This is a genomic window from Thermoclostridium stercorarium subsp. stercorarium DSM 8532, from assembly GCF_000331995.1.
In the GTDB taxonomy this organism is placed as follows: Bacteria; Bacillota; Clostridia; order DSM-8532; family DSM-8532; genus Thermoclostridium; species Thermoclostridium stercorarium.
The window spans coordinates 230,685-288,355 of the sequence record NC_020134.1 but is presented as its reverse complement, the minus strand read 5'-3'; the positions used below and the strand labels follow the sequence as shown (position 1 = coordinate 288,355).

At 42.5% G+C, this 57,671-nt stretch carries 47 protein-coding genes and 2 pseudogenes (2 of these 49 cut by a window edge); 12 read left to right on the top strand and 37 right to left on the bottom strand.

Going from position 1 to position 57,671, the window contains the following annotated elements; translation table 11 throughout:
- The 3 genes from cysS to CST_RS01220 form a co-directional block, all read right to left on the bottom strand.
- Positions 1–1,295, bottom strand: partial view of a cysteine--tRNA ligase gene (cysS, locus tag CST_RS01230; protein ID WP_015357986.1) — the 5' portion only. Its footprint begins 94 nt before the window's first position; only the first 1,295 of its 1,389 coding nucleotides appear in the window; the start codon lies at positions 1,293–1,295; the stop codon falls past the left edge of the window.
- A gap of 41 nt (positions 1,296–1,336) precedes the next feature.
- Positions 1,337–2,260: a serine O-acetyltransferase EpsC gene (gene epsC / locus CST_RS01225; RefSeq protein WP_015484838.1), complete on the bottom strand. Its 924-nt coding sequence runs from the start codon at positions 2,258–2,260 to the stop codon at positions 1,337–1,339.
- A gap of 291 nt (positions 2,261–2,551) precedes the next feature.
- A complete protein-coding gene (locus tag CST_RS01220) occupies positions 2,552–2,809 on the bottom strand; it encodes an FtsB family cell division protein (protein ID WP_242823568.1) in 258 nt (85 codons plus the stop codon).
- A 248-nt stretch (positions 2,810–3,057) separates the two neighbouring features.
- Between CST_RS01220 and CST_RS01215 the strand changes: the two genes are divergently transcribed.
- Positions 3,058–4,020, top strand: coding sequence for an AEC family transporter (locus tag CST_RS01215; RefSeq protein ID WP_015357982.1), 963 nt, complete (start codon positions 3,058–3,060; stop codon positions 4,018–4,020).
- A gap of 11 nt (positions 4,021–4,031) precedes the next feature.
- On the opposite strand, the gene yabQ is transcribed toward CST_RS01215, so the two are convergent.
- From yabQ to CST_RS01190, 5 genes are all read right to left on the bottom strand, one after another.
- Positions 4,032–4,496 carry a spore cortex biosynthesis protein YabQ gene (yabQ, locus tag CST_RS01210; RefSeq protein ID WP_015357981.1) on the bottom strand — a complete coding sequence of 155 codons (465 nt, stop codon included), beginning with the start codon at positions 4,494–4,496 and terminating at the stop codon, positions 4,032–4,034.
- Positions 4,497–4,508: 12 nt separating this feature from the next.
- On the bottom strand, positions 4,509–4,799 hold the full coding sequence (gene yabP / locus CST_RS01205; RefSeq protein WP_015357980.1) for a sporulation protein YabP: 291 nt from the start codon (positions 4,797–4,799) through the stop codon (positions 4,509–4,511).
- 204 nt (positions 4,800–5,003) lie between these two features.
- On the bottom strand, positions 5,004–5,243 hold the full coding sequence (locus CST_RS01200; protein ID WP_015357979.1) for an RNA-binding S4 domain-containing protein: 240 nt from the start codon (positions 5,241–5,243) through the stop codon (positions 5,004–5,006).
- Positions 5,230–6,045, bottom strand: a complete 816-nt coding sequence (mazG, locus tag CST_RS01195) for a nucleoside triphosphate pyrophosphohydrolase (RefSeq protein WP_015357978.1) — start codon at positions 6,043–6,045, stop codon at positions 5,230–5,232. The genes CST_RS01200 and mazG overlap by 14 nt, the downstream gene beginning before the upstream one ends.
- Before the next feature lie 17 nt (positions 6,046–6,062).
- On the bottom strand, positions 6,063–6,848 hold the full coding sequence (locus CST_RS01190; protein WP_323054203.1) for a DUF6062 family protein: 786 nt from the start codon (positions 6,846–6,848) through the stop codon (positions 6,063–6,065).
- Between the two features lie 192 nt (positions 6,849–7,040).
- Between CST_RS01190 and CST_RS01185 the strand changes: the two genes are divergently transcribed.
- Both CST_RS01185 and CST_RS01180 read left to right on the top strand, forming a co-directional pair.
- Entirely contained in the window at positions 7,041–7,913 is an 873-nt protein-coding gene (locus tag CST_RS01185; protein ID WP_015357976.1) for a DNA-3-methyladenine glycosylase family protein, read from the top strand.
- Between the two features lie 102 nt (positions 7,914–8,015).
- On the top strand, positions 8,016–8,900 hold the full coding sequence (locus tag CST_RS01180; RefSeq protein ID WP_015357975.1) for a diacylglycerol/lipid kinase family protein: 885 nt from the start codon (positions 8,016–8,018) through the stop codon (positions 8,898–8,900).
- Positions 8,901–8,916: 16 nt separating this feature from the next.
- Here CST_RS01180 and cysC read toward each other — a convergent pair whose 3' ends face one another.
- From cysC to CST_RS01160, 4 genes are all read right to left on the bottom strand, one after another.
- On the bottom strand, positions 8,917–9,516 hold the full coding sequence (cysC, locus tag CST_RS01175) for an adenylyl-sulfate kinase (protein WP_015357974.1): 600 nt from the start codon (positions 9,514–9,516) through the stop codon (positions 8,917–8,919).
- The gene (locus CST_RS01170; protein WP_015357973.1) at positions 9,500–10,387 is read right to left on the bottom strand and encodes an AraC family transcriptional regulator; all 888 of its coding nucleotides are present in this window, start codon (positions 10,385–10,387) and stop codon (positions 9,500–9,502) included. The genes cysC and CST_RS01170 overlap by 17 nt, the downstream gene beginning before the upstream one ends.
- A 60-nt stretch (positions 10,388–10,447) precedes the next feature.
- Positions 10,448–12,595, bottom strand: a complete 2,148-nt coding sequence (locus CST_RS01165; protein WP_015357972.1) for a glycoside hydrolase family 3 C-terminal domain-containing protein — start codon at positions 12,593–12,595, stop codon at positions 10,448–10,450.
- A 415-nt stretch (positions 12,596–13,010) separates the two neighbouring features.
- Positions 13,011–14,789 carry an S-layer homology domain-containing protein gene (locus tag CST_RS01160; RefSeq protein ID WP_052326355.1) on the bottom strand — a complete coding sequence of 593 codons (1,779 nt, stop codon included), beginning with the start codon at positions 14,787–14,789 and terminating at the stop codon, positions 13,011–13,013.
- Positions 14,790–14,857: 68 nt separating this feature from the next.
- Here CST_RS01160 and CST_RS01155 point away from each other — a divergent pair, with 68 nt between their 5' ends.
- A complete protein-coding gene (locus tag CST_RS01155) occupies positions 14,858–15,760 on the top strand; it encodes a sensor histidine kinase (protein WP_169315994.1) in 903 nt (300 codons plus the stop codon).
- 13 nt (positions 15,761–15,773) lie between these two features.
- Here the strand turns inward: CST_RS01155 and menA are convergent, their stop codons facing one another.
- On the bottom strand, positions 15,774–16,802 hold the full coding sequence (gene menA, locus CST_RS01150; protein ID WP_015357968.1) for a 1,4-dihydroxy-2-naphthoate polyprenyltransferase: 1,029 nt from the start codon (positions 16,800–16,802) through the stop codon (positions 15,774–15,776).
- 134 nt (positions 16,803–16,936) lie between these two features.
- On the opposite strand from menA, the gene trkA reads away from it, so the two are divergent.
- Both trkA and CST_RS01140 read left to right on the top strand, forming a co-directional pair.
- Entirely contained in the window at positions 16,937–18,310 is a 1,374-nt protein-coding gene (gene trkA / locus CST_RS01145; protein WP_015357967.1) for a Trk system potassium transporter TrkA, read from the top strand.
- Positions 18,307–19,758 carry a TrkH family potassium uptake protein gene (locus tag CST_RS01140; protein WP_015357966.1) on the top strand — a complete coding sequence of 484 codons (1,452 nt, stop codon included), beginning with the start codon at positions 18,307–18,309 and terminating at the stop codon, positions 19,756–19,758. Before trkA ends, CST_RS01140 begins: the two co-directional genes overlap by 4 nt.
- A 62-nt stretch (positions 19,759–19,820) precedes the next feature.
- Here the strand turns inward: CST_RS01140 and CST_RS01135 are convergent, their stop codons facing one another.
- The 6 genes from CST_RS01135 to CST_RS01110 form a co-directional block, all read right to left on the bottom strand.
- The gene (locus tag CST_RS01135; protein WP_015357965.1) at positions 19,821–22,223 is read right to left on the bottom strand and encodes a glycoside hydrolase family 2 TIM barrel-domain containing protein; all 2,403 of its coding nucleotides are present in this window, start codon (positions 22,221–22,223) and stop codon (positions 19,821–19,823) included.
- A gap of 107 nt (positions 22,224–22,330) precedes the next feature.
- Positions 22,331–23,962 (bottom strand): ABC transporter substrate-binding protein, encoded by a 1,632-nt coding sequence (locus CST_RS01130; protein ID WP_015357964.1) that lies wholly within the window; start codon positions 23,960–23,962, stop codon positions 22,331–22,333.
- A 67-nt stretch (positions 23,963–24,029) separates the two neighbouring features.
- Positions 24,030–24,980, bottom strand: coding sequence for a carbohydrate ABC transporter permease (locus CST_RS01125; RefSeq protein ID WP_015357963.1), 951 nt, complete (start codon positions 24,978–24,980; stop codon positions 24,030–24,032).
- An 11-nt stretch (positions 24,981–24,991) separates the two neighbouring features.
- A complete protein-coding gene (locus CST_RS01120) occupies positions 24,992–25,918 on the bottom strand; it encodes an ABC transporter permease (RefSeq protein ID WP_015357962.1) in 927 nt (308 codons plus the stop codon).
- A 177-nt stretch (positions 25,919–26,095) separates the two neighbouring features.
- Positions 26,096–27,145: a LacI family DNA-binding transcriptional regulator gene (locus tag CST_RS01115; RefSeq protein ID WP_015357961.1), complete on the bottom strand. Its 1,050-nt coding sequence runs from the start codon at positions 27,143–27,145 to the stop codon at positions 26,096–26,098.
- Between the two features lie 152 nt (positions 27,146–27,297).
- Positions 27,298–27,678, bottom strand: a complete 381-nt coding sequence (locus tag CST_RS01110; protein ID WP_015357960.1) for a PaaI family thioesterase — start codon at positions 27,676–27,678, stop codon at positions 27,298–27,300.
- Positions 27,679–27,884: 206 nt separating this feature from the next.
- On the opposite strand from CST_RS01110, the gene CST_RS01105 reads away from it, so the two are divergent.
- The gene (locus CST_RS01105) at positions 27,885–28,409 is read left to right on the top strand and encodes a flavin reductase family protein (protein ID WP_015357959.1); all 525 of its coding nucleotides are present in this window, start codon (positions 27,885–27,887) and stop codon (positions 28,407–28,409) included.
- 66 nt (positions 28,410–28,475) lie between these two features.
- On the opposite strand, the gene CST_RS01100 is transcribed toward CST_RS01105, so the two are convergent.
- From CST_RS01100 to CST_RS01075, 6 genes are all read right to left on the bottom strand, one after another.
- A complete protein-coding gene (locus CST_RS01100) occupies positions 28,476–29,348 on the bottom strand; it encodes a glycosyltransferase family 2 protein (protein WP_015357958.1) in 873 nt (290 codons plus the stop codon).
- 126 nt (positions 29,349–29,474) lie between these two features.
- Positions 29,475–29,645 carry a hypothetical protein gene (locus CST_RS13450; RefSeq protein ID WP_015357957.1) on the bottom strand — a complete coding sequence of 57 codons (171 nt, stop codon included), beginning with the start codon at positions 29,643–29,645 and terminating at the stop codon, positions 29,475–29,477.
- On the bottom strand, positions 29,635–30,546 hold the full coding sequence (locus CST_RS01090; RefSeq protein ID WP_015357956.1) for an amidohydrolase family protein: 912 nt from the start codon (positions 30,544–30,546) through the stop codon (positions 29,635–29,637). Before CST_RS01090 ends, CST_RS13450 begins: the two co-directional genes overlap by 11 nt.
- A gap of 50 nt (positions 30,547–30,596) precedes the next feature.
- Positions 30,597–31,445, bottom strand: coding sequence for a carbohydrate ABC transporter permease (locus CST_RS01085; RefSeq protein ID WP_015357955.1), 849 nt, complete (start codon positions 31,443–31,445; stop codon positions 30,597–30,599).
- A 16-nt stretch (positions 31,446–31,461) separates the two neighbouring features.
- Entirely contained in the window at positions 31,462–32,403 is a 942-nt protein-coding gene (locus CST_RS01080; protein WP_015357954.1) for a carbohydrate ABC transporter permease, read from the bottom strand.
- 105 nt (positions 32,404–32,508) lie between these two features.
- Positions 32,509–33,894 carry an ABC transporter substrate-binding protein gene (locus CST_RS01075; protein ID WP_015357953.1) on the bottom strand — a complete coding sequence of 462 codons (1,386 nt, stop codon included), beginning with the start codon at positions 33,892–33,894 and terminating at the stop codon, positions 32,509–32,511.
- Between the two features lie 235 nt (positions 33,895–34,129).
- Between CST_RS01075 and CST_RS13875 the strand changes: the two are divergent.
- Together CST_RS13875 and CST_RS13870 are read left to right on the top strand one after the other, a co-directional pair.
- Positions 34,130–34,807, top strand: a pseudogene (locus CST_RS13875) (AraC family transcriptional regulator); the annotation flags it as partial.
- 71 nt (positions 34,808–34,878) lie between these two features.
- Positions 34,879–34,995: pseudogene (locus CST_RS13870) on the top strand (helix-turn-helix domain-containing protein); the annotation flags it as partial.
- Here the strand turns inward: CST_RS13870 and CST_RS13690 are convergent.
- From CST_RS13690 to CST_RS01015, 9 genes are all read right to left on the bottom strand, one after another.
- Positions 34,988–36,526: a type 2 periplasmic-binding domain-containing protein gene (locus tag CST_RS13690; RefSeq protein ID WP_015357951.1), complete on the bottom strand. Its 1,539-nt coding sequence runs from the start codon at positions 36,524–36,526 to the stop codon at positions 34,988–34,990. The pseudogene CST_RS13870 and the gene CST_RS13690 sit on opposite strands and share 8 nt — an antisense overlap.
- Positions 36,527–36,795: 269 nt before the next feature.
- Positions 36,796–38,334 carry an extracellular solute-binding protein gene (locus CST_RS01055; RefSeq protein WP_015357949.1) on the bottom strand — a complete coding sequence of 513 codons (1,539 nt, stop codon included), beginning with the start codon at positions 38,332–38,334 and terminating at the stop codon, positions 36,796–36,798.
- A 61-nt stretch (positions 38,335–38,395) separates the two neighbouring features.
- Positions 38,396–39,274, bottom strand: a complete 879-nt coding sequence (locus tag CST_RS01050) for a carbohydrate ABC transporter permease (protein ID WP_015357948.1) — start codon at positions 39,272–39,274, stop codon at positions 38,396–38,398.
- 66 nt (positions 39,275–39,340) lie between these two features.
- Positions 39,341–40,291, bottom strand: a complete 951-nt coding sequence (locus CST_RS01045; protein WP_015357947.1) for an ABC transporter permease — start codon at positions 40,289–40,291, stop codon at positions 39,341–39,343.
- 195 nt (positions 40,292–40,486) lie between these two features.
- The gene (locus CST_RS01040) at positions 40,487–42,775 is read right to left on the bottom strand and encodes a helix-turn-helix domain-containing protein (protein WP_015357946.1); all 2,289 of its coding nucleotides are present in this window, start codon (positions 42,773–42,775) and stop codon (positions 40,487–40,489) included.
- 297 nt (positions 42,776–43,072) lie between these two features.
- On the bottom strand, positions 43,073–45,676 hold the full coding sequence (locus CST_RS01030) for an exo-rhamnogalacturonan lyase family protein (RefSeq protein WP_015357944.1): 2,604 nt from the start codon (positions 45,674–45,676) through the stop codon (positions 43,073–43,075).
- A gap of 274 nt (positions 45,677–45,950) precedes the next feature.
- Positions 45,951–46,790 (bottom strand): carbohydrate ABC transporter permease, encoded by an 840-nt coding sequence (locus tag CST_RS01025; RefSeq protein WP_015357943.1) that lies wholly within the window; start codon positions 46,788–46,790, stop codon positions 45,951–45,953.
- Positions 46,791–46,814: 24 nt separating this feature from the next.
- Entirely contained in the window at positions 46,815–47,744 is a 930-nt protein-coding gene (locus CST_RS01020) for a carbohydrate ABC transporter permease (RefSeq protein ID WP_015357942.1), read from the bottom strand.
- A 110-nt stretch (positions 47,745–47,854) separates the two neighbouring features.
- Complete coding sequence (locus tag CST_RS01015) at positions 47,855–49,216, bottom strand: ABC transporter substrate-binding protein (protein WP_015357941.1); 1,362 nt, start codon at positions 49,214–49,216, stop codon at positions 47,855–47,857.
- A gap of 302 nt (positions 49,217–49,518) precedes the next feature.
- Between CST_RS01015 and CST_RS01010 the strand changes: the two genes are divergently transcribed.
- Together CST_RS01010 and CST_RS01005 are read left to right on the top strand one after the other, a co-directional pair.
- Positions 49,519–51,330, top strand: a complete 1,812-nt coding sequence (locus tag CST_RS01010) for a sensor histidine kinase (RefSeq protein ID WP_015357940.1) — start codon at positions 49,519–49,521, stop codon at positions 51,328–51,330.
- A 66-nt stretch (positions 51,331–51,396) separates the two neighbouring features.
- Positions 51,397–53,040: a response regulator transcription factor gene (locus CST_RS01005; protein ID WP_015357939.1), complete on the top strand. Its 1,644-nt coding sequence runs from the start codon at positions 51,397–51,399 to the stop codon at positions 53,038–53,040.
- A gap of 33 nt (positions 53,041–53,073) precedes the next feature.
- Here the strand turns inward: CST_RS01005 and CST_RS01000 are convergent, their stop codons facing one another.
- The gene (locus CST_RS01000; protein ID WP_015357938.1) at positions 53,074–54,816 is read right to left on the bottom strand and encodes an S-layer homology domain-containing protein; all 1,743 of its coding nucleotides are present in this window, start codon (positions 54,814–54,816) and stop codon (positions 53,074–53,076) included.
- Between the two features lie 226 nt (positions 54,817–55,042).
- Here CST_RS01000 and CST_RS00995 point away from each other — a divergent pair, with 226 nt between their 5' ends.
- Positions 55,043–55,723 (top strand): PHP domain-containing protein, encoded by a 681-nt coding sequence (locus tag CST_RS00995; RefSeq protein ID WP_015357937.1) that lies wholly within the window; start codon positions 55,043–55,045, stop codon positions 55,721–55,723.
- Here the strand turns inward: CST_RS00995 and CST_RS00990 are convergent.
- Both CST_RS00990 and CST_RS00985 read right to left on the bottom strand, forming a co-directional pair.
- Positions 55,713–56,852, bottom strand: a complete 1,140-nt coding sequence (locus CST_RS00990) for a helix-turn-helix domain-containing protein (protein ID WP_169315993.1) — start codon at positions 56,850–56,852, stop codon at positions 55,713–55,715. The two genes, CST_RS00995 and CST_RS00990, sit on opposite strands and share 11 nt — an antisense overlap.
- Positions 56,853–56,913: 61 nt before the next feature.
- Positions 56,914–57,671 carry the 3' portion of a cache domain-containing protein gene (locus CST_RS00985; protein ID WP_015357935.1) on the bottom strand. 277 nt of this gene lie beyond the right edge of the window, so the window shows 758 of its 1,035 coding nt (coding positions 278–1,035); its start codon lies off the right edge, out of view; its stop codon occupies positions 56,914–56,916.

Below are 57,671 nucleotides of genomic sequence, written 5' to 3'. Positions count from 1 at the left end.
TTCCTTTCGGCCCGCGCCTTCTGGCGTTCTTCAATCAAAGCCCTGATATTCTCGTCCAAATCGTTCTCATATTCTTTTCTCATTATCCCCAGCACACCGGTAAGTTCGTCAAGCAGATCAAGGGCTTTTGAGATGGTCTTTTTCCCTGCATTGGCGGTAATTCTTGTGTTTATTTCCCTAACCAGTTCAAAAATCGCCGCCAGTGCATCCGCAGTGTTCAAATCATCTTCCATCGCTTCTATGAATCTATCGCGGTAAATGTCAAGATTGCCGTAAATATCCTCTTCAAACGTGTCTTTTTCGGCTTTTGACAGGAAAAATCTGAGATTGTCGCGGCATTCATATATTCTGTTCAAAGCGCTCTTAGCCTGCTCCAGCAGGGCATCACTGAAATTTATCGGGCTTCTGTAATGTGCCGAAAGCAGAAAGAAACGGATTACTTCATAGTCGTAATGTTTTGCAATGTCCCTTACCGTGAAGAAATTCCCCCGCGATTTTGACATCTTTTCATTGTTTATGTTAATAAATCCGTTATGCAGCCAGTACCTTGCAAAAGGTTTTCCGTTGCATGCTTCGCTTTGCGCTATTTCGTTTTCATGGTGCGGAAAAATCAGGTCCTGACCGCCGCTGTGTATATCGATAGTTTCACCGAGATAACGGTTGGCCATTGCCGAACACTCAATATGCCACCCCGGTCTGCCCTTCCCCCACGGACTGTCCCACGCAGGCTCACCCGGTTTTTGGGCCTTCCACAGGGCAAAATCCATCGCGTTCTCTTTTCTTTCGTCCACCTCAATTCTGGCCCCCAGTTCCAAGTCTTCCAGCCTGTGGCCTGAAAGTTTGCCGTACTCCTCGAATTTTGACGTTTTGAAATAAACATCCCCGTCGACCACATAAGCGTAGCCTTTATCAACAAGTGTCTTTATCATGTCAATGATCGCGTCTATGTTTTCGGTTGCCCGCGGTGCATAAGTGGGATCCTTTATCCCCAGCCCGTGAGCATCCACATAGTACTCCCTGATATATTTTTCCGCAATTTCGGCAACGGTTTTTCCTTCCTCATTCGCCCGCCTTATCATTTTGTCATCTATATCGGTAAAATTCTGGACAAATATCACTTTATATCCCCGGTATTCAAGAAAACGCCTCAATACGTCAAATATTATAAACGGGCGGGCATTGCCTATATGGAAATAATCATAAACTGTGGGGCCACAGCTGTACATTTTCACTTCGCCCGGTTTCAGCGGAATAAATTCTTCTTTTCTCTTCGTCAGCGTATTATACAGTTTCATAAAAACCTCTCCTCTTATTTACTTAACATGCTGCTTAAAAATTAATAATTTCCGTTTTTGATTATTGGCGACGGCTGGGCGTTATGTACCCTGCTGTACGGAGGAACCGAACGTGTGAGCCATACATTTCCGCCGATAATTGAATCATGGCCTATTACCGTATCACCGCCCAGTATAGTGGCGCCGGCGTATATAACAACATTGTCTTCAATATTGGGATGTCTTTTTATCCCCTTAACCAGATTTCCCTTCTCATCAACGGGAAAACTTTTCGCGCCAAGGGTTACGCCCTGATAAATCTTTACATTGTTTCCTATTACGCATGTTTCTCCGATAACCACACCTGTGCCATGGTCAATGAAAAAATATTCGCCGATGGTGGCTCCTGGATGTATGTCAATCCCTGTCCTTTTATGCGCATACTCCGACATTATCCTTGGAATTATCGGTACGCCCTCTTTATAAAGGACATGGGCAATCCTGTGTACGCTTAACGCTTCTATCGAAGGATAGCTTAAAAGTATTTCTTCCCTGCTTTTAGCCGCGGGATCACCCCGGTACGCGGCTTCTATATCCTTATGCAGCAGCTCCCTTATTTTTGGAAGCTGTTCAAGAAGATGTATTGTAATCCGGTTGGCTCTTTCCATGCATTTCCTGCAGGTTCCGTGCTCTTTTTCCTCATCATTGCATTCATTAATAAGGCATCTTTCTATAAGGCTTTTTAATTCCAACGCCGCACTCCGTATATTGTTCCCGATAATAATATTTACGTCGGCCTCGTCTATCGGGTATTTTTCATAAACACCGGGGAAAAGCGCCGAACGGAGCTTCCTTAAAACCTGATACACCTGTTCTTTTCCGGCAAAACCAATCGTTTTCTCGTTTATGAAATATTTCTTGTTAAAATCTTCCAGCTGATCTGCTATGTCGGGAAGCTTGTGATTAAGCCACTCATTTAATTCCATGTCTATCTCCTCCGGATTTTCTGTCATCATTTAATTATAATAACGCCTTGTATTTCTTATAATACCCATTTTTCGGCACCATAAAAATTCATTATTCAACGCTCTTTCAATTATAATGGATTTATGCGGACTAAACAATGGTATCAGACAGCGTTTGACAGATTACCGTTTTTCACAAACATCATAAAAAGACCGCCTTATAAGGCACCGCTTTGAAAGGAAAGGCCTACAGACTCGTCACCTTGAAATCCGACAGGCCGGAAAAAACAGCGTTTAACCGCATGGCTTGCTTTATTGATCCATGTCAACGTAAATCCTTTCACCTTCTTTTACCATTCCCAGTTTTTCCCTTGCAATTTTTTCTATGAATTCGTCTGTCTCAATCATATCCTGCTGTTTCAGCAGTTCTTCCTGTGTTTCCTTTTCCTTTTCTATTTTGTACTGAAGGGTTTTCATTTCATTCTGAATCATGTTCATTTCTTCCTGCTGCTTTACAAAGGTGATCACAAAATAAACCAAAAGAGCTGACATTAAAACCAGTAAAATCATGCTTATTTTTCTTTTCTTTTGCATATTACCAGCCCTGTTTCCTTTGTAAAAATTAATAGGCTTTTTGCGGGTATACCACAGTTATATTGTACCATAATACCGAAAAAGTTCAACAAAGCATTTCCTGACACTCATGGGCGGAAACCGGTGTATTTGTGTATTCATCTTGCGTATTACGTAAATAATAAATTATAATATTATAAGCTCGGTTTTTTTACATCATGGTTTAGAAAGACGGCGGGGGAATTATGCGGATTTTTTTATTTATTCTAACAAACAATATTATTCCGATATTTGCGCTGATATGCATGGGCATTTTAATCGACAGAAAGTTTCATCTTGATGTGTCCACTCTTTCCAAAATAAACCTGTACTTTTTCGTGCCAGCATTTGTATTCGTAAACATATACACAACAAAAATACCCCTTGACATGCTGAAGGCATTGGGAGTTGTAATTCTTATCCTTGCAATCAACTGGATTTACGGAACGGTTATAGGCAAATTACGCCGCTTTGATGTAGGCATGACGAATGCTTTTGTAAACTCGATAATGTTTTACAATTCGGGTAATTTCGGTGTTCCGCTTATAACACTTATATATTCCAGCAAACCATTCATTGTCGACGGTGAAACCCCTTACCTGGACTTTGCCCTTACTGTGCAGGTTATTGTCCTTATCGTGCAAAACCTGTCGACAAACAACCTTGGTGTATTTAATGCGAGCAAGGCTTCAGGAGGGGTGAAAGTGGCTTTGAAAAAAGCCTTGACACTGCCGGCCCCGTATTTTGTCATCGCTGCTTTCCTGCTTAAGCTTTTGCCGTATGACCTGACACAGTTTCCTCTGTGGCCGGCATTCAACTATGTCAGGAACGGGCTTGTCGCCGTTGCGCTTTTAACAATGGGCGTTCAGTTGTCCCAGACCAAGTTTCATCTTAAAAATCCTGATGTTTATCTTTCGGTATTTTCACGGCTTATCATGGGCCCGGTTTTTGCATTTATTCTTGTCTTACTTTTTGGTATAAAGGGAATTATGGCACAGGTTTTAATTATATCTTCAGGATGCCCGACCGCCATCAATACCGCATTAATCAGTGTGGAATTCAAAAATCACCCTGATTTTGCATCCCAGGTGGTAATGGTAGCCACCCTTCTGTCGGCGATAACGCTGACCGGTGTCATATACTTTGCCACTCAAATGTTTCCGGTATAGTATATTCTGATTTAAATTTTCCGTACTATATTTCTTAACGACCTGAACCTGCGCCGGACCACGAAACGGCAGTCCTTCATTTTTCTGCCGGCCTTTTGCGAAACCTTTGAAAAAAGCATCTTCAGCCGTTTCACCGGCGGTTTCAGCAAAGCAACCAGTTTTGCAAAAGGCCACAGAACAAGTTTGACCGTAAATACCGTAAACTGAGTAATCAAACTTGAGAAAAGCCAGAAATACAAGCTTATGCCGAGAGCCATTGCCATAAAAAAATATAACCTTATTTCGCCCTGATTACTTATATATGCTGTTATAAAAACCAGTATTGCGGTAAAAATCCAGAACAATACGTCTTCCACACCGACTATGAAGGCACGGGTTTTCAGCGCTTTTCTTTTCATCCTCAAAAGATCATATATAAAGCCGGTGGTGATGCCTGTAATCAACGCACTCAGAAAAACGTTTATTTCCCTCAGCATATTTTACCAAACCTACTTAAAAAGACCTGATAAAAATCCACCCTTTCGCTGCGGTACGGTGCCGTCCAGATACTCAATAAGCCCTATTTCACCTTCAACGTCCAGCGTGGCGCTTTCCACATCCAGCTTGTTTATATGCATATCAAGTCCCCGGATAATAACAAGCCCGAGTTGGGTATCAACCACAATGCTTTCCTCATTGAAGCTTTCAACATTATGTACACCAGTAATCAGCAGTTTTTTCCTGTCCTTAAGAATAATATTCTGATGTTCCCGTTCCAATGACTTTTTTTCTTCAGCCATTGAGCTCACCACCGTTAACGTTCTATTTCCCCGCATCTCGCAAGTCCATGCATTGAAATTATATGAAACTGAAATACACAGTATGCCAGTCCGGACAGACAAAAATAAAATACCGTGCAGACAGGTATTTTATTTTATATTAGCTGAACGGACATGACAGCCGGAAAAGTTATGAAAAAGCCCGGGGTTGAACCGGGCTTTTTATCAGAGAATCTCTATCATTTCGGAAGCTTCTTCTTTTCTGACATGCTCTGAAATTTTTTTCACACGGAACCGGGTCACACTTTCGCCAAACTGTATCTCAACGATGTCGCCCACCTTCACTTCGGAACCCGGCTTTGCAATTTTACCGTTTATTATTACTTTCTGCCGTTCGCAGGCTTCCTGAGCCAGCGTTCTCCTTTTTATCACGCGGCTCAGCTTCAGAAATTTATCTATTCTCATCGTTATCCCCTCTTTTATCCTCCAGTTTTTTTGCCTCATCCCATAAGGCGTCCATTTCCTGAAGGGTCATGTCGGTAAGCTTTTTTCCGTTTTCAGAACTTTTTGTCTCAATATATTCAAACCGCTTGATAAACTTGTTTATTGTCTTTGTAAGGGCCAGCTCGGGCTGAATTTTCAAAAATCTTGACACGTTGACTATCGCAAACAGAAGATCTCCCAATTCCTCTTCGGTCTTGTCCATATCCCCGCTGCGACAGGCTTCATGAAACTCCTCCATCTCTTCTTTAACCTTCTTCCAGGCATCTTCGGCATTGTCCCAGTCAAAGCCCACTTTTGCAGCCTTCTCCTGCACTTTGTAACTTCTCATTAATGCAGGAAGGTTTGCAGGAACGCTCTTCAGAATATCGGTCTGGGTTTTCGTGCCTTTTTCTTCCTTTTTGATTTTATCCCACAGATTCAGAACATCCGCTGCTGTTTCGGCATGTTCCTTTCCGAATACATGCTGGTGCCTGTGAACCATTTTTCTGCTTATTCCGTCGACCACGTCGTAAATTGTAAACTGCCCGTTTTCCTCGGCAATCGTTGCGTGAAAAATCACCTGAAGCAAAACGTCGCCCAGTTCCTCGCAAAGTTTTTCGGGGCTCTTTAAATCTATTGCTTCAAGGACCTCATAGGTCTCCTCAATAAAATATTCCTTCAGTGATTCATGGGTTTGTTCCCTGTCCCACGGACATCCGTCAGGGCTTCTTAATTTTTTCATTATTTCAACCAAATCTTCAAATCCGTATCTTTCCTTTTTCACGTTATCACTCCTCCCGGCTACCGCTTAAGGTCGCATGGCCCGCAAATCTTCTCTATGCTCCGCGGAACGGCGTCCCTTGAATTTTTCCACGAAGCATCCCTGTTCTTATAATCAAACATCTGGGTGAACCAGTTGACCTCTTCTTTTATTCTGTCAAGATGATTTAATTCCAGAGACATCAGATTCATAACAAATTCGCTGCGCTGCCTGTGGTTCAGATATTTCATTGAGCCTTCCAGAAGCATTTTCAAATGCGGCAGGCAGAAACCCTTCTTTGATTCAAAGCGCTCCCTGAATTCGGGTTCTTTAAAATAAAGATATAAAATCACGTCTGTAAATTTATCCATGTTATAATTTATTTTTTCACATATCGTGCAGCTTTTTTCAAGCTCATTGAGTTTATCTATCATCGAGTGAATAAACGTGTCGGTATGATCTTTCTTCTTTTTAATTCCCCGGACCAGTTTTTCCACAGCCCCGATTCCGGCTTCCTTTTGGATCCCCGGCATCGCCTTCTGGTACATGTCCCGCAATATCCCGTTCTGCTCCATAAGGTGGGTGTCTATTATAAGCCCCAGCGGAAGCCGGTTCTCCTGGGTATTGTACAGTTTTGCGAAATGTCGGTTGCAGAAACCTTTTTTGTTTGTTTCTATCCTTGTATCCGGCTCCATCATCGAAGGTCCGAGGGTATATCTTATCGCATCATCCTCCACTCTCTTTTCCAGAATACACATCGGACATTCGGAATCAACCTCGAACGCTTCGTTTACCGGTATTGTATATATACGTTCCTTCAAAACCATACCACCTTTCAATAATGTTTACAAATCCCGGCATGTATGGACTTTTACGCAGCAAACTGCAAATTATATGTTTTATTTTATCATTTGTTTCGGAAAAAAGATATTCCCGCTTACAGATTATTTATTGTACAAGCCCATTACCGGTGTTATACTCGTATATAAAAAGACCAGTCATTGAACAGGGGTAATTTTATGTACCGTATTATTTCAACAGACAATAATAATCTTACGGTTCGGATAGATGATTTTAATCCCTCCCATACTTTTCTGTGCGGACAATGTTTCCGCTGGAATCAGGAAGACGAAGGGACATGGTCCGGCGTTGCCCTCGGCCGTTTCGTTAGGCTTAAATGGGACGGCGAATTATGCACATTTTTTGACATGACCGAAAAGGAATTCATTGAAAAATGGGTGGATTATTTTGATCTTAATACCGATTACGGAGAAATAAAAAAAATTCTCGCCGGCAAGGATGAACATTTAAGGGAAGCGGTATCCTTCGGCTACGGGATACGCCTTCTGCGCCAGGATCTGTGGGAGGTAATGCTGTCATTTATCATATCCCAGAACAACCAAATACCAAGGATAAAAAAAATAATAGAAACACTGAGCGAGCATTACGGGCAGAAAATTTCCGGCGCAGACAACAGGTACACCTTCCCAGACGCTTTTTCCCTTGCCCGTGCAAACATTGAAGACCTTAAGATATGCCGTCCGGGTTACCGCCTGGGGTATATCATGTCTGCGGCAGAAAAGGTGTCGAAATCGCCTTCGCTTCTTGGGGAACTGAAAAGCATTCCCTCCGCTGAAGCGCGGAAAATACTTCTGTCTTTTACAGGAATAGGAGAAAAGGTTGCCGACTGTATTCTTCTTTACAGCGGGCTTGACAGGAACGCCTTCCCGATTGACAGGTGGGTGAAACGGGTAATGGAAACCCTGTACTTTAAAAAGGAAACCGATGTAAAGACAATCCGCGCCTTTTCACGGGATTATTTCGGAGAACTTTCGGGCATTGCGCAGCAGTATCTTTTTTACTACGCCCGCGAGAACAAAATCGGTTTGTGATGCACGGATTTCGAGTAATGTCGTAATTTGTTGAGAAACTTGTTTTTTGTATGTATAATATTAAAGTATTACGCAAAATTCAAGTACGCAAAGGATTATCGCATGGAACATTTACTTATAGTCAATCCGGTCGCCGGAAAAGGAAAAACCGTTAAAATTATACCTGATATAAAGTCAATAATGGAAAAGCATTCCCTTTCCTATCACATGGAAATTACAAAAGCGCCGAAACATGCAACCGAAATAGCAAGGGAATATGTAAAAAAATACAGGAACCTGAGGGTTTACGCCGTCGGCGGAGACGGGACGCTGAACGAGGTTTTGCAAGGAGTCGTCGGAAGTGACGCCTTGCTTGGCAATATACCGTCGGGAACTGGCAATGATTTTTTAAAGAGTTTCACCGACGAAACCGATCCGCTGGCGATACTTTCAAAGATTATCAAAGCCAGACCCGTGCCGGTGGATTTGTGCAAAATGAACGACCTGTATTTTTTGAATATCGCTTCCGCAGGCTTTGACGCCGATGTGGTCGCAAACACCAGATACCTGAAGCGCCTTCCTCTGATTAAAGGTAAAATTGCCTATATAGGCGGCATTCTTCTGTCGCTTATCAGGCTTAACAATTTCAGCGCAACTTTCTACATTGATAACGAGGAAATATACATGCCCCGCGTTCTTTTGTCAGCCTTCGCCAACGGGAAATACTACGGTGGCGGCATGAAAGCCGTTCCGTCAGCCGTTCCCGATGACGGGCTTATTGACGTCTGCCTTATTGAAGGAATTGGCAGACTGAAAATATTCCTTTTCTTTCCCAGATTTATAAAGGGCAAACATGTTAAAATGAAAGAAGTCAGCGTCAGACGATGCATGTCGTTAAGGATGGTCTGTTCTTCTCCTGTGCATGTAAATGCCGATGGTGAGCTTTTCACGCTTAAGGAAATGAATATTGAAATAATAAAAAAGGGGATTAATTTTCTTCTTCCATGAGACATTCCGCTATTTTCTATTCAAGCTTTGACATTTCGAGAATTTTATCAACAAGCATTTTCACGCACTCTTCCGGCGAGTTACTCTGTGTGTCCAACACCAGATCGGGATTCTCCGGCTCCTCATACGGCGCCGAAATGCCGGTGAATTCCTGAATCTCGCCGTTTAGAGCTTTGCAGTACAATCCTTTTGGATCCCTTTTTATGCAGGTTTCCAAATCTGCCTTCACGTAAACCTCAATAAAATTTTCCTTTCCCTTTTCTCTCGCCATCTGCCGCATTTTAGCCAACGGCGATATAAAAGAAGCAATCACAATCAGCCCTGCATCCTGGAATAATGCGCATACTTCCGAAATCCTGCGTATGTTCTCAAACCTGTCCTTTTCTGAGAATCCAAGATCACTGTTCAGTCCAAACCTTATATTGTCGCCGTCAAGGCGGTAGACCGCCTTTCCCATGCCGTTCAGGATTTTTTCCGTCTCAACGGCAATGGTGGATTTTCCCGAACCTGAAAGTCCGGTTAACCACACAATAAGCCCTTTTTGTCCCAAAACCCTGTACCTGTCTTCCTTTGTAACCTTTCCCTGATGATAAATGATATTACCGCTGTTTTTCATCCTGACCACCTTTTCCGTCGTTTTGATGATTCCATTGCATTTTTCTATACTGTAACGGTGTACACCCCTTTATCTCACGGAAAGTCCTGTTAAAAGTTGAAATGCTGTTAAATCCGCAGTTAAAGGCAATATCCGAAATGCTTTCCTTATTCAGAATAATACTTTCGGAGGCGTGCTTAATACGTATTATATTCAGGTACTGCCGGAACGGGACTCCCAAAACCCTTTTGAAAAGCCGTGAAAGATAATGCTCACTGAACCCGAACTTTTCAGCCGTGTCGGACAGGGTTATCTGCTCCATATAGTTATTTTCCATATATTCCACAACCTGTCCTATTCTGTAGAGCAAATCCTTCCTTCCCTCACTTTTAAGCTCCATCGCTCCGTTCGAGCCTTTCACTATTACGGCTAAAATTTCGTATATTTTTGAAAGTATTGAGAACCTTGAACCTAAAACAATATTTGACGCCTCTTTAAGCATTTCCTCTATCAGCCTGTATACCTGTGAGTGAAGTTCGGTGTTGACGTCCTTTTTTATCAGAATGGTTTTTGATATATAGGGATATTCTTCATGAAATATGTTGCCGTTATTCAGCTGGTTAAGGTCGAAAATAATAAATATCCGCTCACTGCCGGGGGACAGGGGATAGCCGTGAATATCCCCGCCTGAAATATAAACTATATCGCCTTCCTCTAACGTATACAGACGGTTATTAATAACAATACCCGAGCTCTTTTTCGCCGCAACGGCGATTTCAATGGCATTATGCCAGTGGGACGGGTATGTGAACTTTTTGTCCCTGTTATATATAACCCTTACCGGAAACGGCTCAGGAAACATATCCATTTCCACAAGATTTTCTATATGCATAAATATCCCCTCTCTCATTCTAAATTAAAAAGAGAGAGGGGACAAGATGTTGCATGGCAATTACTGCACGCGCAGCACGGCTTTCAGCGGCGCTTTTCCCATAAGCCTGACGCTTCTTGCATCCGGCTGCGAGCCGCCGACATAAATTTCAAACTCACCCGGCTCGATAACGCTTTTTCCCTCATCGGTAACAACAGCCAGCTGTTCAGGCCGTATTTCAAAAGTAATTTCAGCAGTTTCACCGCTTTCAAGCCTTACTCTCTTCATTCCCGAAAGCTGCCAGTTGGGAACTCTCCAGCTTGCTTCCAAATCCTTGATGTAAACCTGGACCACTTCTTCACCGGCCATTTTCCCGGTATTCGTTACCTTTACCGAAACGTTAAAGCCTTCCCCTGCCCTGATTGTATCCTTCGACAGCTTCAGATCGCTGTAGTCAAACGTCGTATAGCTCAAACCAAATCCAAACGGGTACAGCGCTTCATTCTTCATAAACCTGTAGGTTCTGTTTTCCATTGAGTAATCTGTAAAGTCGGGAAGTTCTTCGGTGGTACGATAGAATGTAACCGGCAGCTTCCCTGACGGGTTGGTTTCACCGAACAGTACCGAGGCAATTGCCCTTCCTCCCAGCGCCCCCGGATACCATGCGTTCAGTATTGCCGGGATATGCTCATCGGCCCACGTTACTGCCAGAGCACTTCCTGTAAGCAGTACAAGAACAATCGGCTTACCGGTGGCGTAAACAGCCTCCAGCAGTTCCTGCTGCTGCCCCGGAAGGTTAAGATCAGGCTTGTCGCCCGAACCGTATATATTACTTTCATGCATTTCTTCGCCTTCAATGGTTGAATCAAGGCCAAGGCACATGATAACCACGTCGGCGTGTTCGGCACAGGTAACTGCCTCCGCGATTCTGTCCCCGGGTTCGCCGAGGTTCTCAACTCTGTCCTTGTATAAATGACAGCCGACTGAATAGTAAATCCTTACATCGTCCCCTGCCATTTCCCTGATTCCGTCAAGAACGGTTACATATTCCGACGCCGTTCCTTCGTAGTTTCCAATCAGAGCCTGGCGGCTGTCGGCATTCGGGCCTATAACGGCGATGGACCTGATTTTCTTCCTGTCAAGCGGCAACAGGCCGTCATTCTTTAGCAGGACAATGGATTTTTTCGCCACGTCCAGCGCGAGCTCTCTGTGTTCCTTGCAATCGACGAAGTCGTACGAAATCGATGCATAAGGCACCTGATCTTCAGGATCGAACATTCCCAGTTTCATTCTTGTAATCATAAGCCTTGTTACGGCTCTGTCTATCTCCTCTTCAGTGATCAAGCCTTCCTTAAGGGCTATTAACAGGTTTCCGAACATGTTTCCGCAGTTCAGATCGCAGCCATTGCGTACTGCAAGGGCGGCTGATTCGGGAGCTGTTGCCGTAACATGATGGTGCATATGGAAATCGCGTATTGCCCAGCAGTCGGATACCACATGTCCCTTAAATCCCCATTCCCCTCTGAGAATATCGGAAAGAAGGGTCTTACTGCCGCAGCAGGGTTCACCGTTTGTACGGTTATACGCTCCCATCACCGATTCAACTTTTGCTTCCTGAACCAAAGCCTTAAAAGCCGGCAGATAGGTCTCATACAGATCCTTTTTGGACACTACGGCATTAAATTCATGCCTTAAGGATTCGGGACCACTGTGAACGGCAAAATGTTTTGCACATGCCGCAGCCTTAAGGTATTTCGGATGGTTTCCCTGCAGGCCTTTTACAAAGGCAACACCGAGCCTTGCCGTGAGGTAAGGATCCTCCCCGTAGGTTTCCTGGCCGCGTCCCCATCTTGGATCCCTGAATATGTTGATATTAGGGGACCAGAATGTTAAACCCTTATATATCCCGCGATCGCCTTTTTTACTGCTTGCATGGTATTTTGCCCTGCCCTCTGTTGAAATAACATCCGCCACTTTATAAATAAGCTCTTCGTCAAACGTAGCCGCCATTCCGATAGCCTGCGGGAACATGGTCGCCGTTCCGGCCCGCGCCACACCGTGAAGTGCTTCGTTCCACCAGTTATATGCAGGAATTCCGAGCCTTTCGATTGCAGGTGAATTGTAAAGCATCTGAGATACCTTTTCCTCAATGGTCATCCTTGACACAAGATCTTTTGCGCGTTCTTCAAACGAATAACTCGGATCCAGATAAACAGGTTTGTTTTCCATCACTTACCCTCCCTGTGCACGATTTAAAACCGTCTTTTTTATCATCTCCATTCTACCCGAATGCCATGTGCGAATACTAATCATCATTTGTCATAAACTGCTCATATCTTGTCCAGAAAGAGCCGGAATGTCATTCCTCCCGCAAAGCCTTCCTAAATATCCGATGCAGGTTTACTTTATAATCACCATTACCACTTTCCCGCCGTATGACAAGGGTTTGTCCAGATACAGGGAGACCGACTTGGTATTTTCATCGGTGATTTTGTCCGTTCCTACTCTCTTGTACGTGCCGTCTGTTCTTAATTGATATACCGCAAAATCCCTGTGATATTTGTATGTGGTGTCGTTTATACGTATTCTGGACGTATCCGAGGCCTGGACTTCGTCAGAAGTTACATAGGGTTCCTTTATGTCCTCAACGGACAGAATTGCCCGACATTCTGAGTTTTAAAACAGCGCCTTTTATAATGCCCGATATGGGTTCTCCGGTTTCATAAGTGTATTCCTCGCCCTTCACCAGCATTGTAATTGTCTGGGTTACCGTCTTGATTTCACCGCTTTTTTTATACTCGGTCCTGTAATCGGTAACAAGGCCGTAATAAATTCCCTCGTCCAGAATATTATCAAAATACAAAACATCTATATCCATAAAATCACCGGTTGTGTGAATGTATTTAAGTTTCGAAGCCTCAATTTTGCCTGAAGGCAAATCCGACCATTTGAGAATTTCCGCGTCACTGTTTCTTCCGTAAACATTATTAATCATATTGAATATCACCACGTTGTCCGCCACATACAGATTGTCAATCTTTCGTTCATCCTTGAATATTTCATGAGTTTTCCTGGGGAGATATTCAACCGCTGTCAATGAAACAGTGTCATAGTCTTCCCCTGTTTCTATAATGCTGTAAGTGGCGAGATCACCTTTCAGGGCCGACATATCCTTTTTGGCGAGATAAGTTTTTATACTGCCGTCTGTATGAAGAAGTGTGACAAAGTATAATTTTTCCCCGTAATTCTCAATTTCCTGGGATTTTTCGGTGTAGGCGTTCAAAACGAGTACATAATTGTCATTTTCGCCTGTTCCGCTCAGAACGGCATCCACAACCTTATTATCCTTTCCAAGAAAGAGAGTTACGGTCTGGCCCACCTCGATCGTACCCGATTTATTTATTTTCTCAACAGGGAATGACGAATCCAGCTGATAAGATACCCCGCCCAGTTCAATTGACTCAGGGGCCATCAAATTCGGTGATATGTTCGTTATCTCCCCCGACACCTCATTGTCATACACAACCACATAACCGTTGTTACCCCAAATATCAGTAATTTCATACACCACGTCATTTACTTCCAGTTGGGAGGGATTTATTTTCTTACCGTTTCTGTCAATAAACTTTCCGAAATAAAGCCTTTCAAGGGCATCACCTGTCATTGAAGCAGTTATTATTTTCGGTGCCGAGTAGACGGGATCAAAAACCACCCCGTAAATTTCACTCCCGTTTCTTGATGCGATTATAACCGATGAATTTGTTTTCAGAACACCCAAAACCTCACTTGCTTCAATCGTCTTGCCGTTATAATAGTAAGATATGTTTCCGTTCAGCCTGACTTTTTTCTGGTTATTCAGAACAACTGCATCCGCTGACACCTCTTTTACGGAATATTTTTCATAACTCAAAGTTTGCCCGGCCATGGCGGTAATTATATTATCTTCTGTACGTACTGTATAGCGATATCCCAATTCAGGCATGAATATTCCGTCATCAAGGTAGAAAACTCCGTTATCGGTTTCAATCCTTTTTTGATCCATCGAAGAATCGACTGTCGCGGTTTTCAAAACAATCACTTCTTTAAAATTCGGCGTTGTATCGATAAAATACTCCGAGCCGTTTTTCATCCTGGTTTTAAACAGTCTGTCGACTATTACCGCCAGTTCCTTCACGGTTACACCGTCCTGCGGTTTATATGTTATTCCGTCCAACACATTCAGATTTTCCAATAAACTGAGGCAGTTATACGGCCAGTATCCTGTCAGATCTTCGTCGGAATATCCCAGCAGTTTTACCAGAGTCGTGGCGATTTGAGCATACGTTACCGAATCATTGGGATGAAACAGTCCGTCAGGCATTGCAGTTATATATCCCATTTCGACAGCCGCGCGAATATAACCGTTTACTTCCCCTTTCGGCACATGCCGCCGTTGTGGTCAGGGTAAACAATCCATCGTCAAATTTAAGCAAGATTGTTTTCTATACAAGGATGGACAAAATTGCGGAACTCCAGCGGACAATGAATCTCATCCTGCTGATTGTTTTGTTTGTAGCCGCGTTAATTGCCACGCTGTTTTCGTCATACCTTTCCAAAAAAATTTCAACGCCTTTGTCCAAGCTCTGCGCCCATATCCGAAACATATCCGAAAGAAAGTTTAACCGTATACAAATTCCGGCTGACGACGAAATTCTGGAACTTGTCGACAATATTAACATAATGGTTGAAAAACTTGAATCTTACGATTTGGCCCAGAAAACTTTCCTGCAGAACGTCTCCCACGAACTGCGGACCCCGATAATGTCAATACGCAGTTACGCCGAAGGCATTGAGTACGGTGTCGTTGAAACCGATGAGGCAGTGAAAGTCATCCTTGACGAGACTCAGCGACTGACCAGGCTTGTCGAAAACCTGCTATATCTTTCAAGGCTGGATTCCATCGAGGAACCATACAATTTTGAAGTACTTGACTTTCATGAACTGTTACATTATGTTGCCATGCGGATGAAAGGAATTGCCCAGCAATCAGGAAAGGAAATCTGCACAAAAATAGAACCGGAATCGGTCAGGCTTTCGGGAGACGAGGAAAAACTCTCCCGTGCGATTACAAATATACTGGACAACGGTATACGGTATGCCAGGCATAAGATTGAAATAAATTCCCGAATCACCGGTGAGAATAACATCGAGCTTATAATCTCCGACGACGGACCGGGGTTTGACACCGAAGATCTAAAAAACGTATTTACAAGGTTTTACAAAGGAAAAAGGGGACATTTCGGCCTTGGGCTCTCAATAGCAAAAAGCATTATTGAAAAGCACAGCGGTACAATAACAGCAGGAAACACAGGTGAAGGCGCATTTATAAAAATAACACTGCCCGTGGCTGAATGAATGCTATGTTATTTTACCGAAAACATTGAATAATAATTGCAACTGCAGTACTTAAGATCAAAACCATGTTCATGACTGCGAAATTTTTAACCGACAAGGAAAATGTGTCCTTTTTTGTCTGCAGTTCAATGAACCTGTGAATGTTCTTCCGGACCGGAATGAAAGTTGCAAAAACCAACAGCGAAGTAGCGGGAATAAGGCCTGCAACGGCCGAAATCAAAATCTCGGCGAATGCGGCATAATACAGTATTTTAAACAAAATTAACGCCTTTTCCCTGCCAATGTGAACCGGAAGAGTGTATCTCCGGTTTTCCAAATCGTCCTCTATATCACATATATTATTGGCCAGCATGATGTTGGCTATTCCCGTAACCGCAGGCACCGAAATGAGAAAAATCCTCACTATTTCGGGTATATTGGCCTTCAGTTCCAGGATTCCCCGTTGCATTGAAAGGGCAGCTATCCGCTCATCCGCCACGTGGATATAAACCGCAAGAAAAGGTATTATAAAACCCATGAAAAAACCTGAGAACACTTCGCCCAGCGGCATTCTTGAAATGGGCACCGGACCTGCGGTATACAGAACTCCCACCGCAAAGGACATCATTCCCAAAATCAAAACAATTGCATTTGAATTAAGATAAAGCACAAATCCCGCAATAACGGCTATAAGCCCAAGAACCACTATAACTGCAACCGCCTCGGCTTCCTTTATATTATCCCTGACAATGGCATTGTGCTTTTCAAAACCATATCCCGTCTTTTTCCTCGCCTTTTTATAATCAAAGTAATTATTAATTGCCGTTGTCGTCATGTCGAAGGAGAGAAGTGAAACAAGCATCAGAACGAAATTTTTCAGACTGAAAGTGCCGAATCTGTAAAAAGCATATGCCGTACCCAATGCAAAAGGAATCATACTCGCAGTTTTCGTTTGGATTTCCACGTATTTCAGAAAACTTTTCACCTTCATACCCGATCTTGCCCTGCTTGAGATTTTTTTAATTATTATATCCGTCCATTTAAGGAAATTCAAGGCAGACACAATAAAAATCCCCTCCTTTCAGGTCTTATAAAGTTGAAAATAATAAGATATAGGTATATAATCTACTAAATAAATAACCCAGACAGACCAATAATAATTCTGTATACTGTTACCGCAGAACCGGGAGGATTTTTATGAAAATCATAATAATCGGCGACGGTAAAGTGGGATACAGCCTCGCCGAACAGTTGTCAAAAGAAGACAATGACGTCATTGTAATTGACAAGGACCCCGATGCTCTAAGAAGGGCAAATGAGAATCTGGACGTTTTATGCATAAGGGGCAATGGGGTAAGCACCAAAGTGCTGTTTGAGGCGGGGATTGACGAAGCCGACGTTTTAATAGCCGCCACAGCCAGCGATGAGATGAACATGGTCTGCTGCCTTACGGGTAAAAAACTCGGCGCCGCCCATACGGTGGCACGTATCAGGGATCCCGAATATGCGGACGAATTGTCCCTTATTAAAAACGAGCTGGGCCTTGACATGGTTATAAACCCTGAACGCGCCGCCGCCCGTGAAATATCCAGAATTCTTCGTTTCCCGGAGGCCGTAAACATAGAAACTTTCGCCAAAGGGCAGGTTGAAATGGTTGAAATAAAAATTACCGATAATATGCCCATTTCAGGAATGAAAATCAGGGACATATCCGACTTTGTTTCATCTTCCATTCTGATAGGCGCTGTTCTGAGGGAAGACGAAGCAATTATCCCCAAAGGGGATTTTCAGATTAAAACCGGCGATATTGCTTACATTGTCGGGAAACCTGCAAGTATAACCAAATTCTGCAGGAAAATAGGCCTTTACGCCCAAAAGATTAAAAATGTAATGATTGTCGGCGGCGGAAGGATTGCCTATTACCTGGCAAAGTTTCTTGAAGAATCGGGTATGAGGATAAAAATCATCGAGTCCAGTCATGAAAGATGCCTTACTCTTTCGGAGCTTCTGCCTGAAGCACTGATTATTCATGGCGACGGTTCGGATGAATCACTGCTGTATTCCGAAAACCTTCAGGAAATGGGAGCCTTTGTATCCCTGACCGGCCATGACGAGGATAATCTGATGCTGGCACTCCTTGCAAAACAGGCAGGTGTACCGAAAGTTATAGCAAAAATAAGCAGAAACAACTATGTCAACCTGATAAAAAGCCTTGGAATAGACAGTATTGTAAACCCCGGCCAGATAACCACAAACCTCATTCTGATGTTTGTCCGCGGCTTAAAAAATGCCCTTGGCAATCCCATAAAATCACTGTACAGGATAGTAAACAATCAGGCAGAGGCACTGGAGTTTACAATAAACGAACCGGCCAAATTTTTAGGCATACCGCTGAAACATCTTAAAATTTCGAAAGACATTCTTGTCGCCGTCATCGTAAGGAAAAATGAGATAATAATACCACATGGGAACGATTCCATAAAACGGGGCGACAGCGTAATACTTATCGCGAAAAACAGACAGATCTTTGACCTTAACGAAATTATTTCAACGGAGGGATCTGTTGATTGAATATCAGAATGATTTTAAGAATTGTCGGCATTGTACTGCTGATTGAAGGAACCGGCATGGTGCCGTCTTTTATCGTCAGCCTTATATACGCACAGGGTGATGCCATTGCGTTTCTTATTTCAATACTGATAACCGCCGCCTCGGGCTTTTTACTGTACAGAATACCCGTGCGGAACGGTAAATTTTACGCCAGAGACGGTTTTGCCGCAGTCGCCCTCGGCTGGACAGCGATATCCCTTTTCGGGTCAATGCCGTTTGTTATAAGCGGAGCCATTCCTTCTTTTATTGATGCATTTTTTGAAACGGTTTCGGGTTTCACAACCACCGGTTCGTCGATATTAAAAGACATTGAAAGCCTGCCGAAGGGAATACTTTTCTGGCGCAGTTTTACCAATTTTATGGGCGGAATGGGAGTACTCGTATTTACATTAGCGGTTATACCATCAATAGCCCCGGGTTCCATTCATATAATGAACGCCGAATCCACAGGACCAAGTAAGGAAAAACTTGTACCGAAACTTAAGGAAACCGTCAGGATTTTATATACGATTTACGTGGTAATGGCTACCTGTCAGATAATTCTGCTGCTGATTGCCGGAATTCCGCTGTATGACTCGCTGGTACACGCATTCGCGTCAGCCGGCACCGGAGGATTTTCAAACAGGAATTTGAGCGTCGGAGCCTATGGAAATGTATACGCCGAAGTAATTATAACCGTTTTTACAATACTGTTCGGAGTTAATTTCGGTTTGTATTACCGCCTGATAAACGGCGATATACGTGGATTCTTCAAAGATGAGGAGTTTCGTTTCTATATTGGAACAATCCTTGTCTCGATAACACTGATCACCATTGACCTCTATACCCACCGATTTTTCACCCTCGGTCAGAGTTTAAGACATTCCTCCTTCCAGGTGGGAACCATTATCACGACAACGGGATTTTCAACAACCGATTTTAATCTCTGGCCGACATTCAGTAAAATCATTCTGGTTATGCTCATGTTATTCGGTGCCTGTGCAGGTTCGACGGGTGGCGGTATCAAATGCATACGAATACTTTTACTGCTAAAAACTGCAAGACGTGAAATTGCGAGAATTATCCACCCTCGGGCGGTTCATACCGTTAAGGTGAGTAACAGAGTAATTGATGAAAATACCGTGAATAAAACATTGTCCTATTTCTTCATTTACATGTCGTTGTTTTTCATTTCAGTACTGCTGATATCCTTAGACGGCAAAGATTTGGTCACATCGGCAACAGCGGTTTTGGCAACACTTTCCAATATAGGCCCCGGCTTTGAAGCTGTCGGACCGACGGGCAACTTTTCTGACTTTTCGGCATTCAGCAAACTTGTTTTCAGTTTCGACATGCTGGCGGGAAGGCTGGAATTCTATCCGATCTTTGTCTTAATTTCACCCGAAGCGTGGAAAAGAGGAAATATTTAATTAATCAAACAGGCGGCAGTTACGCCGCCTGGAATAAACCGACAAAAACCGGCAACAGCATATTAAAAACCGTTTTTTACAGGTATTATAATCTCTGCGGCCTGCAGCCCCTCCGCAGCTGCTTTTACCTTTACGCTTCCTTCGGTCCTTCCTGCTTCGATATAAATCAGAAGTTTGCCGTTATGGGTTTTTCTGTACCGTTCCGAATACGGCGTTGTATCCCGGAGATCTCCGTTCTCAAGCCCCAAAAGCCTGCCTTCTCCTTCAACTGTTACATAAATTTCCTTTTCGGCCGTGCATACCCGATTGCCTTCTTCGTCCGTGATTTCGGCAATAACATGGGTGATATCCCTTCCGTCGGCATTTAAAAATTCATCGGTGCACTCCAGCCTTATAAACGAAGGCTCACCCGTAGTTTTCAGAACATACTGCCGAACTTCTTCCCCGGCGTCATTAAACCCTGCCGCTTTTAACTCACCTTTTTCAAAAGGAACAAGCCATGTTATATATCCGTCAGCGTAATCTGCTAACTTTTTCCTGCCGTATGATTTTCCGTTAAGAAACAGTTCAGCTTCGGCACAGTTGGTAAAGCACACAACCTGAACCATTTCGCCGTCGGAATAGTTCCACAGCGGTTTTAATTTTTTGTAATCTCTGTGGATATTTTCCACCTTCCCGGCACTTGACACGGTAAAAAGCCTTATAACCGGTTTATCGGACCACAAGCTCTGGCGGAAATAATAAAGGGGTTTTTCAAAGCCCGCAACATCCAAAAGTCCGGCTTCTGAACCATGACACGGCCATCCCTGTGTTTCACCCAGAAAATCAATGCCCGTCCAGAGAAACTGACCGGATATGAATTCATTTTCAACGACTGCCTTCCATTCTTCCAGCCCCTTTGTATTCTCGGTACCCAGTATTATCTTTTCAGGGTATTTTCTGTGATCTTCCCGATACAGATGTTCTTTATAGTTATAACCCACAACATCCAGGCAGTCGGCAAGCCCTGTAAGGTTTGACAGCTCTGGAAATGCCAGGGCTGCGGTTACAGGCCTCGTTTTATCAAATTTCTTCACAATTGATACAAGTTTTTTCGCTATTTTAACAAGATGCTCCGCATTCGGCTTGTTGGGATCATAAAGCCTTTCGCTAACCGGCTTGTTTTGATCGTTGTTTCCCGTCACCATCTTAAACATTGGATGGCAATAAGGGTCGTTCGGATAATCAATTTCGTTTCCTATACTCCACAATATTACCGACGGATGGTTTCTGTCCCGCAAAATCATCTGAGTTAAATCTGCCTCGTGCCAGACGGGGAAATCCTCGTAATATCCGTAATGAGCGGGCGGATATACATTATGTCCTTTTACCCACTTATTCTTAACCCCTTCCCATTCGTCAAACGCTTCATCTATCACCAGAAATCCCAACTCGTCGCACAAATCGTACAGTTCGGGCATATGCGGATTATGGCTCATACGGATTGCATTACATCCCATTTCTTTAAGCGCTTTGAGCCTTCTTTCCCACACCTTTTTCCTTACCGCGGCACCGAGGCACCCTGCATCATGATGCACACATACACCTTTCAGCTTCATGTTTTTCCCGTTCAGGAAAAAACCATTGTCAGGGCTGAAGTAAAAGGTCCTGATTCCCGTTCTTGTTTCAACCCGGTCAACAACCTTTCCGTCCTTTTTTATTTCGGTAACCAAAGTATAAAGGAAAGGATTTTCGGTGGACCACAGTTTCGGTGAGTACACCTTTATTTCCTGCTGATCACAGATTTCTCCTTCCGCATCAACGGGAACCTGTTTTTCAGACGACGCAACGGGGTAGTTTCCCGCATACAGCGTATGCCGTACCGATATATCCGCCCGCTCGCCGGTGGCGTTTTTCACGGTTGTTTGTATTTCAATCACCGCTGCGTCGTAATCTGCATTTTTTGTTGATACAAACACACCGTTTACGGGGATTAGTATGTGGTTTTTGAGAACCAGTGTCACCTTCCTGTAAATGCCCGAACCGGTATACCATCTTGAATCGGCTGCATACCTGTGATCAACCTTCACGGTTAATACATTGGGTGTATCGCCAAAACAGACAAAATCGGTTATGTCATATATAAACTGCGTGTAACCGTTGGGTCTTTTTCCAAGATAGTAGCTGTTGCACCAAACCATGCTGTTGTTATACACTCCGTCAAAAACCACATACACCCGCATACCCCTGCATTCTTCAGGAAGGTAAAAAGTTTTTCTGTAAAAACCCGTACCAGCGGGCAAATACCCCGTCCCACTGGAATGCGCTGTTGAAAATTCATGTTCCACAGCCCAGTCATGGGGTATGTTCACGGTACGCCATGAACTGTCGTCAAAACCTTTATACCAGGCATCCTGTTCTTCGCCTTCCCTGAATTTCCAGTCGAGGCACAAATCAATTGTGTGATGCAAAATTTCTCTATTCATAACCCACCTGATCCTTTTACAGGGTTCAGGCCGTTCTTTAACGGCCCGAACCTGTGTTTTATTTTTATTTTTAAATTTTTGGTTTGCCATGCAGTCAGTCACTCGGATTAATCCAAAGAATTCTTGAATTCGGTAAGCTGGCGCTGGACTTCCTCAAGTACCTTGTCATAGCCGGCCAGTTTAAGCTCCCTTCTGAAAGCCTCAACCGCAGCCGCCGGATCGCCTGCCTTGCCCACACAGATGGCAGGGAGGTACCTGTTGATTACATCGCTTAATGCCGCCAGTTCACTTTCCACCGAAGATTTGTCAAATACAAAACGACCGTATCTGTAAGGTTTTGCATAACTTTCGAAATTATCATATATTTCTTTCCAGTTGTCTATAATGGTTGCGCTCGGATACTTCAGCTCAAATTTGTCCATACGTCCGCCCCAGAAATTGGATGAAAAGCTGTGCTGTTCAGTGTTATACCCTTCTGGCAGATCCCTTTGCCCCTTTTCGTTTATAATGTACTGTACGCCTTCTATACCCCAGTTGAAAAGCCTGTACATGGTTTCATCATTGCGAATTAAATCATATACCATAAGCGCCCTTTCAGGATTTTGGCATCTTGCGCCTACTGCTGTCGCTCCGTGGGTAATCGACATTTTCGTCAGGTTCTTGCTTTCTTCGCTCCACGGGAAGAACTGCAGATCTGCACCAGGTATCTCTCTTTCCAGTTCCTTATATGCATATACGTATGTCTGGGTATGATGCTGGCGCGTTCCGGTAAGCCCGGCCTTAAACTGAGTCCAGGTATCGGCGGTATTGTTGAGTACGTCATCTCTCCAGTAACCCGCGTCCGCCCATTCCTTCATTTCGGTTGCAAAATCAAGAAGCATGTCATAACCGTTATCAAGAGGGAAATAACGGGATACTACAACCCACCACTCGTCATCGGACTTTCCATAGGCAAGCCCGTCGGGTACCGGATCTATGCATATCAGTGATGATTTTGAGATCGTCCAGCCGTCATACATCTCTTTCATGTTTGAGGCACCTGATATGTCATAGGGAATAACGCCCTTATCACCGTAAAGATCCTTAACTCCCTGCAGATAAACCTGGAATTCATCCCAGGATTTTATCGGCTGGGTAATACCTATTTCCCTTGCCCAATCGCCCCTGTACATAAAACCATGGTTAATCCATTGACTATACATATCTTCAGGAATGGCTATAATATCGCCCTTGAAGGTAACTTCAGCCCAGTGATCCTCCGGAATTGATTCCCAGGTAATCGGAGCATATACCGGTAACAGATCATTCAGTGCCAAAAAAGCTCCCCTTTGCGCATTAGGCCACATTTCAAGCCAGTCGGAAGCAGTATTGATAAGGTCAAGGTTTTCGCCTGAGGCAAGTAACAGGTTATACTTAGTGAGATAATCTGTCCATCCTACATATTCGATTTCAAGAGCACAATTCAGTTTGTCTTTCAGGTATTTGTCCCATTCGGCCTTTACAGCTTCATACTGGCCGTTCGTAGGTTTATCTCCCAGAGACAGGTGGGTTATCGTAACAAACTTTGAAATATCAATTTCCTTGCCACCCCAAGTCACAGTCTTAGAAGTGTTACTGTTTTTATTGTCATTACCGTCATTTCCGGAAGTTGTCTTACCGCACGCTGTAACCGAAATTGCCATTACAACAGCGAAAAAAAGTGCAAAAAGCCTTATGAGACTTTTTTTCCTTTTTTCCATAAAAAGTCCCCCTTTTTTAAAGAATTTTTTAATTTTATTTCAGATAACCTAAAGGTTATTTGAAATTCTAACCCTTAACTGCACCGATGGTAATGCCCTGTATAAAATACTTCTGAACGAACGGGTATGCAAATATAATAGGGCCTGTGGCAATTACAGCCGTCGCCATTTTCATTGATTCCATGGGAATATCAACCACCGGAATATTGGAAGCTGCGGCTGAATCCCTGATATACTTTGCTTCATTTACAGTGTTGTACAAAAACAGCTGCAGTGGTTTGTAAATCACTTTACTCGAGAGGAAAAGCATTGAATTATACCATTCGTTCCAGTATGAAAGAGCGAGAAACAGGCCGACAGTCGCCAGGGCTGGTTTGGCAGTAGGAAGAATTATCTTCAGGAATATGTAAAAATCACCTGCACCGTCAATGGTAGCTGATTCAGTTATGGAATGAGGAACGGATTTTAAAAAGTTTTTCATAAGGATTATCAGCCACGGTGACATCATAAGAGGCAGAAGCACCGCCAGATAACTGTCCTTGAGTTTCAAAACCTGTGTCACCAGCAGGTAAAATGGAATTAATCCGCCTGAAAAGAGTGTTGTAAAGTATATGTAAAAGGATATTGCGTTTCTTAACGGAAAATCAGGCCTTTGCAGCGCATAACCCGTCATGGCTATAATAAACAGCCCTATAGCAGTTCCGACAACTGTCATTCCAACAGTCACCGCATAGGAACCCAAAATCTGCTTCGGATTCTGGAATATCAATCTGTATGCATTGACACTCAAAGCCCTCGGTATAAGCGAAAAACCGTATAATGTGATGCTTTTTTCTTCTGTAAAAGAAGCGGAAATTATGAGCAGAAACGGAAGCAAGCATAATATTGTCATGATTCCGGTAATAATAACCCCTGTAGCCTGGACAACCTTCTGGGATTTGTCTACAACTTTATGAGCCCCCTGATATTTCCGCGCATCAATACCCGCTAAAATATCGGAATTTATGTTGTTCTGCATTATGCATCCTCCTAAAACAATGAATATTCGGGGTCAATCTTCTTTACTATTGTGTTAACGGTCATCACAAGAATGAACCCGAACAGAGACTGATACAACCCAACGGCACTTCCCATCGAAAAGTTAAAATTAACGTTCAGTGATCTGAACACAAAGGTTTCTATTATGTCGGTTGTCTCAAAAAGTGCCATGTTGTTTGCCCCGGTAAGGTTGTAAAACAGTCCGAAATTCCCCTTCATTATTCCGCCCAGTGCAAAAAGCAGAAGAATCACGAAGGTGGGTTTCAGGCACGGAAGAATTATGTAACGTATACGCTGAAAAGCATTTGCACCATCGATCTCACTGGCCTCCAACATCTCTGAGTCTATCCCCATTATCGCCGCGAAGTATACAATGGAACCATATCCGGTGTTCTGCCAGAGATAAGCAAGAACTATAATGAATGGCCATATTTCCGGTATTGAATAAAAATTGATGGTATTTCGCCCTGCCTGTTTTAGAAGTGAATTTATAAAACCTGTCTGCACATTCAGTAAATTGTACGCAAAAACGCCTATAACCACCGACGAAATAAAGTACGGCAAGAACATAATGCTCTGAGATATTTTCTTGTATATACTGAGTCTTCTCCCCACCATTTCATTAAACAGAATGGCAACAGTGACCTGCAGTATGTTTCCGGTAATGATAAACGCCAAATTATAAAGTATGGTGTTTCTCGTCAAAGTCCATAATTGTCCGGATAACACCAGAAATCTGAAATTATCAAGCCCTACGAACGGACTTCGGAAAATTCCGTCTTTGTAGTTATAACGTACAAAAGCAAGCCACACACCGGGCAGCGGAAGATAGGAAAATACAAAGAAGTAAACTATCGCAGGTATACACATGAAGAGGAGAGTACGCTTTTTAATTATTCTTTTAATTTTTCCCTTCATAATAACCCTCAAAAAGTTTATTGTAACCGGTTACATTGTTATTATAAAATTATTTATGCAATATGTCAATATTAAATATAAAAAATTTAAAAATAATTAGAGTATATAAACAAATTTTAACTGAAAAACAGTAATATAAAACGGGTAACCTGGATGTAACCGATTACCCGTTTTATACTACCATTTTCTCGGAACTGAGCAGGACTCTCTTTCAACAAGGTCCATTTTCAGACTGATATTTGTAATACCTTTCATAGGCTTATCATTAATCATGTTATTCAGAAAATCCACAGCCATGGATCCAAGTTCCATATACGGGTGAGACAATGTAGTAAGCTTTGGCATTGTTATCATTGAAATGGAACTATTGTCAAAACCCAAAACCGAAAAATCCTCAGGCACCTTATATCCCTCAGAAATACAGGTATTTATCACACCTGCCGCTACTTCGTCGTTAATGGATATTATGGCGGTGGGCAGTTCTTTTTCTTTCAAAAGTTTCAGCATTGCCTCCACGCCGCCCTGATATGTATAGCTGCTTAATTTAATCCATTCATCCTTCATAGTAAAATCATACAAATCTTTGGCCTTTTCCAGCGCATTCAGCTTAATATCGGTGGACATAATACCCCGAATGCCACCGAGGAAACCGATTTTTTTGTGCCCCAAACCGGTTAAATAGTCAACTGCCTGAAACATCGCCTCATATTCATCGGAACTCACTGATGCACAGTTATCGTAATAATTGTCCAGTTTTCCGTTTATTATCACAACGGGCGTGGGATAAATTACGTTTTTAAGCAATTTAACATACTGAACATTGGTTACCGTTTCGTTGACACGGCCTCCAAGAAGTATCAGTCCGTCCACCTGTTTTTCACTCAGTCTCATAGTGTAAAAGTCCTGTAAAGCGTTATCACTCATTGTATTGCACAGAAAAACCGTCTGGCCGTATTCTATCGCCGCCTTCTCTATTTCCAGAAAAACCTTAGCGAAAAAGTGGTTGGTTATTTCAGGAAGTATCACTCCTATGGATTTTGTTCGCTGGGTATACAACCCCCTGGCCAGCTCATTGGGTCTGTAATTGTATTTTTCTATAACGCTCTGCACCAGCTTACGCGTTTCTTCCCTGACCGCTCCGCTGTTGTTTATCACCCGTGAAACCGTTGCAACCGAGACGTTACATTCCCTGGCTATATCTCTTATTGAAACTTTTGTCTTTTTCATATAAATCCTCTTGCCCCGCTCTTTTGAATATTATACAGTTACATATTGTCTGAATTTTTATAAATTCGTATGAAACAATAATTACCAGAATTATAATTGTAACGCGTTACATCCTTAATTATAGTACGTTTTTTAAAAATCCCTGTCAAGTGTTATTTCTTCCTGTATCCTGTAAAATGGACCTTTGCCACCAAATCGGCGTTTCCGTCGTTCACTTCCACATCATAATGGCATATTTTCCTGCCTGCCTTCAGTTCCCTTGCCACAGCTGTAAGACGTGACCCCTCCGGGGATTTTAAATATGATATGTTTGCGTTAACCCCCACGGTAACAATTCCGTTATTATTTGAAGCTGCTGCAAATGCGAAATCTGCCAGCGTAAAAATAGCTTGAACGATGTTCAGACCGTTCATGTGATTGTCGGTAATTTCCATTTCTACCACGGCATATCCAGGCTCAGCTTTCACAATTTCAGCTCCGATGTATTTCGCAAATCTGTCGTTACATACAGTATGCATTATATTTGAATCCATAAAATCCTTCCCCTCGCATATAAAATTCATATCATGCGTAAAACTTCAACAAAACCCGTTATAAGCCTAAATATAGCACAATACCGGCTACAAAACCATTGGTCAGGAAACAAATTTCCCATGTTAGCGAATAAAATATCCCTTTATGCCGCATTATTGTGTTAATATATAATAAAATAACACTACCATTTCCGGGAGGTGCAGAGATGGCTGCAAAATTTGTAAAAATATCGCCGCAGGATATAAGGGACAATCCGTTTAAAGCAATAGGAGACGAATGGATGCTTGTTACTGCCGGAAGTCTCGGCTCATACAACACAATGACTGCCAGTTGGGGCGGGTTAGGGGTGCTTTGGGGCAAAAACATAGCCTTCTGCGTGATAAGACCCACCCGTTACACTTATGAATTTATGGAAAAGGCCGACACTTTCACACTGTGCTTCTTTGACGGAAAATATAAAAAAGCACTGAGTTTTTGCGGCACACATTCAGGAAGAGATTATGACAAAGCCAGGGAAACCGGGCTTACCGCCGCCGAAACCGAAAATGGATCGGTTTATTTCAATGAAGCAAGGCTGGTCCTTGAATGCAAAAAATTATATTATGATGACATAAACCCCCGTAATTTTGTTGACCCGGAGATAGATTCCCATTATCCTGACAAGGACTATCACAGAATGTATGTCGGCGAAATTATAAACGTACTAAAAAAAGCCGATGACACGGAATGATTTAAAACACGGCGGGCGGATGTTTCTTTTCTCCGCCCGTTGTGTTTTTTTAAACTTTCTTAAAAATTAACCGCTTTTTCTTCTCCTTAAAAGATTTATACAGTTTTCAAAGAAATATGTGTCGCCATAGCCCAGTCCGCCGTCTTTGGCATACGCAATAAAAAATTTCCTTATCTGCGCTCTGTTCTGTTCATATAATTCGGTGCTCTCAAACAACTCCTTGTAGGATTCAAAAAGCTTTATTTTCATACTTATTATATTCTTGAGAGTGCACTGTTTTTCCACAAGACTGTTTTTGGTCTTAACATAGTAATAAATGGGAATATTCAGAGAAGCAAAGGATTCCGAGTATCTTATGTAATCGAGGTTAAACAGGAAATCCTCGCACCAGTTCAAATCGGTGCAACATGTTATTCTGTGTGCCTTTATTATGTCCGCCCGGTACAGTTTATTCCACATAACACCGTAATAAAAATTTGCGGGTGCTTTCATCATGTGGGAAATGAATTCTTTTTTGTCCATAACCTTATTGTCCGGAATATGGCCTTTTTCGGATTTTTTCCCGTTAATTACCCGGTAAAAGCCCGATATAACCATATCACAGTTAGTTTCAAGAATCCTGTCCACCAAAACTTTTGTAGCATTTTCACTAATCCAGTCGTCACTGTCAACAAACTGGAAATATTCTCCCGAAGCATGAGCCATACCGATGTTTCTGGTATCCGAAACCCCGGTGTTCGGCTTGTCTATTACTTTTATTCTCGAATCCATTTTCTCATATTCCCTGCATATTGAAAGGCTGTTATCGGTACTTCCGTCATTAACAAGAATTATTTCGGTATTTTGATACTGCTGTTTCAAAATACTGTTAACACAACGGACCAGTGTCTTTTCCGCATTGTATACAGGAACTATAATACTGACAAGTGGTAATGCCATATTTCATCCCCCAAAATTTAGCCTGTTTATCCTGCATAAGCATTAGAAGTTAATTTTTTCATTTTTACACGTACATATTATTATATCATGAGATAAATCGATTTTTCCACATAATGAAAAATCATTTTACCGGTTAATATTGTCCCAACCGCCGATTGTACGGTATCTGGTTGCAAAAAGCATAAAAAAACGGGAGTACACTCCTCCCGTCCGCATATTTCCGGTATATTTGTATTCGTCCGGAATCCGGCTTAATTTCCGGTAACCGGTAAAAAGCTTAAGCGTTTTATCCTCCAAAATATACCTGCTCGGCATTCCTGAAAAACACCTTTTCCTTTTCGGAATCGGTAAACACGTCCGACAGCATTATATAATCAACCAGATTCATATAACTGTCCCTTGTCAGTACAGACGGAATGTCGGAACCAAATATCAGCCGGTCTGCGCCCACAATTTCCTTCGCTGTTTTAAGGTACTGCTGCGCTGTAGGATACGGGTATTTTTCAGGCCTTACGTTTGAAGGCAGTGCCGCAAGGTCAAACCACACATTTGGAAGATTCAGTTTCTTAAGTTCGTCGGTCACAACTTTTTCATCGTTAAGACCCGGCGCAAGAAGATGGCATACCACAAATTTCATTTCCGGATAGCGCAATATCGCATTTCTCAGCTTATCCACCTGAAAACTCAAAGAACCGGGCCTGCCGATGTCTATTACGAAAACAAGGTTTCTCTCATTAGCGTCACTGAACACCTCATCCATTATTTCGCCGCCCAAATCAATCCTGCCGTGGTAGCTCATAAGGCCTGATCCTGTGCTTACCTCAAACTTGACAATTTTGAAGCCAAGTTTGTTGAACAAATAATCCCGTATTTTATCCTTTTCAAGACAGAAAGGATCGTAGGTGGCGGCGCCGGTAAACCTGTCGGGATATTTCTGAATTGCCTGGTAGGTGTAATGGTTCTGAAAACCATAAAACGAACCCTGAAGCAAAACGGCTTTTTCAATATTGTTCTGATCCATAAATTTTATAACGGCTTCAGGGGTAACATCGTACTCACCAAGTTCAGGCGGGATCAGGTTTATTATATCCCCTGTCGACCATATTGCCTGGCCGTTTCCTATGGCCCTGAGCTCACCCTTTGCACCGAAACCTGCAATATTCTGTATCACATGTACATGGGCATCTATTATTCTCATAAAACCTCTTCCCCCCTGAAAATTAATGGTAATGTTAAAGCGGCAAAATGTCAACCTTTAATGCCGGTGGTGCTTATACCCTCAACCAGATACTTCTGGAATGAAAAGAATATAATTATAACGGGCACCAGAGACAGCACCGACATTGCATATGCCGCACCCCAGTCCGACTGGGCCGAAGGATCGGTAAACATCTTTAACGCGACCGATATCGTATACTTATCAATGTCAGTCAGATAAATCATCGGCCCGAAGAAATCATCCCATTTCCAGTAGGTTGCGAAAATCATCGCCGTTATCAGCGCCGGTTTTATAAGCGGCAATATAATTCTGCCGAAAATACTGTACTTTGAACACCCGTCTATATATGCCGATTCGTCCAGTTCCACCGGAATTCTTCTGATGAACTGATAAATCAGGAAAATAAAAAACGGGTATCCGAAAAACCCGGGTACTACAAGCGGAAGCCATGTATTTACCCAGCCAAAGGAATTAAACATTATATACTGCGGGATTATCAGCACCTGCGCCGGCATCAGCATCATCACAATCATTACCGAAAACCAGACTGACCTGCCTTTAAACCTGCACCTTCCGAAGCCGTAGGCAATAATAGCTGATGACGTTACCTGGCCTATTACTGCAATGACCGTGATAATAATTGAATTTTTAAAGAAAGTTGCAAAGGTGGTACCTCCAAAACCCTTCCATCCGTTTATATAATTTCTGAAATACCACTCTTTCGGAAACAAAGAAGTAGGGTTCTGAAAGATATCCTGCTGGGTCTTGAATGAGCCGAACACCATATACAACAGCGGATATATCATTAAAATGCAGGAAAGCGTTACCAAAACATGAAACAGTATTTTTCCGATTATCTTCTTTGTTCTGTACGACATATTCCACCCTCGTCCTCTATTTGTTTTCGTAATAAACCCATTTATCCTGGGTAGCAAACAGTATCGCCGTCAAAATAGCAACTATGACAATCAATACCCAGGCCATTGCCGAACCGTATCCCATCTGGAATGTTGTGAACGATTTTTCGTACAGGTATACAACATACAGCATCGTTGCATCGTTCGGTCCGCCTCTTGTAATAATATAAGCCTGTGTGAACGCCATAAAACCTGATATCAGCTGATTGACCAGGTTGAAGAAAATAATCGGAGTCAGGCTCGGGAGAGTTATTTTCCAGAATTTCTGCCAGTTGTTGGCTCCGTCAACCGTGGCAGCTTCATACAGGCTGGCGGGAATATCCTTAAGCCCCGCGAGGAAAACCAGCATCGGAGAACCAAATTGCCATACCGCAAGCACGATTATTGTCATAAGCGCAGTATCCTTGCTTGCTATAAAGGAAAACTGTTCCTCCATAAGCCCCAATTTAATCATCAGCTGATTCATAATTCCGCCATATCCCCATAACTGGCGCCAGATAACAGCAACGGCAACAGAACCGCCGATTACCGACGGCAAATAATAAATCGTGCGGTATGCTGCAATAATCCGGCCACCGCCCTTGAACAGCATTGCCACAAGCAACGCAAATATCAGCCTCAGGGGGACATAGATAAATACGTAAACAAAGGTTACTTTCAAAGACTTTATATACCTGGGGTCCATCGTAAACATCCGTTTATAGTTCAAAAGCCCTATCCATTCGGGTGTTCCCAGACCGCTGTATTTCGTGAATGACAAATAAAGGGATGACAGCAGCGGGTAAACGGTAAAAACTAAAAAACCTACAATAAACAAAGAAATGAAAACATAGCCTACGGTATTTTCATGATATATTATGTCACGAAATGAGCGTTTTCTGGCCTTTTTTGCCATCACTTCGGAACTTTTATTTTTCATAAAAGTCTCCTTTCCATGTTTCACAGGGAAAACCGTAATGTCTTCTTTAACGGTAAAGGAACAGTTCAATTGTGCAACTGTTCCTTTACCGTTCTTTTAGCTTGGTTATTTTGCCATTTCAAATTCAATCATTGCCTGTTCGTAGAATATTTCAAAGGCCTGTTCGGGATCCATTCCTTCGTCCACAACGTTCTTCAGCATGTTCTGATACAGCACTATAATAGCTGCATTTGCATTGGGTTCAGGTTTCCATATGTCGTTGGCAATGGGAGCAATTCTTCCGACATAATCGAACACAGCCTTGTCAATTGAATCAGGCTCAAAGGTTGCTGCCAGGGCTTCACGCACCTTGTCGGAAATGGGCACTCCCCGTTCACCCTTCAGCTCATAGTTCATTTCGATGTTGTTAATAAATTCACTGATAAAGAATGCAGCCTGTTCAGGATATTTAGAGTTTGAAGAAACTGAGAAGAACTGTGAGGGTTTCATATACTGCATCTTTTTAGTTGTTTCGCTGGGCAGTGCGACAAGCACGAATTTCTTGCCTGCAGCATTGGAAATCGACTTTGCCTGGTTGGACCAGTTACCCGAATTCATGGCTACCTTTCCCTTTACAATGAGCCCCGATTCAGGACCGTTGACTTCATTCTCTTCACGCACTGCCAAAGGTGCAGTTCTCTTCTTTTCAATATTTTCCTTCTCACGTTTTAATAACTCGACAATAATCTGCTTTCCCGTTTCCTTATCCCAGCCGAAGGATTCCGAACCGTCCTGGTTGTAGAACCACAGCCCCTTTTCACGGAATGCAAACTGAATTTGTTCATTAAATGCGTTTTTGCTGGACTGATCGGCATAGTCTATGCCAAGTTGATCCTTCATTGCCACAAGTTTGTCGCATATCTCCTGATATTCTTTAATTGTCCATGTATCTTCCGGGATTGGTATTCCGGCTTTGTCGAAAATATCTTTGTCAATCATTACGCAATGGGTATTCATTCCGAGGTTTATTGCAACAAGTTTGTCATTAACAATCCCGCCCGACCATGTGGCTTCAGGGCAATTGCTTAAATCTATTACTCCTCTTTCAACATACGGGAATAAATCAATAATCAGGTTATTGTTTGTATAGCTTGTAATATATTTGTAGTCCTGCTGTATAATATCAGGAAGATTTTTTGAAGCAGACATTGCGGCCAGTTTCTCCCAATATGAATCCCACGCGGTGAATTCAGCCGTCAAGGTTATATTAGGATATTTTTTCTCAAAAACATCAATTGCCGCCAGAGTATAATCATGCCTCGTCTGCGAGCCCCACCAGATAATCCTCAGGTTGGCTTTTACATCATATGGCTTACTTCCGCTGCCTGTGCCCGTCTGAGGCGGTGCAGTCGGAGTGACGGTTGTTGACGGAGTCTGCTGTCCCGTCCTTCCGCATGCTGTTAAAGACAATATAACCACTGCAGTAATTAACAAAACAATAAACCTTTTCATAATATCTACCCCCTGTAAAATTTGATTTATTAAATATAACAGAATACAAGAATGAAGGGTCATAAGATTAGTATTCCACGCAAATGAAAAAATATTGTCATTTTGCACAAATTTTTATTATGTATTGATCATTATACAGCAATATTATACAATTATCTCAACGGATATTGCTCAGTTGATTCATCCTTTCAAACAATATTGCTATAAAAATTTTGATTTACAGGAGTTCATTTCCATGGAAGAGATTGTTTATAACGGCAAATTAAAAGGTTTCAGAATAGAACAAATCCGCCGTGATAAGTTCTATTCAATGCCCATAAATCACTTCCATAATTACTACGAAATATATTATTTGCTTTCAGGTCAAAGATATTACTTTATCGGAAGCAGGAATTATTATGTAAAAAAAGGAGACTTGGTGATAGTTGATTCCAATCAGCTCCACAGAACCAGCAATTACGACGATGCGAGACATGAAAGAATACTTCTTGAATTTGAGCCTTCACTTCTTGAAGAAATAAATGTTTTCTTTGATAATAAGTTCATTCAAACATGCGTTTTTAAAAAATCGGGAGTATTGAATCTCGGAGACGAGGATCAGAGAAAAATTGAAGAAATACTTAATTCCGTCATATACGAACTGCAGCGCCAGAAAAGCGGGTATAAAGGTCTCGTAATCGCAAGGCTAATCGAGTTATTTACGTTTATCATAAGAAAAAAGGAAATCCAAAACCGTTCAAATCCCCCGGACGAAAACAGGGTTCCGGTAAACCGGAAAATAGAGGAAATTGCCGATTATATATCATCCCATTATTCCGAAAACATAAGCGTTGACGATTTGTCTGAAATGTTCTATATAAGCAAATATCACCTTTGCCGTACCTTCAAGAAATACACCGGTTTTACGATAAATGAATATATTACCATAAACAGAATTATGCAGGCAAAAAAGCTTCTTACCGAAAGTAATACAATACAAGCGTTTCCGAAATTGCCGAGCAGACCGGATTTCAGAGTCTTACAAATTTCGGAAAGGTTTTTAAACAGTATATGGGGAAAAGGCCTACAGAGTTCAGAAAAGCGTACAGGGAAGTTAATTAACTTTCCCGTAATAGGCGTTTGTGAATTCATCTATCGCCGCTTCGCCGCCGGCCTTCAGCCATTCTTCTATGGCTTTGTTCCACTCGTCTTCGTCTATCTCGCCCATTATAAACTTAAACTGAGCGTCGCTTATGATTTTCTGCAATGTTGTATAATTCGAACTGTACGAACTGGAAAACAACGTTGCGGTTACATCAAAAACCATATTGTTATATGTCCGTCTGTCCATGTTAAGTCTTATTGAAATTTCATCGTCAGCTATAATATACGCTTTTGTGCCTCCTGTGCCCAACTGGCCGATGGGGCTTACCTCACGGTTGAAAACTTCAGGATCAATTGCTTTTGCATACTTGCCTTCCACCAGTTCAAAATGCACACCTTCTATGCCGTTATTTATCAGTATCTGGCCCTCCCTGCTCTGAATAACGTTAAACACGCCCAGTAGTTCATTCAGACGTTCCTCGGTTTTTACCGATTTCTTTGGAAAGGCAAAGCCTCCTGAAATACCCGTTTCTGCAGCTATTCTTTCATTTCCGGTGGCATCTTTCAGAAACGCGTATCCGTAAACATCCTCCCTTTTTACTGACGGATCCTGTTCCTGTTTCGCTTTTAAAACCGGATCCGAAAGAGTGGGCAGCCTGTAAGCAAGCCACAGCCCTGTCTTTTCCTTGTCAACCAGATCGGGAACAATCTGTGTGGTCTTCGTTATTGCAAAATCCCGGTTGATAAGATTCTCCCGGTACATTTTTCTCAGCCATTTCATGGTTTCAAGGTATTCCTCGGTCATAAAGGACGGGACAATTTTATTGTCCTTTATTCCCCATCTGTTAAACCCGCCGAAAGCCACAACAAGGGCATCAAAACAGTCAATTTCATTATTCACTGTCCCCAGTGCAAAACCGATTGTATCTATTTCCGAGTTTCCGTCAAAATCACCTTTCGCAAAGGCTTTTGCCATGTTATAAATACCCTCTATTGTATCGGGTGGTCCAAGGCCAGCCTCTTTAGCCCAATCGGCTCTGTAAACCACCATTTTTCTCTTCAGTTCCCTTTCTCTTGGAAGCATGTAGAGTTTTCCGTTTACCGACGCGTTTTTCAGCAATATCGGATTTATTTCCCTGAGTTCGGAAAAGTTTTGAATACGATCAGTAAGTTCCCAGAACATGCCTGCGTTTACGGCATATAAAAAGGTTGTATTCTTTACATCGGGCACAAGTACCACATCAGGCATGTTATTTGAAGCCATCAGAACATTGAATTTATCATTATATGAAACCATCGGTGTCCATTCCACGATTATATTGGCATTGGCAAGCCTGTTTAATTCCTGGATCACAGGATTGTCTTTTGATGGCATTTCCTCAGCATAGCCTAAGACAATTTTCATCTCCACAGGCTTTTTTTCACTTTCCCCGCTCATATTACCGTTATTATCGTATATATTTGCTTCCCTGCATCCTGGCAAAGAAATGGCCAGCAAAACCACGAAAACAATAAATAATACAGTCCTTTTATTCCTGAAAACCGACATAAAACCCCCTTGGAAAAACACTTTCCATTGTGCTTTTAGGAAAACCAACTCTTTCCGTTTTTCTCAGGTGACCGGGACAAAACAGAAAAAGCAAAACCTGTTAATATTATATGTACTAATAATTATTATATAGCCCTTACATCCAAAAAACAATCCCGGTCCGGTTAAAATACATGCCATCGGCAAAATTTCAGGAGGGATGAAAAATGCTTTGGCAGCGTTTAGGCTGCTGCCAAAGCATTCCATATTTAATCCTGCAGATTAACTTTTTAATTTCCGTGAGCCGCTCTGTACGCCTCAGCATATTCCTCGCAAATCTGCTTACCGCCCTGAGCGTACCATTCCTGAACAACAGCCTTGAATCCGGCTTCATCAAGCTGTCCGGCAATGAACTGGTTCCTTGCGTCGGTAATCATCTGATCCAGCTGAGCACCTTTATTGGCATACGTACTTGAAGTAAGCGGCTCTGCCGGATTTGCAACGCAGTACGGGATATTTTCAAGGATAACCTCTTCACGACGCTTCTGTACGGGTGTCATTTCTTCCATAAGCAGAAGCCCGTCAACCACATTGGTCATAAACTGATTGAATCCTTCCATCGGATCCTGATCAAACTGTCTTCTCTTTACATATCCTTCCTCGGTCAGATCATAGTGTATGCCTTCAACACCAAAGTTGAGGATATTCTGAGCTTCCTTGGTATTGCAAAGATCGAGGAAATTCAGCGCATCCCTCATATCTTCTTCGGTAGGAGCTCCAGCTTTGCTTATTGCTACGAAACCTGCGTGACCGGATGTGGGCAGAATTCTCTTTCCAAAAGGTCCTTCAGGCATTCCCATTACCCATACTATGTCGTCATCCATGCCCATTTCAATGAATTTCTTCTGGAAACGCCATGCCTGGTCGCTAACGTCGATATGAACACCCGATTTCCCGTTCTGGAAGTCCTTCGTCCAGTCGGATGTCTCCAAAGCGGCATAGTCTCTGTTGATTAATCCTTCTTCATAGAGTTTTCTCATATACTTCATGGCTTCCATATACTCAGGAGTATCGAAATCGGGTACAAAAGTTCCGTCATCTTCGACCTTCCACTTGTTCGGCGCGCCCAAAGCTACAGAAATCTGATCCAGCGGCCCGTAGTATTTGCACCAGGTCATACCGTAGGTGTCATTTACATTGTTTCCGTCCGGATCGTTGTAAGTAAATGCCTTAAGAACATTGTACAGGTCGTCCATAGTTTTCGGTTCTTCAAGTCCTAAATTCTCCAGCCAGTCTTTTCTGTAGGATATACCGTTTCTTCCCAGAGGCCTTGCCCTGTAAATTCCGTAAATTCTTCCGTCAATTGAAATGTTATTCATAACAATTTCGTTTGCCTTTGCAAGGTTGGGATATTTTTTGTATTCATCGGTAATATCCCAGAAAGCTCCTGCACGGCAGTAATTTATTACGCTTGCAGTCTTTCCGGTGATTACCACCAGCGCGGGAAGATTTCCTGCCGCCATTCTTGTATTAAGCTGATCCTCATATGCGGAGTTCAGAAGGAATTCCAGTTTAATATCATAACCTGTAAGTTCCTCCAGTGCTAACACGGCAGGTTCATTATCGGCAATCGGTGTTCCGGTAAAAGTAATTGCCAAAATACCGATTTCTTTTTTCTTTTCCGCCGGTTTTGTAGGCTGACTGGTATCGCCCTGTTGTGCCCCCTGTGTCGGCGTGGTGTTCGAATTGCTTGTTTTTGAGCCGGAACATGCCGACAGGGCAAAAATAACGGCCAATACCAGACAAAGAATGCTGATCTTTCTTCTCATCTTTACAACCCTCTCCTTTTATTTTTATTTATTATTTTTCACAGTGCGTTAGGCACTGCTGTTAACCCTTTATAGCTCCAATCATTATTCCTTTTACGAAATGTTTCTGCAGGAACGGATACACGACAAGAATGGGAACTGTACCAAAAACAATTACCGCATTTTTCGAAGCCTCCAGAGGCGGCTGAGTGTATGCTGCGTCAAAAGTCGCACCATCTATATTACCCGCAGCCATAAGAACAATCTGCCTCAGCACCAGTTGCAGCGGCCACTTTTTGTTGTCGGTAATATAAAGAAGGGAACTTCTGTAATCATTCCAGTATCCTACCGCATAAAACAATGTGAATGTGGCAATAACCGGCATCGAGAGCGGAAGCACAATCCTTATGAATGTTCCCAGCGAACTGCAGCCATCGACTCTTGCTGAGTCTTCCAGCTCCTGAGGAAGTTCCTGGAAGAAATTTTTAACAACAAGCAAATTCCATGTACTTATCGCACCCGGCAGTATTAATGCCCAAAATTTGTTTAACATTCCAAGATCCTTGATAACCAGGAATGTCGGAATCATCCCGCCGCCGAAAACCAGTGTAAACGAAATAAGTGAAAGCAGCACCTTCCTGCCTAAGAGATATTTTTTTGACAGCGGATATGCCAGCGTAAGAGTAAGAAACATTGCGGTGGCGGCACCCGTTATCGTGACAAATACCGAAATCATGAAAGCCCTTGGCAGCGTAGGGGATGAAAAAATATATTTATAGGCGGCCAGTTGAACATTCCTGGGTATGATGTAAAACGGTCTTTCAAGTATCTCCTTTTCAGATGAAAAGGAGCAGGCCAGCACGTACAGGAAAGGAAGTATTGCCGTACAGGCAAAAAGCCCCAGGAATGTATAGTTAAAAACGTCAAAGATTCTTGAAAGCAGCGACTTTTTATATTTCATTTCAGATCACCTTTCAGCGTCAGATTATATTATACGTATTTTTTACTGTGTCATTGGATGCATACTTTACAGAATTCCCGATTCGCCGACCTTTTTTGCAAGCCAGTTTGCCGAATAAATAAGTATGATACCTATAACTCCTTTAAACAAACCCACGGCGGTGGAATAACTGAACGCACCTTTAGTAATACCTATTATATATACATAAGTGTCAAACACTTCGGATACTTTTCTGTTCAGTGAATTGCTCATGAGGAATATCTGGTCGAACCCGTTGTCCAGGATATGCCCGAGCCTTAATATTAAAAGCGTTACAACCGTGCTTCTGATAGCCGGTAAAGTAATATGCCATAACTGTCTGAATCTGTTTGCGCCGTCTATAATAGCAGCTTCATACAATTGTGGATCAACATTTGACAAAGCAGCCAAATAAATTATCGTACCGAAACCGGTCTCTTTCCATATCGTCTGCCCTACTATCATAGCTCTGAAATATCTACTGTCGGTAAGGAATGGTATCGTACTTTCGCGCCCCATCTGGATCATATATTTGTTAATTACTCCCTGCGAGTTGAATATTGTGTATGTCAGGCTCGCAATTATAACCCACGAAATGAAGTGAGGTATGTAAACCAGCGTCTGAATGGTTCTCTTATACCATTCCTTCCTTACCTCATTGAGCATCAGAGCCATAATGATCGGAGCAGGAAATCCGAAAATCAGGTTATAAAAAGATATAATAAGTGTATTTGACAAAAGCCGTTTAAAATCAGGATTGGAAAAAAATTCACTAAAATGCTTGAAACCAACCCATGGGCTGTCGAAAAAACCCAGGTACGCGTTATAGTCCTTAAAGGCAATCAATATACCCCACATCGGCAAATACTTAAATATGATATAGTGCAATACGCCGGGAATTAACAGAATGTAAAGCCAGATATCCTTTTTTATCATGGTAAGTATTTTCTTCGGTTTGCTTCCTTTTTTCCCGGCCACCTGTAACGACGTTCCGTTCAAATAAATCTCCTCCCGATAATGTAAAATGTTTTTTTGAAAACTCAAGCCACATTTTCATTTTAAAGTCGGGGGAGATTAAATTCTATAGTCAGAAGGGATACTAATAAAATAAAACGGTGAAATGCCTTCAACACCTGCATTTCAATGTATTTTAAAATAACAATTGCATTGAATAGTCATTTTAGCGACAAAGGGTTATTTATTTAATTCTCTGTATTTTCCCGGGGTCATACCGGTATATTTTTTGAAAAATCTTATAAAGTTTTCCGCATTTTTGTATTTAAGTTTTTCAGCGATATCAGATATTTTCATGTCAGTTTCAATCAGCCATTTTTTAGCCATGTCAATTCTGTACTGAGCCAAATATTCACTGAACACTATGCCCGCTTCGTTTTTCAGTATCCGTCTTATATAGCTTGGATGGTAATTAAGCCTCGCCGCGCAATCCTCAAGGGTAAGTTCGGTATGGAACTCTTCGTGAATTATATTCAGCACCTGTTCAACTATCTTCTTGTATTGATTTTTATCAGACTGCTCAATATTCCCGATAACAGGCACAATTATTTCCTCAAAAAACCACCTTTCAATCTCGCCTGCAGTTTTTAACGCAAACAACTGTTCATACGGCGATATACCGTCTTTAACGACAACATCATATGACTGTCCGTTGTCTTTAAGAATTTGCAGCAAATCGGTCAAAAGACGCACAAGAGACGTCTGATATTCATGTCTTGACGCTTCGACCATAAATATCCTGTCAATAAACTGGTGCAATAATTCTTTTGCCTTGTCAGAAGAGCAGCTTTTCACTGCATTAAGCAGCTCCTCCTCAAGTTTTTCGGGGAATACGGGTTTCAGACTGCTTGAATTCCGAATGTCATGATAAAATATGATGGCTCCGTAACCAAGACTGATTTGGTGTTTCAAAGCTTCAATGCATTCGTAGTAAGCCTTGCTTATATCTCCGTAACCGGTAACAGGATCGCTTATGCCTATGCTTACCGAAAGATTTAGCGTCTTTTTTACGGTATCCCGAATTTTTTCGGTAGCCGAGAACGCAATTTCCTTCATGTTTCCGGTATCATTACTTACCTTTATTATTGTAACCTGATATTCCTCAACCACAATTGGTTTCAGTACGATTATACTCTCAAGAATTTCACCCACTATATTATTAACGGCAAACAGCATTAAATCCATGTCTTCTTTCTGATAAATAGTGCCTTCAAATGTATCAATCCTCGCTACAAGAACACAAACGGGTTCGGTCAGCACCGGAAATCCGTATAATTTGATCCTTGATTCTATAAAATCCCTGTCCAGGTCGCGAAGAATAAGCTGGAGAATAAAATACTCCTTCAACTGATCGGACTGTATAGACAACTGCTTATTCAGCCTGTAATTATCCTTCATCAGGAAATTCAGGCGTTCCTCAATAAGGCTGAATTCATCCCGATTTCTGCCGGCCGGGTCCTTTCTGTCAGGTACTTTCACAACCATGTTGTAAAGTTTCTGAATAGGCTTATAAAAGCGGTCTGAAATAAAAAACGCCGCCACATTGACCACTACTATGACCGTAAGACAGGCAATAAATGTAAACCAGACTATCGCCCTCGAGTCTTTGGATATCTCGGCAATGGATGTAATTGAAAGATATACCCAATTATTGTATGAGGATTTAAGATAGTTAATGCTGTATTTCACATTGTCCATCTCAATTGTAAACCTTCCCTGGTCACCTGCCTGTTCCCTTGCCTTCCGGTAATAAACCACGTCATTATAGTCCTTCCCCACCTCTTCCTTGTCATTATGAGCGATTACAAGGCCATCTGCGCTTATTACCATCACTTTTCCCAGCTCTATGTTTTCAGATATCAGGTTTGAGAACTGGCCGTAGGGAATTTTCATAATGGCCATACATGACGGCTTTTCGGTAAAAAAAGGCCATTTTTTCACCAGCCACACACATTCTCCTGAACTTTCATCCCCGGTATTGCCTAAGCCTATACTGAGATCACCAATCCAGAAAGATGTGCCTGGTTTTCTTACCAGCTCCTCCAGAAAACTTTTATCCTGATAATCTTCAAGTCTGTATATTCCGCTGTTATCAATAACCCAGTTTTTTTCAAGATTTACAAAGCAAATTTCGCTTGCTCCCAGACTGTATGTTGGAAGGTTGTTAATAGCGTCTTCAACGGTATTGAAAATATAAAAATTCTCTCCCTGCAGCTCTACGTGCAAACTGGATTTAACGGCAGGAGTTTCAACAAACTGAGCCAGAATATGGTCGGCTGTATAAAGGAGCTGCTCCACCGACATCCTAACCTGAACAAGATTTCTCATATTCCCCTCATTAACCTTGTCCTGAACCGATTTCGAACCCCTGTATGTAGAGAAGCCTCCGACAATAATGGCGGGTATTGTGCCAAGAAGTATGCAGATTATCACAAGCCGTGCTTTAACGGTTGAAGCGGATAGTTTCATTAATTACCCTCCAGCCCTCTATGGATAATTTAAAAATTCTAACAGCGGACGGAATTAAGCATAAAACGGTATATGGTCTTATTTCAGGGCGGGGAAGCATCTTCCCCGCCTGTTTTGAAAAAAAGGGCATCCGTTTCATTTTCAGTGAACGCTTTTTCCCTGACGCCTTCCTAATTCATATGTATTATATCATGAAATATGTATTAAAAGAACGATAATCTCTTCATTCCGTTATGTTTTTTGCTCTTATGCATTTGACCGTCCTGATCTGAAAATCTACAGGTAAACGCCGGAGGATTAATTAACGTTGTTTTCATATGATTTAACCTTTGATACGAAATCGTCCGTCAAACAGTCTCCCGCAAGTTCCAGACATACAATAAGGTTCAGCGCCCACTGGGCTATTGTATTGGTTGAAATCCATGGGATCTCATGAATTTCTTTAAAATATTTATTTTTTCCAACTTCATACTTTTCTATCCTGTAAGGCGTATGGTGGCCACTGCCCTTACCTGACAAAATTTCCCATACTTTTTTCCCAAGTTCACGATCTTTCCTTTTTCTTGCGGCATATGCAAGCAGGGAGGCCGAAAATATCGGAAAGGCAAAGCCATTACCACTTACCGCTCCACTGGTTCGTTCAGTTTTTTCCTCAGCGGAAAGGGTGTAAAATTCCCCATACTCGGCAAGCATTTCATCCCATTCCTGATCCTGAATTAAGTCAGACAACTCCAGCCATATTTGCGCTCCTCCCATACACAGTACCAAATGGGATCCTGTACCCCGTTCCTCCCCCGGGTATATTAATTCTCCCGTTTCGGGATTATATCCGAAAACCGTTCCTCCGTATAAACGGTACGGCATTTTCTTCAGGCAGCTGATACCCGTCAGAATTTTATCCCTGTAGTGCGTATCCTCATAACGTTCCCACTGGGTCAACCAGTTTGAACAAAAAGCCGCCCAGTCCGGCCCTGTCCTTACATGAGTGGGATAATTCTCCCTGGGGTAATATGCCCTCAAAGGATCCAAACTGATATAAGCAAAATCCGCATCTTTGACCTCGTCAAGGACATCCCCCGTTCGTTCGTCACAGGTAAGATAAAAATAAAACCGATGATGCCCCGCCATACTGATTCTTGCCTCTTTGCATCCGCATCCCCAGTGAACGACATTATGCCTTGATCCCAAACCTTTATATTCACCGATATGGTATGTATCCACATCCATCGTGTGCCGGCTCATTGCTTCAGCCATGCGGAAAATATCGCTTCTTCCTGTCCTGAGGAAACTGTACCACAGCCAGTAAGTCGGCACAAGCTCGGTATTCTGCCATGCATATCCTCCCATATCATATTTCCATGTATGCCGGACGGCATCATACGTATGCATGAAATCCCCATAATTCCAGAATCCATACCATTTACGCTGTTCAACCTCTTCTTTGTAAAATTCAATTGCCCGGTCCAGCTGGTTTTCAATGAAAGACTTTGCCTTCGAAGAATGATCCACAAGGCTCCATACGCCGAACGCCTTTACTTTGTGGTAATATTCGGGAGCACAGACAAAAAGCCCGGGCGAAGAAAGCAAGGAGGCCAGTTCCGACAGCTCGGTGTAATTCGGAGTTTTTTCATACGGCTGAATAAGAATTTCACTGGTATTCGCAATGCCGTACGGCGTACTCCTAAGTTCTTCCGAACCTTCATAATGGCTTTCCACATGAGTCACCGTGTCATAGTGCCGCAGGTCCATTGGCTGCGCATCATATGACCAGAACCATAACGTTAAGGCCGCAGTATCTTTTTTCATGCCGTGTATCTCAATTGACGCAGGATACTTCTGCCAGAAATTGCGTATTCCCGCGGCCAGGCCTCCGCTTTCCCCTCCCGCATATGCAACGCCCGCTGATCTGTGACCGGTGCCTGCATGTATCCAGCAGCAGCCTTCCTGTGTCCTTTTTTCAATCATATAGGTATCACTTGTAATCTGAACCAGTTTGAAACCATCCCACGCTGCAATTGCTTCGGTACTGTTCTTTATTTCCGGATTATCCTCCAGAGATATGATTTCCCCCCGTATCTGCCTTCTGTAAATTTCTTCCGGAATTCTCGGTCTCCACGTGGATAAGAGCTGTATGGCTTCAGAAAAGAAACCTGTATCCCCAGCCAGCCTTACATGCCGGTTATAGTACTCGCCTTTCAGCGGGACATCAAAAGTCATCCCCAGGCCTTTAATAAAATCTTTATCCTTGTCGCCGTCAAAAACAAAGCTGTGAACAATTCGTACCGAACTTTGGCTTTTGTAGAAGTATAAACGAACGGTAAAAGGAAGCCAGCGCCGTGTTCCCGTCAATGATCTGTGCTTTCCTGAAATTTTAACAACGCAGCGTATCGGCCCTTTTTGTTCCAAAATTACTTCTTCAACAAAACTTTCAAATTTTTCTTCACGAAAATGCATATTCCCGGGGCTTCCTTCTCTTTCTTCACGGATACAGACAAGAACGCCGTTTTCGCAATAAACATGCCCGCCCATTGAAATTGAATGGATTATACTGGATCCGAATTTGTTAACCCGGCAGGTGATTGAACCTGTATCAATTACAAAACCGGTATCGGTTTCCTGAATTCGTATACCGTCATGTATATTTTCATAATTCCCTTTTTTAAGATACAGACGTTTAACATTCTGTTTTAAAGAGACTGCATGTCCCGTCCACTTCACCGTTCCGTCGGGCCAGTACGCCACAGGCCAGCTTTGAACGGGAATCTGCTCGCCTGTCTCTGTTTCGAGGACAAACTCTTCATTTTTCTCTAAAACGCCTTTTGCCCACGGCACTCCCCAGGTAACCCCCTGGGAAGTAGCCCGGTTCTCTTCAAGCCACCGTAATTCTATTCTGTCATCCATTAGTAATCACTCCTGTCAAAAAATAAGCATGTTTTAGGCGTGTATATAAAAGTTTGAGGAGACAGTATCACCCATCCCCTCAAACTTAACATATATTCATTATATACTTATTTTCTCATTTTAATTATATGTTTCGGTGAATTTTTCGATCACTTTATCGCCGCCCGCTTTTCTCCATTCTTCTATGGCTTTCTGGGGCTTCTCTTCGTCAGCCTTCACTGCGTCCATTCAATCCTTAAAACCGGTGTCTGGCCAATATCTACAGAATAACCTTTTATCCCTTTATACCGGTGGAGGCAATACCCTCAACAAAATATTTCTGAAGGCAAAGAAATACGATTATTACAGGAATAAGCGACATTACCGAACCTGCCATTATCAGCCCGTACTCGGATGAATACTGGTTTATGAACATTTTAAGGCCAAGCTGAATGGTTTTCTTATTCTGCGACTTCAGGTAAATCAGCGGACCCAGGTAGTCATTCCATGTAGCCACGAAAGTAAATATGGTCAATGTCGCAATTGCCGGTTTTGACAGTGGAAGCATAATTCTCAGGTATATACCGTATTCGCTCATTCCGTCTATTCTTGCAGCTTCGCATAAAGAATCGGGAATGGTCAGATAAAACTGCCTCATTAAAAACACGCCGAATGCCGAAAAAGCCTGCAGACACACAATCGCAAGCAGCCGGTCGTTAAGCCCGAAACTTCTCATCATGAGAAACTGCGGCACCATATACACCTGCCACGGCATTGCAATGGTCGAAACATACGCGAAAAAGAGTTTGTTTCTCAATTTGAAATCAAGTTTTGCAAAGGCATAAGCGGCAAAACTGCTGGTCAAAATCTGTAACGCCGTTACGACAATAGTCAGGATTACGGTATTCTGAACATATTTGAAAAAAGGTACCTTAGTCCATATGTCAACATAATTCTTCCACCTCGGGTTTTTGGGGATCCATACGAACGGGTTCATGTTAAAAACTTCCCTGTCCAGCTTCACTGATGAGGAAAGCATCCAGAGAAACGGCAGGATCATTATCGCAGACATAATAAGCAGAATAAAATAAAGTACGCTTTTTTTCAGAATTTCCAGTTTCCTTTTTGATCTCATCCGTCATTACCCCTTGATATCTCATTATTCGTTCGCATAATTTTCCTGTATCTTAAACTGAATAAGGGTTACCGAGAAAACCAGAACAAACAGAACCATTGCAACGGCGCTGGAATAGCCGAGTTTCCAGAAATTAAACGCGTTCTGGTAAATATAATACACCAATACCATTGCCGATACCGACAGCGTATTTTGGCTTCCACCCGCAAGCATTATGGCTATGTCGTAAATTTTAAAGCAGTTTATAGTAAGCATTACCGTAACCAAAAATGTTGTAGGCTTTAATGCGGGAAGGGTAATATACCGGAATCTCTGCCATGCATTTGCCCCGTCTATTGTACCTGCCTCATACAGTTCTTTAGGGATGGTTTGCAGCCCTGCCAGGAACATTACCATGTAATACCCCATAAACCTCCACACACTGAACAAAATCAGCATCAGCAGTACGAGATTGCCCGCAAACCAGTTGGGCAGTTTTTCTTTGGGTATTTTAAAGACATAGTAAAGTATTGCATTCACCGGTCCTTTTGACGCATGGAAAACCATCGTCCATACCGAAGTAACCGCAACAAGTGAAGCTACATACGGAAAAAAGCCCAATGTCCTGAAAAAAGCACGTCCTTTAATATTCTGATTCAGCACCACCGCCAGCAGAAGCGAAGTAACAAGGGTCAGCGGCACAGTCCCGATACTGTAGATAATCGTGTTTTTCAATGACGCTAAAAAGAATTTGTCCTTTACCAGGGCTTTAAAATTCTCCAGACCTACAAATTTTATAGGGTTGTTTCCGTCCCATTCCAGAAAAGCGAGCAAAAACGCAAACATCATGGGAACAAGGGTAAATACCGCAAATCCTATAAAATTCGGAGCTATAAAGGAATAGGCTATCAGATTCTTTTTGATATTTCTTTTTTTCTGGGACTTTCTGAGCATCTCCGCCGCTTTCGCATCCATTCCGAATTCTCCTCCTGTACCCGAATTTTACGGAATAAAGCCGGCTTTTACACCGGCTTTACCCCTCATCAGCATCAACGGATTTTTATATATCAGGTGTCCGGCCGTATTTACTTCTTCAGCTTCGCAACTTCCTCGTTCATTGCTTTAATACCGTCTTCAACCGAAATTTCGCCGCTCATAATCATCTTATGGTATGTATCAAGAATTGCATTTATTTCAGAAACATTCGGTGCGTACGGAACCTCAAGATAGAGGTTTGTTACTTCCAGGGCTTCCTTACTCTGTTCATCCTGCGGGAATCCGTCAAGGTTTGCAATTATTGATTTTGCCTCATCGGTCATAAGGGCCGGGAAGTTTCCTGTTTCCGCCAGAATCGCAGCGCCTTCAGGACCGCTTACCCATTTGATGAAATCAAAGGCTTCCTGTTTGTGCTGTGAAACGGCTGTCACCGAAAGGCCTGTGATTGTGCCAAGCGTTGAACCGGGCTCAACACCTTCGGCATGAGGATATTTTACAATTCCCCAGTTGCCGCACAGTTCGGGATCGTAATCGCCTTTTTTAAGCCCGCTAATCAGAGTTGAAATAAACCATGAACCCATATTCATCATTGCCACGTTACCATTTGTAAATGCCGCAGAATAATGCAACCCTTCGGTGCTGACGTCGGTATACGACATCGCAACTCCGTCTTTCATCTGATTCAGTACCATGTTGTAATAGGGTTCAAAGAATGAATAATCGGAATCCAAAATCGAATGTTTGCCGTCAAGAATACCAAACAACTGAACGGTACTTCTCCATGTATGATAATGTGCCCCGTATACCTCATTGCCGAAAGTGGTGTCGGTTACTTTTCTTGCAAGAGCATCGTATTCCTCAAAGGTCATGTCGTTTGTCGGGTATTCCACTCCTGCGCGGTCAAAAATGTCCTTGTTGTAATATATTACCCAGAAATCCTTTCTGAAAGGCATTTCATACAGTTTGCCGTCTACGGTTATCTGATCAATAACATTCCCGTACTCCGACAGGTCAATACCTGCAGCTTCAATGTAAGGATCCAGTACTTCAAGGGTATTCTTCTGAACCAGGGTTGCGTATCCCGGAACGTCCTTGATTGTTACGACGTCAAACTGGCTGCCGCTGCCGGAAAGTTCTGCCGCCAGAACAGTCATATAATCGGTAGAACCCAGGTCTGTATACTCAATGGTTACATTGGGTTTTACCTTTTTATACTCTTCAATCAGCGCAGCCCAGTACGGCGTTGATTCGTAGTCCCAAAGCGCCCATTTAAGTGTTACCTTTTCGCCTGAAGTTTCGGAATTTTGTTTTTCCGAACTACCCGTTTCCGAAGCCGGTGCAGTTGTAGGGCTAACGGTTCCGGAGCCTGTTCTGTTGGATGAATTGCAGCCCGCAAGCATTGCAACTGCGAGAGTCAGACAGAGAATAACAATAATACTTTTGCTTCTCATACCGTGATCCTCCCTTTTAAAAACATTTTTAAATTGACAGACCATGCTTTTCCGACAATTTCAATATAAACCACCGGGGTGCGCAGGAAAATGGCATATATTATAATTTCATTTCCTATTTCATAATTTTTTTATACCTGCTTCTTTGCGAAACACCATTGAACATGCAAAATTTTATACCGTTTATATACAATTTTAATTTAACGCCCATTTTATGCTATAATAATCTTAACTGCATTTTGGCTGAACAACGAAGGCATAAACGAATCATACGGTAAATTTAGACTGTCGGGGAAAGAAAAATGAAACCGCTTATCAAAACCATCAAGGGTAAAATTATTATTTCAACCCTTTTGTTTTCCTTTGCTCTCTCATCCTTTATCGCAGGCATAAGTTACAAGGTTTATGACGACTATCTGCGTAACAATCTGATACATTCTGCAGAACTCAGTCTTCAGGTAATTGCCGATACAATAAACAACGATCTGAAAAACATTTTTTCCCTGGCTGATTGGTGTCAGGCAAACACTACCATAGGGGAATTCGCAATGTACGGTTCAAAAAACGCGAAGCAGAAAATAACGGTCTATGAATACCTTAACCAGCAGTACAATACAAACGATTCGTCCGAATACATTCAGAGGGTGTTGGTGGCGAGCAATAAAAAAGAGTTTGTCCAGGTTGTAACAATCAGACATTCAAGTGTTGTGGACGTATTTGACGTGGTCGAAAACCTGGATTATTTTGAGGCGGCGCTTAACAGCAATCCCTACAGTTTCAGTACAGGGTTTGTATACGATCCGTTTAAAATCAAAAACAGACTTACCATACTTCCGCTCATTCGTCCGATATACAGCCTTTATGATTCCAGTATTGCGGGCTGGGTGTTTGTCTGCATATCTCCTGAGCTGTTTTCCAATGCCATTGAATTGTATCATCACAGTGATACCGAATCAATATACCTGACCCTGTCGGGAAACACATACTTATACAAAGATGGCTCCTTCATCCTGACAGACTTCAGACCGGAATTTTTTGAAAGTAACAGTAACAGAAACATTACAACATTATTTAATAATACCCTGTTGAATGTCAGACACAAACAAAAGGTTTTCTACGTTACACGACCGCTTAATTATGCAGATTGCTATATAACCCGTGAGATTGACGTCAGGGAACTTTTTTCACAGACTAAATTTTTTATCGGGATTATAATTCTAATTTCGTTATTCATAGTTCTTGCTGGCTTTTTTATGTCGCTGATTCTCAATAAAATGGTAAACACCCCTGTCAGCAAATTAAAGAAGACCATGGCAAAAATCGGGCGGGGCGATTTTTCAAAAGACAAAACAATTGAATGGGAAAACGAATTCGGGGAAATAGGCCGTGGAATTAACAAACTGGCCGAAAGCATCAATAACTTAATGAATACGAGACTTGAAATGGAAAAACAGAAAAGAGACTATGAATACCAGATGCTGCAAAGCCAGATTAACCCCCATTTCCTCTACAATACCCTGATGTCCATAAAATGGATGGCAACCGTACAGAACGCGCCCGGAATTGCCGAAATGGTAACTGCCCTATCAAGGCTTTTAAAGAACATATCCAAAGGAACCAAACAGTTTGTTCCCCTTTCCGAAGAACTGAACCTTTTGATGGATTATTATACAATAATGAAATACCGCTATGGCGGAGCAATAACCATTGATATAAAAAACGACGATGAAAAACTCCTGAACTGCGGAATTCTTAGGTTTACGCTGCAGCCAATCGTGGAAAATGCCATATTTCATGGAATTGAGCCCAAAGGCGCTGCAGGAAACATAAGTATTCATATATTCAGGAATGATTCGGGGGATCTTCAGATAGACATTACCGATGACGGCATCGGCATGGACGACGAAATGATAAAAACGGTGTTAACCGACAAATCGGAAATCAAATCGGGTTTTTTCAGGAAGATCGGTATTTCCAACGTGCATAACAGGATAAGGCTTGAATTCGGTGAAAAATACGGGTTATCAATTAAAAGCAGAAAAGGCAGTTTCACAACGGTGACAATCCTCCTTCCCTGTATCCCCTGCGCCGGAGAAACAAAGCCTGATATATAAAAATATTTTGAGTTTGCAAAATTAACATGAAAATTTTAAAATTATCAGGAAAGGATTAAAATCAAAATGATTCGTTTACTGATTGTGGATGATGAACCTCTGGTTCAAATAGGAATAAAGTCAATGCTGGACTGGGCGGAGCTGGGGATTGAAATATGCGGAACTGCATCCAACGGAAGGGACGCACTGAATCTTATCGAAAAACTTTCCCCGCATATTATCATAACCGATCTTAAAATGCCTATTATGGACGGTCTTGAACTAATGAAGGAATGCCAGAAAAAATACGGTCGTCTGCCGCTGTTTATAGTCCTTACCAGCTACGAAGAATTTCATCTGGCAAGAGAGGCTTTATCCCTTCATGCCGTGGATTATCTGGTGAAATTTGAACTTACCGAGGAAAACCTCAAGGCAAGCATTAATACAGCTATACAGTTACTGGATGAAGTAATACGCAGCTCGCAATACCAGGTCCAGCCGGTTCCCGTTGAAACGCTGCTTTTTCACGAGCGCTTTTTTATCATGCTTCTGAATAACCTGTTTGAAAGCGAAGAACAGTTCAGACTGCAGGCCCAAATCCTTTCACTGGACTTTAATGCGGCAGGCTATATTGCATCGTATATGGAAATATCCGGTCAAAAAACTCATTCAATGGATACACGGCAGCAACTTAATTTTTATTCAAGCACGTTGCAAATGGTGAAAACCCTTTTGCCGAAATATATCAACTGCTATATCACGGCGCTGGATATTAAACATTTCGCGATCATATTCCTTATACCTGAAAACAAAATCTCCGATTATGTGGCATTTATTAGCAATTCTGTAAAAAACACCATGGAAATGCTTAATAATTATTATGGCGCGTCAATACACGGCTCAGTTGGAAGATTTGTGGAGAATCCGCTGGATATTTCCGCTTCATTTATGGATGCCAGGCAGATTTTCAGCATGTCTTCACCGGATAGGCCGCTGTGCTTTTTTGACGAACTGGATCTTAAGAATCCGGTTAAAAACATTTTCAATATATCAATATTTAAAAACGATATAGTTTCGGCATATGAGGAATTTGATCCCGACCGTTTAAGAAAGGTTTTTTCTTCCATTCAGGAACTGTTCCGGGAGCATCCTTCCTATTTTCTCCAGGCGCTGGACGCGGCGAGCAATATCCTGTACCTGTCCATTTCGCTGCTTCCCGACGGCGAAGAACTTGTATCCGGGATTTTCAAGGATCACCCGCAGAATTACAGGTGCCTTTTTACACTGAATACGACAGAACAAATCCTGCAGTGGCTTAACACCCTTTTTGAAGGTCTTTATTCATACTTCACATCAAAAAAGAAAGATTACAAAAACCGAATTGTGTTAAACGCAAAACAGTATATCAGAAATAATTACACGAAAAAGCTTACCCTTAACGAAGTGGCGGCTGCACTTGGCATAAGTCCCGGTTATCTCAGCCTTTTGTTCAAGAAATATTCCGACTGCGGTTTTATTGATTACGTAAACCAGGTAAAAATTCAGGAAGCAAAAAGGCTAATGACCGAAAAGGACATGAAAATATATGAAGTGGCCAATTTCCTCGGTTTTGACAATGCCTTTTACTTCAGCAAGGTGTTCAAAAAAGTCGAAGGTTGTTCCCCCACCGCGTACAAAGCCAAACACACAAAATCGGGAGACGGTTTATCCGTCTCCCCGCCAACCGATTAAAGCAGTTAATCCGGATAAAAGGCATGCAAGCCCTCAAACAGCAAGTATGAGCCTGACCGGCACATCGGTATATCCGTCTTTTTTCAGGTAACCGTCAATATATACCACACCGCCCCCGACCAAACTTCTTATTGTTCCAAGGGAAACACTTTCGGCCCCTATCAATGACTTAACGGTAATATCCGAAACATTCTCAATAATTTCTGCGTTAACGCCGGTTCCGTTGGTACTGAGACTGATGCCGTTCACCGCAGTCAGTGTTAAAACGACATCCTGTGGCTCTGCTTCTATCTTTGCGGAAAACAATTGCGTATTGTCGTCGTATGACTTTAAAGAAAATTCTGCAACATATAATCCGTTTTTCTTTGTTATATTTTCCGCGGTTAATGTCTTAAATCCTTCCCCGGTTTTGATCGTAACGGAAACGGATTTAGGTACAATCGCAACGGGTGCAGGTGCAGGCTCACTCTCCGGAACATAGTCGCCTACTACTTCATTTCCTCCCACTCGTGCGGTAAACCCTTTGTACACCGTAAAATTCTCAGGTACAATGTCAAGAATTACATGATCGGCTTTTACCACCGCATTCTTTACAGTACCATTACCGCTTATTCCAGCAGCGGTGTCAAACAATACGGTATTCACCACGGTGCCTTCGTCAAGTTCAATTACCGAGCCGGTGGCATCATTTTCCATATTCAATGTGCCAATGGTGCCGTTTTTTAATTTCAATTTTGAGCCTGAAGCAGTTACTGAAACTTCATCGAAATCCCCGTCAAGAACAACTTCCTCACCGGGATCTGCGGAAATAACCTCCACTTTTCCAAAGCCTTCGGATGTTAAATCTTTTTCCTCAAGATTAACACCGCTTAAAACCTGTGTATTATTCACAACGGTATTGCCTGCGGCAACAATCCTCACTTTGCCGTCATATTTAAGTACATACAGATTTCCGTCAACAACGGTATCCTTAAGCTTTATGCTGTTTTCACCGCCGCCGTAAACCAGAATATCCCCATGTACCGTAACATTGTCCAGTGTAACATTACCGTCGCCAATACCTTCCGCAAGGTACAGAGTTCCTTTTACGGTCATTCCCTTTAATGTGACATCACCGGTATTTACAAGCAGATTTTCTGAAATGTCACCTGAATACTCCCCGGAATTATTCACAATATCATCCAGAATATTGTCAATAATTTTCAGGGCTTCGGCACGTGTAATGTAATCCAGCGGAGCAAATCTGTTTCCCGGCCGTCCTGTTACATATCCCTTTTCGGTCAGCGCACTTACCGCATCCTTTGCCCATGTCGCAATAAGTCCGGCATCGGAAAATTTATCAGCCGCGTTTTTATTTTTCACCTGCAGTCTGAACGCCCGGTATATCATTACAGCGGCCTCCTGCCTTGTTATGCTGTTCTTCGGCGCGAATTTTCCGTTTCCGACTCCCGTTGTCACTCCCGCAGCAACAGCCTTCGCAACATGCTCAGCATACCATTCGGTCTCGGGAACATCAACGAACTCCTCACTGGATTTGTTAACATACTTCATCACATTGCCTACAATGGTAACAAATTCTGCTCTTGTAATGTTCGCATCAGGCCTGAAGGTATCGTCGGGCAAACCTTTTACAACTTCCTTTCCCGCCCACTTGCTGACTACGTCTTCAGCCCAGTGCCCCGACATGTCGGAGAAGGCAAATGAATTTAACATAAGACCCGGAAATAAGCAAAAGACAAGACTCATAAGCACCGCCTTTTTGAACCTTTGCCGCATAGGCACTCCCCCCTGGTTACATTAAGTTCATATTAGATTATGTAATATAACACAAAATGGTTAAATTATGTAAATTAAATCAGTTTAATTTTACCACACAGTATATATAAAATCAATATTGCCGGTCGGTGATACCGGTTACTCTTGTTTTAAACCGGCCGCCGGTGGTAGAATTAGTGGTGAAATTACGTTGGCTGGCTTACAGTAAACTGAAAAGGAGATTTTTATGCACCTGTACAGATATGATATTCACACTCATACGTCAGAGGTAAGCAAATGCGCCGCCATTTCGCCTGAAGAACTGGTCCGTTTTTATAAAAACATGGGATTTGCCGGTATTTGTATAACCGATCATTTTTTTAACGGAAATACCACCGTTCCCGGCGATCTTCCGTGGAATGTGAGGGTTGAACTCTTTTGCAGAGGGTTTGAAAAAGCCCGTGCAGAAGGCGAAAAAATGGACTTTGACGTGTTTTTCGGCTGGGAATATTCATACAGGGGAACCGATTTCCTGACATTCGGGCTTGACAAGGAATGGCTGCTGAATCATCCAGACCTGCTGAGCCTTAATGTAAATGACTACTGTGATCTTGTACACAGCGAAGGCGGGTTTATTGTTCAGGCCCACCCGTTCCGCGAAGCCGATTATATATCCATGATCAGGCTTCTGCCCCGGAAAGTAGATGCGGTTGAAATTATCAACGGCGGAAACAACGATTTTGAAAACCGGTGCGCAGATAAATATGCGGATATGTATAACCTGATTAAGGTCGCGGGTTCCGATACCCATTCGGATAAAGTGAAAAAACTTGCCGGAATACAACTGAACAGGCGCCTGAAAGACATAAACGACATGATATCCGCGATTAAAAACGGGGAAACCCGCACTTTCTCCATCACTTTGTAGACGCGTTTTTCACCAGCATTCTGTATTTTGCTGGAGTCATCCCCATATGCTGTTTGAAGCGACGAATAAAACTGGAAGCGTCATAATACCCCACCGACGTTCCTATTTCCTGAATGGACATGTCGGTTTTTGAAAGAAGTTCTTTGGCTTTTTCCATACGCAGAAGCATAAGGTATTCAGACGGGTACATACCCGTCTGCTCTTTATATTTCTGCGACAGGGCTGCGGCGCTCATACCGTAAATTTCGGCTATAGTTCCAATACTTAGCCCGGGATCGGTATAATTTTCGCGAATATAGTCAGTTATCCTGCCAATCACCGGGTTCTCATTGGGCATGTTCTGTTCTTCCCTTCGCAGAATATCATTGCATAACTGCTGCAGTATTTCGGTTAAGTCTGAAACCTTTCTGCATCTTGACAGTTCGAAAATGTCATAATACCTGATTGAATTTTCCGAAACATCTCCGTAGCTCAGATACTTGTTCAGCAGCATACTTACAATTTCGTTGTAAATAATGCGGAACGCGAACAGCGAGAATTTTTTAGTCTTAAGAATCCGGAACAATTCGTTAATTCTGTCATGGAGCGCCTTTGCATCGCCGGCGTAAAGGGCTCTCCGGAAACCTTCCAGGTAATTTTCGGTGAACGGCTCAATATCCTTTGCGGCAGAACTGACATCCGAAAACCGCAGAATATTTTCATCTCCCATGACAAAACGGTTGTCATAGGCCGTGCTTGCTTCAAGATAAGCATTTGTGGCCTCCGAAAAATCAACATGAATATTGCTTACGGCCATAACCGCCTCATTATCAAGGGAAGACAGAAAGGCTTTTGCATTGTCAAGCCAGCTTTCCAGTTTATTTCGTTCGTTTGCAAACAATATAAACAAATACTGCTCATGGTCAAAAATTTCGGTTCCATAACCCGTTACGCCGCTTTTGTAATTCAGCGTCGAATTTAAATGTTCAAGGGCTCTTTTTTCAGGAGGCAGCGCAGATGTAATTGAAATGCAGTAAAAGGCCATGTCTATGTCCATTCCAAGGGCCGACGCAGTATCCACAGCCTGTCTGCGGGCGGGGAAACGGCATTTTACAAATCTTTTCACAAAGTCTGCCCTGCATACGCCCATGCTTTCATCAAGGCGCGTGTGCAATGCTTTGTTCTCGCCCTTTAACGTTTCTATTCCCTTTTTAATTGCGCTGAATCCGTCTTCCGCCGTTATATCCCCCCCCGATGCTTTTCTGTATTTCCCTTATCGGCTTTACATGCCTGTTGGCAAAGTAAACCGTCAGAAGACCGCATGGCACGCTTAACATCAGAAGAAACAGAGAAAACGCAAGACGGGAACGGGCAGTTTGCATCTGGACGGTTTCATGCGGTATGACCGACACATAACACAAATTCAGAAGTTTTCCACGCTGCGCAAAAAGAATGTACTTCGACCCGTCCTGTAAAACAATATCGCGGATTATTGAATCCTCCGTTTCCGAAATTTCTTTCAGAATAACTTCATCGGGTATGTTTATTGCCCTTTTCGCAGAAATTACAGTCTTTCCGGAAAAAATATACATGTTCCGCTCCTGGGATATTTCATCGGTAAACATTTTCTGATACGCAACATCATTTATAATGAAAACAGCATTACCGACAATGAATCTTCCGCCGAGGCGAAGAGGGATAATAATTGTAACCATGTTTTTATTGGTGTCGCTGGTAAGAACACTCCTGACGCCTGTGGCAGGCAGTATGCAAATCTCCCCGTCTTTTTTTCTCAGAAGGCTGTTTAAATAATCCGCCGGAATCCCTTCGTAATGCATCAGCTTTTCCGTAAAAATGTCCATCGACATTGATGTGCCGGAAGAGTACAGATATTCATCGTCGTGAAAAACAACATAGAGCTGATCAAAAAAGTTTTCCGCATTGTAAGAAACAAGATGTTCCTTTAAAT

What these genes read in the sequence shown, in the direction of transcription:
- epsC (WP_015484838.1), bottom strand. Translation starts at nt 2,260, where the DNA reads ATGGAATTAAATGAGTGGCTTAATCACAAGCTTCCCGACATAGCAGAT.
- CST_RS01220 (WP_242823568.1), bottom strand. Translation starts at nt 2,809, where the DNA reads ATGATTTTACTGGTTTTAATGTCAGCTCTTTTGGTTTATTTTGTGATC.
- CST_RS01215 (WP_015357982.1), top strand. Translation starts at nt 3,058, where the DNA reads ATGCGGATTTTTTTATTTATTCTAACAAACAATATTATTCCGATATTT.
- yabQ (WP_015357981.1), bottom strand. Translation starts at nt 4,496, where the DNA reads ATGCTGAGGGAAATAAACGTTTTTCTGAGTGCGTTGATTACAGGCATC.
- yabP (WP_015357980.1), bottom strand. Translation starts at nt 4,799, where the DNA reads ATGGCTGAAGAAAAAAAGTCATTGGAACGGGAACATCAGAATATTATT.
- CST_RS01200 (WP_015357979.1), bottom strand. Translation starts at nt 5,243, where the DNA reads ATGAGAATAGATAAATTTCTGAAGCTGAGCCGCGTGATAAAAAGGAGA.
- CST_RS01190 (WP_323054203.1), bottom strand. Translation starts at nt 6,848, where the DNA reads ATGGTTTTGAAGGAACGTATATATACAATACCGGTAAACGAAGCGTTC.
- CST_RS01185 (WP_015357976.1), top strand. Translation starts at nt 7,041, where the DNA reads ATGTACCGTATTATTTCAACAGACAATAATAATCTTACGGTTCGGATA.
- CST_RS01180 (WP_015357975.1), top strand. Translation starts at nt 8,016, where the DNA reads ATGGAACATTTACTTATAGTCAATCCGGTCGCCGGAAAAGGAAAAACC.
- cysC (WP_015357974.1), bottom strand. Translation starts at nt 9,516, where the DNA reads ATGAAAAACAGCGGTAATATCATTTATCATCAGGGAAAGGTTACAAAG.
- CST_RS01170 (WP_015357973.1), bottom strand. Translation starts at nt 10,387, where the DNA reads ATGCATATAGAAAATCTTGTGGAAATGGATATGTTTCCTGAGCCGTTT.
- CST_RS01165 (WP_015357972.1), bottom strand. Translation starts at nt 12,595, where the DNA reads ATGGAAAACAAACCTGTTTATCTGGATCCGAGTTATTCGTTTGAAGAA.
- CST_RS01155 (WP_169315994.1), top strand. Translation starts at nt 14,858, where the DNA reads ATGGACAAAATTGCGGAACTCCAGCGGACAATGAATCTCATCCTGCTG.
- trkA (WP_015357967.1), top strand. Translation starts at nt 16,937, where the DNA reads ATGAAAATCATAATAATCGGCGACGGTAAAGTGGGATACAGCCTCGCC.
- CST_RS01135 (WP_015357965.1), bottom strand. Translation starts at nt 22,223, where the DNA reads ATGAATAGAGAAATTTTGCATCACACAATTGATTTGTGCCTCGACTGG.
- CST_RS01130 (WP_015357964.1), bottom strand. Translation starts at nt 23,962, where the DNA reads ATGGAAAAAAGGAAAAAAAGTCTCATAAGGCTTTTTGCACTTTTTTTC.
- CST_RS01125 (WP_015357963.1), bottom strand. Translation starts at nt 24,980, where the DNA reads ATGCAGAACAACATAAATTCCGATATTTTAGCGGGTATTGATGCGCGG.
- CST_RS01120 (WP_015357962.1), bottom strand. Translation starts at nt 25,918, where the DNA reads ATGAAGGGAAAAATTAAAAGAATAATTAAAAAGCGTACTCTCCTCTTC.
- CST_RS01115 (WP_015357961.1), bottom strand. Translation starts at nt 27,145, where the DNA reads ATGAAAAAGACAAAAGTTTCAATAAGAGATATAGCCAGGGAATGTAAC.
- CST_RS01110 (WP_015357960.1), bottom strand. Translation starts at nt 27,678, where the DNA reads ATGGATTCAAATATAATGCATACTGTATGTAACGACAGATTTGCGAAA.
- CST_RS01105 (WP_015357959.1), top strand. Translation starts at nt 27,885, where the DNA reads ATGGCTGCAAAATTTGTAAAAATATCGCCGCAGGATATAAGGGACAAT.
- CST_RS01100 (WP_015357958.1), bottom strand. Translation starts at nt 29,348, where the DNA reads ATGGCATTACCACTTGTCAGTATTATAGTTCCTGTATACAATGCGGAA.
- CST_RS01090 (WP_015357956.1), bottom strand. Translation starts at nt 30,546, where the DNA reads ATGAGAATAATAGATGCCCATGTACATGTGATACAGAATATTGCAGGT.
- CST_RS01085 (WP_015357955.1), bottom strand. Translation starts at nt 31,445, where the DNA reads ATGTCGTACAGAACAAAGAAGATAATCGGAAAAATACTGTTTCATGTT.
- CST_RS01080 (WP_015357954.1), bottom strand. Translation starts at nt 32,403, where the DNA reads ATGAAAAATAAAAGTTCCGAAGTGATGGCAAAAAAGGCCAGAAAACGC.
- CST_RS01075 (WP_015357953.1), bottom strand. Translation starts at nt 33,894, where the DNA reads ATGAAAAGGTTTATTGTTTTGTTAATTACTGCAGTGGTTATATTGTCT.
- CST_RS13690 (WP_015357951.1), bottom strand. Translation starts at nt 36,526, where the DNA reads ATGTCGGTTTTCAGGAATAAAAGGACTGTATTATTTATTGTTTTCGTG.
- CST_RS01055 (WP_015357949.1), bottom strand. Translation starts at nt 38,334, where the DNA reads ATGAGAAGAAAGATCAGCATTCTTTGTCTGGTATTGGCCGTTATTTTT.
- CST_RS01050 (WP_015357948.1), bottom strand. Translation starts at nt 39,274, where the DNA reads ATGAAATATAAAAAGTCGCTGCTTTCAAGAATCTTTGACGTTTTTAAC.
- CST_RS01040 (WP_015357946.1), bottom strand. Translation starts at nt 42,775, where the DNA reads ATGAAACTATCCGCTTCAACCGTTAAAGCACGGCTTGTGATAATCTGC.
- CST_RS01030 (WP_015357944.1), bottom strand. Translation starts at nt 45,676, where the DNA reads ATGGATGACAGAATAGAATTACGGTGGCTTGAAGAGAACCGGGCTACT.
- CST_RS01025 (WP_015357943.1), bottom strand. Translation starts at nt 46,790, where the DNA reads ATGAGATCAAAAAGGAAACTGGAAATTCTGAAAAAAAGCGTACTTTAT.
- CST_RS01020 (WP_015357942.1), bottom strand. Translation starts at nt 47,744, where the DNA reads ATGGATGCGAAAGCGGCGGAGATGCTCAGAAAGTCCCAGAAAAAAAGA.
- CST_RS01015 (WP_015357941.1), bottom strand. Translation starts at nt 49,216, where the DNA reads ATGAGAAGCAAAAGTATTATTGTTATTCTCTGTCTGACTCTCGCAGTT.
- CST_RS01010 (WP_015357940.1), top strand. Translation starts at nt 49,519, where the DNA reads ATGAAACCGCTTATCAAAACCATCAAGGGTAAAATTATTATTTCAACC.
- CST_RS01005 (WP_015357939.1), top strand. Translation starts at nt 51,397, where the DNA reads ATGATTCGTTTACTGATTGTGGATGATGAACCTCTGGTTCAAATAGGA.
- CST_RS01000 (WP_015357938.1), bottom strand. Translation starts at nt 54,816, where the DNA reads ATGCGGCAAAGGTTCAAAAAGGCGGTGCTTATGAGTCTTGTCTTTTGC.
- CST_RS00995 (WP_015357937.1), top strand. Translation starts at nt 55,043, where the DNA reads ATGCACCTGTACAGATATGATATTCACACTCATACGTCAGAGGTAAGC.
- CST_RS00990 (WP_169315993.1), bottom strand. Translation starts at nt 56,852, where the DNA reads ATGGGCGTATGCAGGGCAGACTTTGTGAAAAGATTTGTAAAATGCCGT.